General features: G+C 72.0%; 61 protein-coding genes, 1 tRNA gene and 2 pseudogenes (1 of these 64 cut by a window edge). 40 read left to right on the top strand and 24 right to left on the bottom strand.

The annotated features are described in order from the left end of the window. Nucleotides 1-1247: the 5' portion of a Vps62-related protein gene (locus tag ABTZ99_RS09270; protein ID WP_499609818.1), read on the bottom strand. 85 nt of this gene lie to the left of the window's left edge; only the first 1247 of its 1332 coding nucleotides appear in the window; the start codon lies at nt 1245-1247; its stop codon lies beyond the left edge, outside the window. 163 nt (nt 1248-1410) lie between these two features. On the opposite strand from ABTZ99_RS09270, the gene ABTZ99_RS09265 reads away from it, so the two are divergent. The 3 genes from ABTZ99_RS09265 to ABTZ99_RS09255 are packed head-to-tail and all read left to right on the top strand — an operon-like array spanning nt 1411 to nt 3339. Then, nucleotides 1411-2142, top strand: coding sequence for a hypothetical protein (locus tag ABTZ99_RS09265; RefSeq protein ID WP_499609815.1), 732 nt, complete (start codon nt 1411-1413; stop codon nt 2140-2142). 16 nt (nt 2143-2158) lie between these two features. Continuing rightward, on the top strand, nt 2159-3154 hold the full coding sequence (locus ABTZ99_RS09260; protein ID WP_499609813.1) for an SU10 major capsid protein: 996 nt from the start codon (nt 2159-2161) through the stop codon (nt 3152-3154). After that, nucleotides 3151-3339 carry a hypothetical protein gene (locus ABTZ99_RS09255; protein ID WP_499609810.1) on the top strand — a complete coding sequence of 63 codons (189 nt, stop codon included), beginning with the start codon at nt 3151-3153 and terminating at the stop codon, nt 3337-3339. Before ABTZ99_RS09260 ends, ABTZ99_RS09255 begins: the two co-directional genes overlap by 4 nt. Here the strand turns inward: ABTZ99_RS09255 and ABTZ99_RS09250 are convergent. After that, the gene (locus ABTZ99_RS09250; protein ID WP_499609807.1) at nt 3336-3569 is read right to left on the bottom strand and encodes a hypothetical protein; all 234 of its coding nucleotides are present in this window, start codon (nt 3567-3569) and stop codon (nt 3336-3338) included. The two genes, ABTZ99_RS09255 and ABTZ99_RS09250, sit on opposite strands and share 4 nt — an antisense overlap. A gap of 281 nt (nt 3570-3850) precedes the next feature. On the opposite strand from ABTZ99_RS09250, the gene ABTZ99_RS09245 reads away from it, so the two are divergent. The 17 genes and pseudogenes from ABTZ99_RS09245 to ABTZ99_RS09165 all read left to right on the top strand — a co-directional run. After that, a complete protein-coding gene (locus ABTZ99_RS09245) occupies nt 3851-4210 on the top strand; it encodes a hypothetical protein (RefSeq protein ID WP_499609805.1) in 360 nt (119 codons plus the stop codon). 157 nt (nt 4211-4367) lie between these two features. Beyond that, nucleotides 4368-4661 carry a hypothetical protein gene (locus ABTZ99_RS09240; protein WP_499609803.1) on the top strand — a complete coding sequence of 98 codons (294 nt, stop codon included), beginning with the start codon at nt 4368-4370 and terminating at the stop codon, nt 4659-4661. Nucleotides 4662-4663: 2 nt separating this feature from the next. Further along, nucleotides 4664-4981, top strand: a complete 318-nt coding sequence (locus ABTZ99_RS09235; protein WP_499609800.1) for a hypothetical protein — start codon at nt 4664-4666, stop codon at nt 4979-4981. Beyond that, nucleotides 4978-5400: a hypothetical protein gene (locus ABTZ99_RS09230; RefSeq protein ID WP_499609797.1), complete on the top strand. Its 423-nt coding sequence runs from the start codon at nt 4978-4980 to the stop codon at nt 5398-5400. The genes ABTZ99_RS09235 and ABTZ99_RS09230 overlap by 4 nt, the downstream gene beginning before the upstream one ends. 84 nt (nt 5401-5484) lie before the next feature. Continuing rightward, a complete protein-coding gene (locus ABTZ99_RS09225; protein WP_499609794.1) occupies nt 5485-6114 on the top strand; it encodes a phage tail tube protein in 630 nt (209 codons plus the stop codon). After that, a complete protein-coding gene (locus ABTZ99_RS09220) occupies nt 6111-6386 on the top strand; it encodes a hypothetical protein (RefSeq protein WP_499609792.1) in 276 nt (91 codons plus the stop codon). Before ABTZ99_RS09225 ends, ABTZ99_RS09220 begins: the two co-directional genes overlap by 4 nt. Continuing rightward, nucleotides 6302-6787, top strand: a complete 486-nt coding sequence (locus ABTZ99_RS09215) for a hypothetical protein (RefSeq protein ID WP_499609789.1) — start codon at nt 6302-6304, stop codon at nt 6785-6787. The genes ABTZ99_RS09220 and ABTZ99_RS09215 overlap by 85 nt, the downstream gene beginning before the upstream one ends. A gap of 144 nt (nt 6788-6931) precedes the next feature. Then, nucleotides 6932-9718: a phage tail protein gene (locus ABTZ99_RS09210; RefSeq protein WP_499609786.1), complete on the top strand. Its 2787-nt coding sequence runs from the start codon at nt 6932-6934 to the stop codon at nt 9716-9718. Between the two features lie 6 nt (nt 9719-9724). Continuing rightward, nucleotides 9725-10525 (top strand): hypothetical protein, encoded by an 801-nt coding sequence (locus ABTZ99_RS09205; RefSeq protein ID WP_499609784.1) that lies wholly within the window; start codon nt 9725-9727, stop codon nt 10523-10525. Beyond that, on the top strand, nt 10512-12725 hold the full coding sequence (locus ABTZ99_RS09200) for a hypothetical protein (RefSeq protein WP_499609781.1): 2214 nt from the start codon (nt 10512-10514) through the stop codon (nt 12723-12725). The genes ABTZ99_RS09205 and ABTZ99_RS09200 overlap by 14 nt, the downstream gene beginning before the upstream one ends. Nucleotides 12726-13203: 478 nt before the next feature. Then, entirely contained in the window at nt 13204-13665 is a 462-nt protein-coding gene (locus tag ABTZ99_RS09195; RefSeq protein ID WP_499609778.1) for a hypothetical protein, read from the top strand. Continuing rightward, nucleotides 13662-14630, top strand: coding sequence for a GH25 family lysozyme (locus ABTZ99_RS09190; RefSeq protein ID WP_499609775.1), 969 nt, complete (start codon nt 13662-13664; stop codon nt 14628-14630). The genes ABTZ99_RS09195 and ABTZ99_RS09190 overlap by 4 nt, the downstream gene beginning before the upstream one ends. Next, the gene (locus ABTZ99_RS09185; protein WP_499609772.1) at nt 14627-15049 is read left to right on the top strand and encodes a hypothetical protein; all 423 of its coding nucleotides are present in this window, start codon (nt 14627-14629) and stop codon (nt 15047-15049) included. The genes ABTZ99_RS09190 and ABTZ99_RS09185 overlap by 4 nt, the downstream gene beginning before the upstream one ends. Before the next feature lie 56 nt (nt 15050-15105). Then, a complete protein-coding gene (locus ABTZ99_RS09180; protein WP_499609770.1) occupies nt 15106-15816 on the top strand; it encodes a GP88 family protein in 711 nt (236 codons plus the stop codon). Between the two features lie 79 nt (nt 15817-15895). Then, entirely contained in the window at nt 15896-16039 is a 144-nt protein-coding gene (locus tag ABTZ99_RS09175) for a hypothetical protein (protein WP_499609767.1), read from the top strand. Nucleotides 16040-16251: 212 nt separating this feature from the next. Beyond that, the gene (locus tag ABTZ99_RS09170) at nt 16252-16623 is read left to right on the top strand and encodes a recombinase family protein (protein ID WP_499609764.1); all 372 of its coding nucleotides are present in this window, start codon (nt 16252-16254) and stop codon (nt 16621-16623) included. Next, nucleotides 16616-17677: pseudogene (locus ABTZ99_RS09165) on the top strand (recombinase family protein); the annotation flags it as partial. The gene ABTZ99_RS09170 and the pseudogene ABTZ99_RS09165, both read left to right, overlap by 8 nt. A 541-nt stretch (nt 17678-18218) precedes the next feature. Here ABTZ99_RS09165 and ABTZ99_RS09160 read toward each other — a convergent pair. The 5 genes from ABTZ99_RS09160 to ABTZ99_RS09140 form a co-directional block, all read right to left on the bottom strand. Next, a tRNA-Ala gene (locus tag ABTZ99_RS09160) sits at nt 18219-18294 on the bottom strand. A 63-nt stretch (nt 18295-18357) separates the two neighbouring features. Next, nucleotides 18358-19050 carry a divisome protein SepX/GlpR gene (gene sepX, locus ABTZ99_RS09155; RefSeq protein WP_498781318.1) on the bottom strand — a complete coding sequence of 231 codons (693 nt, stop codon included), beginning with the start codon at nt 19048-19050 and terminating at the stop codon, nt 18358-18360. Between the two features lie 161 nt (nt 19051-19211). Continuing rightward, nucleotides 19212-19868: a GNAT family N-acetyltransferase gene (locus tag ABTZ99_RS09150; protein ID WP_498781317.1), complete on the bottom strand. Its 657-nt coding sequence runs from the start codon at nt 19866-19868 to the stop codon at nt 19212-19214. 34 nt (nt 19869-19902) lie between these two features. Then, nucleotides 19903-21126 (bottom strand): molybdotransferase-like divisome protein Glp, encoded by a 1224-nt coding sequence (glp, locus tag ABTZ99_RS09145; RefSeq protein ID WP_498781315.1) that lies wholly within the window; start codon nt 21124-21126, stop codon nt 19903-19905. 14 nt (nt 21127-21140) lie between these two features. Continuing rightward, on the bottom strand, nt 21141-22022 hold the full coding sequence (locus tag ABTZ99_RS09140; protein WP_499609759.1) for a UTP--glucose-1-phosphate uridylyltransferase: 882 nt from the start codon (nt 22020-22022) through the stop codon (nt 21141-21143). Between the two features lie 38 nt (nt 22023-22060). Here ABTZ99_RS09140 and ABTZ99_RS09135 point away from each other — a divergent pair, with 38 nt between their 5' ends. From ABTZ99_RS09135 to mscL, 6 genes are all read left to right on the top strand, one after another. Further along, nucleotides 22061-22627: a 5-formyltetrahydrofolate cyclo-ligase gene (locus ABTZ99_RS09135; RefSeq protein WP_498781313.1), complete on the top strand. Its 567-nt coding sequence runs from the start codon at nt 22061-22063 to the stop codon at nt 22625-22627. Nucleotides 22628-22772: 145 nt separating this feature from the next. Further along, nucleotides 22773-23063 (top strand): FmdB family zinc ribbon protein, encoded by a 291-nt coding sequence (locus ABTZ99_RS09130; RefSeq protein ID WP_498781312.1) that lies wholly within the window; start codon nt 22773-22775, stop codon nt 23061-23063. Nucleotides 23064-23150: 87 nt separating this feature from the next. Continuing rightward, nucleotides 23151-23660 carry an SAF domain-containing protein gene (locus ABTZ99_RS09125; protein ID WP_499609755.1) on the top strand — a complete coding sequence of 170 codons (510 nt, stop codon included), beginning with the start codon at nt 23151-23153 and terminating at the stop codon, nt 23658-23660. A gap of 612 nt (nt 23661-24272) precedes the next feature. After that, the gene (locus ABTZ99_RS09120) at nt 24273-24692 is read left to right on the top strand and encodes a glyoxalase superfamily protein (protein ID WP_498781309.1); all 420 of its coding nucleotides are present in this window, start codon (nt 24273-24275) and stop codon (nt 24690-24692) included. After that, nucleotides 24692-25633 (top strand): RNA polymerase subunit sigma-70, encoded by a 942-nt coding sequence (locus ABTZ99_RS09115; RefSeq protein WP_499609751.1) that lies wholly within the window; start codon nt 24692-24694, stop codon nt 25631-25633. Before ABTZ99_RS09120 ends, ABTZ99_RS09115 begins: the two co-directional genes overlap by 1 nt. 50 nt (nt 25634-25683) lie before the next feature. Then, a complete protein-coding gene (gene mscL / locus ABTZ99_RS09110; RefSeq protein ID WP_498781306.1) occupies nt 25684-26082 on the top strand; it encodes a large-conductance mechanosensitive channel protein MscL in 399 nt (132 codons plus the stop codon). A gap of 391 nt (nt 26083-26473) precedes the next feature. Here mscL and ABTZ99_RS09105 read toward each other — a convergent pair whose 3' ends face one another. After that, complete coding sequence (locus ABTZ99_RS09105; protein ID WP_230572767.1) at nt 26474-26665, bottom strand: hypothetical protein; 192 nt, start codon at nt 26663-26665, stop codon at nt 26474-26476. Continuing rightward, nucleotides 26662-27162, bottom strand: a complete 501-nt coding sequence (locus ABTZ99_RS09100; protein ID WP_123748144.1) for a MogA/MoaB family molybdenum cofactor biosynthesis protein — start codon at nt 27160-27162, stop codon at nt 26662-26664. The genes ABTZ99_RS09105 and ABTZ99_RS09100 overlap by 4 nt, the downstream gene beginning before the upstream one ends. Nucleotides 27163-27257: 95 nt before the next feature. Here ABTZ99_RS09100 and ABTZ99_RS09095 point away from each other — a divergent pair, with 95 nt between their 5' ends. Next, nucleotides 27258-28277: an NAD-dependent epimerase/dehydratase family protein gene (locus ABTZ99_RS09095; RefSeq protein WP_498781305.1), complete on the top strand. Its 1020-nt coding sequence runs from the start codon at nt 27258-27260 to the stop codon at nt 28275-28277. Here the strand turns inward: ABTZ99_RS09095 and ABTZ99_RS09090 are convergent. The 3 genes from ABTZ99_RS09090 to ABTZ99_RS09080 are packed head-to-tail and all read right to left on the bottom strand — an operon-like array spanning nt 28246 to nt 31268. Next, nucleotides 28246-29265 carry a sensor histidine kinase gene (locus ABTZ99_RS09090; protein ID WP_498781303.1) on the bottom strand — a complete coding sequence of 340 codons (1020 nt, stop codon included), beginning with the start codon at nt 29263-29265 and terminating at the stop codon, nt 28246-28248. The two genes, ABTZ99_RS09095 and ABTZ99_RS09090, sit on opposite strands and share 32 nt — an antisense overlap. Beyond that, entirely contained in the window at nt 29265-29960 is a 696-nt protein-coding gene (locus tag ABTZ99_RS09085; protein ID WP_498781301.1) for a response regulator transcription factor, read from the bottom strand. The genes ABTZ99_RS09090 and ABTZ99_RS09085 overlap by 1 nt, the downstream gene beginning before the upstream one ends. Nucleotides 29961-29969: 9 nt before the next feature. Continuing rightward, nucleotides 29970-31268: a hypothetical protein gene (locus ABTZ99_RS09080; RefSeq protein ID WP_499610056.1), complete on the bottom strand. Its 1299-nt coding sequence runs from the start codon at nt 31266-31268 to the stop codon at nt 29970-29972. 95 nt (nt 31269-31363) lie between these two features. Between ABTZ99_RS09080 and ABTZ99_RS09075 the strand changes: the two genes are divergently transcribed. From ABTZ99_RS09075 to ABTZ99_RS09055, 5 genes are all read left to right on the top strand, one after another. Beyond that, on the top strand, nt 31364-32026 hold the full coding sequence (locus tag ABTZ99_RS09075; RefSeq protein ID WP_499610053.1) for a glycosyltransferase family 2 protein: 663 nt from the start codon (nt 31364-31366) through the stop codon (nt 32024-32026). Then, nucleotides 32026-32694, top strand: coding sequence for a TIGR04282 family arsenosugar biosynthesis glycosyltransferase (locus ABTZ99_RS09070; protein WP_498781300.1), 669 nt, complete (start codon nt 32026-32028; stop codon nt 32692-32694). Before ABTZ99_RS09075 ends, ABTZ99_RS09070 begins: the two co-directional genes overlap by 1 nt. A gap of 279 nt (nt 32695-32973) precedes the next feature. After that, a complete protein-coding gene (locus tag ABTZ99_RS09065; RefSeq protein ID WP_499609746.1) occupies nt 32974-33576 on the top strand; it encodes an SAM-dependent methyltransferase in 603 nt (200 codons plus the stop codon). Continuing rightward, nucleotides 33573-34619, top strand: a complete 1047-nt coding sequence (locus ABTZ99_RS09060; RefSeq protein ID WP_498781297.1) for a molybdopterin-dependent oxidoreductase — start codon at nt 33573-33575, stop codon at nt 34617-34619. Before ABTZ99_RS09065 ends, ABTZ99_RS09060 begins: the two co-directional genes overlap by 4 nt. Further along, a complete protein-coding gene (locus ABTZ99_RS09055) occupies nt 34616-35014 on the top strand; it encodes a hypothetical protein (protein WP_499609743.1) in 399 nt (132 codons plus the stop codon). Before ABTZ99_RS09060 ends, ABTZ99_RS09055 begins: the two co-directional genes overlap by 4 nt. Before the next feature lie 72 nt (nt 35015-35086). Here ABTZ99_RS09055 and ABTZ99_RS09050 read toward each other — a convergent pair whose 3' ends face one another. From ABTZ99_RS09050 to ABTZ99_RS09035, 4 genes are all read right to left on the bottom strand, one after another. Next, a complete protein-coding gene (locus tag ABTZ99_RS09050) occupies nt 35087-36976 on the bottom strand; it encodes a S1C family serine protease (RefSeq protein ID WP_499609741.1) in 1890 nt (629 codons plus the stop codon). Between the two features lie 88 nt (nt 36977-37064). After that, complete coding sequence (galT, locus tag ABTZ99_RS09045; protein ID WP_499609739.1) at nt 37065-38144, bottom strand: galactose-1-phosphate uridylyltransferase; 1080 nt, start codon at nt 38142-38144, stop codon at nt 37065-37067. Next, nucleotides 38141-38938, bottom strand: coding sequence for a DeoR/GlpR family DNA-binding transcription regulator (locus ABTZ99_RS09040; protein WP_498781291.1), 798 nt, complete (start codon nt 38936-38938; stop codon nt 38141-38143). Before ABTZ99_RS09040 ends, galT begins: the two co-directional genes overlap by 4 nt. Before the next feature lies 1 nt (nt 38939). After that, entirely contained in the window at nt 38940-40937 is a 1998-nt protein-coding gene (locus tag ABTZ99_RS09035) for a beta-galactosidase (protein ID WP_499609736.1), read from the bottom strand. A gap of 157 nt (nt 40938-41094) precedes the next feature. On the opposite strand from ABTZ99_RS09035, the gene ABTZ99_RS09030 reads away from it, so the two are divergent. The 4 genes from ABTZ99_RS09030 (at nt 41095) to ABTZ99_RS09015 (ending at nt 45131) form a co-directional block, all read left to right on the top strand. Continuing rightward, nucleotides 41095-42393, top strand: a complete 1299-nt coding sequence (locus ABTZ99_RS09030) for an ABC transporter substrate-binding protein (RefSeq protein WP_499609733.1) — start codon at nt 41095-41097, stop codon at nt 42391-42393. Nucleotides 42394-42397: 4 nt separating this feature from the next. Then, nucleotides 42398-43366, top strand: coding sequence for a carbohydrate ABC transporter permease (locus ABTZ99_RS09025; RefSeq protein WP_498781287.1), 969 nt, complete (start codon nt 42398-42400; stop codon nt 43364-43366). After that, a complete protein-coding gene (locus tag ABTZ99_RS09020; protein WP_498781285.1) occupies nt 43363-44226 on the top strand; it encodes a carbohydrate ABC transporter permease in 864 nt (287 codons plus the stop codon). Before ABTZ99_RS09025 ends, ABTZ99_RS09020 begins: the two co-directional genes overlap by 4 nt. 95 nt (nt 44227-44321) lie before the next feature. Next, nucleotides 44322-45131 carry a hypothetical protein gene (locus ABTZ99_RS09015; RefSeq protein ID WP_499609730.1) on the top strand — a complete coding sequence of 270 codons (810 nt, stop codon included), beginning with the start codon at nt 44322-44324 and terminating at the stop codon, nt 45129-45131. Nucleotides 45132-45168: 37 nt separating this feature from the next. Here the strand turns inward: ABTZ99_RS09015 and ABTZ99_RS09010 are convergent, their stop codons facing one another. The 6 genes and pseudogenes from ABTZ99_RS09010 to ABTZ99_RS08985 form a co-directional block, all read right to left on the bottom strand. After that, nucleotides 45169-46578, bottom strand: a complete 1410-nt coding sequence (locus tag ABTZ99_RS09010) for a sensor histidine kinase (RefSeq protein ID WP_499609727.1) — start codon at nt 46576-46578, stop codon at nt 45169-45171. Continuing rightward, a complete protein-coding gene (locus ABTZ99_RS09005) occupies nt 46575-47264 on the bottom strand; it encodes a response regulator transcription factor (protein ID WP_230572782.1) in 690 nt (229 codons plus the stop codon). Before ABTZ99_RS09005 ends, ABTZ99_RS09010 begins: the two co-directional genes overlap by 4 nt. A gap of 76 nt (nt 47265-47340) precedes the next feature. Then, nucleotides 47341-47955, bottom strand: a complete 615-nt coding sequence (locus tag ABTZ99_RS09000; protein ID WP_499609724.1) for a trimeric intracellular cation channel family protein — start codon at nt 47953-47955, stop codon at nt 47341-47343. Between the two features lie 11 nt (nt 47956-47966). After that, on the bottom strand, nt 47967-49097 hold the full coding sequence (locus ABTZ99_RS08995; RefSeq protein ID WP_499609721.1) for a GNAT family N-acetyltransferase: 1131 nt from the start codon (nt 49095-49097) through the stop codon (nt 47967-47969). Between the two features lie 10 nt (nt 49098-49107). Beyond that, nucleotides 49108-49941: a 3-hydroxyacyl-CoA dehydrogenase family protein gene (locus ABTZ99_RS08990; protein WP_498781277.1), complete on the bottom strand. Its 834-nt coding sequence runs from the start codon at nt 49939-49941 to the stop codon at nt 49108-49110. Between the two features lie 124 nt (nt 49942-50065). Beyond that, nucleotides 50066-50257, bottom strand: a pseudogene (locus ABTZ99_RS08985) (EthD family reductase); the annotation flags it as partial. A gap of 54 nt (nt 50258-50311) precedes the next feature. On the opposite strand from ABTZ99_RS08985, the gene ABTZ99_RS08980 reads away from it, so the two are divergent. Then, nucleotides 50312-50965, top strand: coding sequence for a histidine phosphatase family protein (locus ABTZ99_RS08980; RefSeq protein WP_499609718.1), 654 nt, complete (start codon nt 50312-50314; stop codon nt 50963-50965). On the opposite strand, the gene ABTZ99_RS08975 is transcribed toward ABTZ99_RS08980, so the two are convergent. Both ABTZ99_RS08975 and ABTZ99_RS08970 read right to left on the bottom strand, forming a co-directional pair. Beyond that, nucleotides 50962-52014: a MerR family transcriptional regulator gene (locus ABTZ99_RS08975; RefSeq protein ID WP_499609715.1), complete on the bottom strand. Its 1053-nt coding sequence runs from the start codon at nt 52012-52014 to the stop codon at nt 50962-50964. The genes ABTZ99_RS08980 and ABTZ99_RS08975 overlap by 4 nt on opposite strands. A gap of 68 nt (nt 52015-52082) precedes the next feature. Then, nucleotides 52083-52400 carry a hypothetical protein gene (locus tag ABTZ99_RS08970; RefSeq protein ID WP_498781271.1) on the bottom strand — a complete coding sequence of 106 codons (318 nt, stop codon included), beginning with the start codon at nt 52398-52400 and terminating at the stop codon, nt 52083-52085. An 84-nt stretch (nt 52401-52484) separates the two neighbouring features. Between ABTZ99_RS08970 and bluB the strand changes: the two genes are divergently transcribed. From bluB to eno, 3 genes are all read left to right on the top strand, one after another. After that, nucleotides 52485-53117 (top strand): 5,6-dimethylbenzimidazole synthase, encoded by a 633-nt coding sequence (gene bluB, locus ABTZ99_RS08965; protein ID WP_498781269.1) that lies wholly within the window; start codon nt 52485-52487, stop codon nt 53115-53117. Nucleotides 53118-53191: 74 nt separating this feature from the next. Beyond that, a complete protein-coding gene (locus ABTZ99_RS08960) occupies nt 53192-54706 on the top strand; it encodes a GGDEF domain-containing protein (protein ID WP_498781268.1) in 1515 nt (504 codons plus the stop codon). Between the two features lie 78 nt (nt 54707-54784). Continuing rightward, complete coding sequence (eno, locus tag ABTZ99_RS08955; RefSeq protein ID WP_498781266.1) at nt 54785-56074, top strand: phosphopyruvate hydratase; 1290 nt, start codon at nt 54785-54787, stop codon at nt 56072-56074. The last annotated feature ends 177 nt before the right edge of the window (nt 56075-56251 follow it).

Below are 56251 nucleotides of genomic sequence, written 5' to 3'. Positions count from 1 at the left end.
TCGGCGTGGTTGGTGTGCAGCACGTTGCTGCCGGGTGGGTACTCGCCCTTGGTGAAGGACTTGGTGGGCACGGTCAGCACGCCGCCGCCGATCTGGCTGCCGTCCTTGCGGATCGGAACCAGCACGTGGGTGTTGGACCACAGGCAGCCCGCCGCCCCGGCCGGGACGGTCAGGTCCTGGTCGTTGCTCTCCGAGGCGAACTCCGAGATGCCAAACCGCTGGCTGTAGCCCAGTTCGAGGGACATGCTCACGGTGACCTTGGCGCTGAACAGGTCCAGGGCGCTGACGCCGGCCTCGACGGAGACGCTCATCCCCGTCTTCCGCGAAAATTCCGTGCTCTGGTCCTTGGTCACCCCGGTGGTGACCCGACGGGTGCCGGTGTCGGGTTCGCTGCCGGACCGGTTGTCGAAGTAGTGGACCACCTGGAAGAACCGCCGCCGCTCCAGCTTGTAGAACGGCGAGTTCTGCACCCTCCACGGTTCGGTCTTCTCGGTGTCGTTGACCATCGTGTAGGGCACGACCACCCGGCGGTCCACGGCCATCGTGCCGTCGGGCGGCTCCTCGTGGGAGTCCATGACCGGCCGGGTCGGGCCGCTCAGCTCCTCCACCACGGCGGGGAGGTCCAGCGCCCACGTGACCGGTGAGGGCGGCGGTGGCGAGCCCCGGTAGTAGGCCGGGTAGGCGGTGAACAGGCCCGGCGCGAGAATCAGCCGCTTGTGGTCGTCCACGCCCGGATAGGCCGGTGCGTCCACCCGCCACACCGACACGTCCCGGTCGGCCTCGGAGTCGTCGTCGTTCCAGATCTGCTCGCCCACCCGCGCGTCACGGATGTACTGACGCCCCTGGTACTCGCGCCGGACGCAGGCCATCGCGTTCAGCGGGGGCTTGCTCCACCCCGACCAGCACAGATCACCCAGCGCCACGTACCCCGCCGGGGGCTTGGGCCGCCAGATCGCCCCGTCCCGATCGGCTCCGCTGCCGCGATCGGTCCAGATCAACTCGTAGTCGACCGGTGCTCTGAGCAGGCCGCTCGCCTCGTCGGCCACCCTGGCCACCAGGCCGCCGCGCTGCCCGTTGATGTTGTCGTGCCGGTCGGTCGCGAAACCGCCGAGCGCCCACCACCCGCTCGGCGGTTTGGGTCGCCAGAAGCTGCCGTTGCGCGGAGCCCCGGACCCCCGGTCGTCCCACAGGAAGTCGAACTGCGTCGTGAACCCCAACTCCAACGGGCCGTATCGCTGCGTGATCACTACCGCGCACCTCGTTCCCCGACCGCCGATCATGACGTTCGGTGTTTGTATAACTACCTTCCGTTCATTACAAGGGCTTGCTCGACCTCCCAGCTAGGCATGTCCCCCGACCAGGTGGCGCTGCCCCTCGACCGCGTCCACGCCCGGCACATCGCCTGTCACCGTGCACGCGGACACACGCCCCTGCCTGTACGCGGCACTTTCACACCGCATCGCCGCACCTCGCCCGAAAGGGGGTTTCGTCCTGTCCGACACTCCGCCCACCCCGGAACCACCCGAACAGCCCACCAGCCCGCCACCAGCCCCCGAACCACCCGCCTCACCTTCACTGCCGGAGGACACCGGCAAGACCGCCGAGCCGGACTACCGGGCGCTGTACGAGGAGGCCCGCACCAAGCTGACCAGCGCGGAGGCCAAGGCGCGGGAGCACCGCGAGAAGGCCCGCCGCCTGGACGAGATCGAGTCCGCGAACAAGACCGACGCGGAGAAGGCCGCAGAGCGCGCCACCGCCGCCGAAGCCCAGCTCGCCGCGCTGCGCCGCCTGGCGGTGGACGCGGAGATCCGCGCCGCCGCCTCCGGCTGGGCCGATCCCACCGACGCGCCGCGCTATGTGGACGACCGGGACCGCTACCTGTCCGAGGACGGCACGGTCGACACCGCCGCCATCGCCGCCGACCTCGCCGCGGTGCTCGCCCAGCGCCCGCACCTGGCGCGCGTCGACGGGCCGCGCCGCCCCGCCCCCGACCCGTCGCAGGGCCAGCGCCAAGGCGGGCCGTCCGGTGTCGCCGAGCAGATCCGCGAAGCCGAGTCGCGCGGCGACTGGGCCACCGCCATCTCGCTGAAGAACCGGCTGCTAGCCGAGCAGGCCCGCGCGGCGGCACCCCGCATCCCCTGACCCGTAAGGAGACTTCTTGCCCGGTATCGCCGCGATAGCAAACACCTACAACAGCCCCAACTACGTCGGCGAGCTGTTCGGCCTCACACCCACGGACACGCCGTTCCTGTCCTCGATCGGCGGTCTGACCGGCGGTCGGCGGGCGAACGCGATCGTGCACACCTGGACCGTGTACGACCTACGCGCACCGGACCCCAACCGCCAGCGCCTGGAGGGCGCGGACGCCCCACCCGCCGAGACGCGCATCCGGGGCCAGGACCGCAACGTCCTGGAAATCCACCAGGAGACGGTGGGCGTCACCTACACCCGGCAGTCCACGCAGAACATGTTCGCCGGGACCGGCGCGGCCAACCCGAACGCCGCCGCGATCGGCGGCACCAACGCCGTCCCGAACGAGATGGACTGGCAGACCCGCCAGGCGCTCGTGCAGATCGCCCGCGATGTCGAGCTTACGTTCCTGGTCGGCCGCTACCAGGAGCCCACCGACAACTCCACGGTGCGCAAGACCAGGGGCATCCTGGAGGCCACCCGCACCAACGTCATCACCAACGCCACCCCTCAGCCGCTCACAGAGGGCATGGTCCTGGACCTGCTCCAGAAGGTCTGGGAGAACGGCGGCATCCAGGTCAGCGAAACGGCCACGCTGATGTGCAACGCCTGGCAGAAGCGCCGCCTCACCGACGAGTTCGTGACCAAGAAGAACTACCAGGAGAGCACACGCAACGTCGGCGGCGTCGCCGTGACGACGATCGAGACCGACTTCGGCCGGTTGTCGATCATGCTCAACCGGTACATGCCCACCGACACGGTCCAGGTGGTCAGCCTCGACCAGTGCGCCCCGGTATTCCTGGAGAAGCCCGGACAGGGTTTCCTGTTCTCCGAGCCCCTGGCCAAGACCGGCAGCTCCGACCGGGCGCAGATCTACGGCGAGATCAGCTTGGAGTACGGGCCGGAGATCGCGCACGGCAAGATCACCGGCCTGACCACCGGCTCCGCCGGGGGTGGCGCGTGAAGTTCACCAGCACCCGCTACCAGCAGCTCGTCATCCACGATCTGGGGGTGAGGTTCACCGACGGCGAGGGCGAGGTGACCGACAAGGACACCATCGAGGCCCTGCGCGGCCTGCCCGCCGAGTTGGGCGTGCGGCCGGTGGGCGGGCGCCCTCCGAAGACGGCGCCCGCCACGCCGTCGTCTTAGGGCTTGCGCTGACGCAGCGCACGCACCAGTTCGGCGAGGTGGAGCAGGCCCTTGGTGTCGCCGGTCTTCCGCACGATATAGATGGCGACGCCCAGCACGGCGAGCGTGGCCACCAGCAGCACGACAGCAGCGACGATCACGGGATCGGACAGAAACGCGAACATGAACGCTCCGAAGGACAGCTCATCGGTCCCGGTCCCGATCAGCGCTTCGGCGGTCATGCCGCTCACAGTGGACAGGATGCCAGCGGACAGCCTTCTGAGCTGTCTCCTCCGGAGCTCCTCGGAGAAACGAGGACCGGCACTGCACCGGGGGCAGTGTCAGCCCTTTTGGACTGCCGAAGAGACCGGTCGAGTCGGTACGACCACTGGCCGCCCGGTTCTCGTCTGGTCACGACCTTAGTGGCCGGGAAAGCGTCCCCTCGGAGGGTGACCTCAGGGGTTCCCTCGGGCTTCGTCGATCCGTCTTCGACGATATCAGCACGGCGCAAATCACCGGGACGGTGATGCTTGTGTCGATCTTGTTGGCGACCGTCGCCGACGTCCAAGCGCGCACCGAGGTGCAGTTGACCCCGGAGCAGAAGGCATTCGCTGCGGTGCTCATCGCCGACGCCTCGGCCATCGTGCGTGCCCGCGTGCTGGACCTGCCCGACCCGCCGCCGCCCACCGCGCCGGGTGTGATCGCTACGGCGGTGTTGCGGGCGTTGGCGTCTCCGCCGGACGGCAACAAGTCCGAGACGGTGGGCGGGCACTCGCGCACGGCCGCGCACGAGGGCGGCGGGCTCTACCTGACCGAGGACGAGTTGGACCTGCTCCGGCCACCCGCGCCCGCGCCGCGCGGCGCGTTCTCCATCTGGACTGATGTCGGGTAATAGGCACCGAGGGTCGGGGGGCGTGCTCCCGGTGCCTGCCCCTCTATCGCCGCGCGCCCCATCCCGCGAAACAGGATCACCCCCGTTCACCCGTTCGCCCTACCCCGAAGGGAGCAGCGCCGTCCAACTACCTCACCGCTTCCTCGTCGTCACCCCGGTGCCGGTCGCCGACGCCTACGACAACCCGACCCCGGACCTGGACTACGGGCCGGACGCCCCGCGTCGCGTGATGTGGGGCCTGCTCCAGCCGGTCACCTCGTCCGAACCCGCCGAACCCGGCCGTCGACCCGTGGTCACGGCGTGGCGGCTGTTCGGCATCGAGCGCCTGGCCGCCCGCGAGCGCATCGAGTGGCAGGGCCGAGTGCTGGAGGTCGACGGCGAACCCGATCTCTGGGAACCCCGGTTCGGCCACGTCCACTACGAGACCCGACTCAAGCACGTGGAGGGCTGAACGTGGACGCATTCCACGGCTTTCGCGTCGACCAGGACGGCGTGCGCGAGCTGCTGAACTCCAAGGAGTTCGCGGCGATGGTGCGCGCGGCGGCCGAACAGGTCGGCGCGACCGCACGCGGCGCCGGTCGGCGCGTCACCTCAGGCGAGCCGCTGCCGGTGGAGGTCTACGACGACCCCAACCACGACCGCGCCGCAACCACCGTCGCGGTGCGCCACCCGGCGGGGGTCGGCATGGAAGCCCGCTACGGCCTGCTCAAACGCGCGGCCGAGGCCGCCGGGCTGGAGGTCGACGGCCTGGACACGGGCGAGGAGACGTGACCGGGCCGCTCGTGGTGCCGGTCGACGTGACCGAGCTGGTGGTCCGGGCACTCCGGCCGCAGCTCGCGATCCGCCCCGAAGCCGTGCTCGCAGGCATCGAGGTGTCCACGCGGGTGGGCGACGGCCCGGACGGAGGGCCGCCGTCGTTGCCGTGGCTGCTGGTCGCCGAGGACGGCCACACCTGGGCGTGGCCGGCTGTTCAGCGCGTGGTGATCCGGCTGACCTGCTGGCACCGTTCCGAGCACGCCGCCAAGGCCGCGGTCGCCGTGGCGCTGGCGCTGCTGTGCGTCCCACGCCCCGCGCCGGGACTGATCGGCGGCGAACCCGTCACCGGCCCCCTCGGCGGCCTCGACCCGCACACCGACCGTCCGCTTGCCACCGCCGCCGTCGCGGTGCGCGCCCGCTCCACCGTCCGCTAGACCCACGTTCCGCCTCGGGAGGCTGACCGCCTCCCGGCACCACCTCCAGGAGAGCGGCCCTTCCGCGCCCTTCCGGAGGTCCGCTTGGCCCTGAGTCCCACCCTCGTCCGCGTCCCCGGCACCGGGGAACTCTCGCTTGCCCCGCCGGGCACACCCGAACCGCCCGACCCGACCACGCCGCTCCCGGCCGTGTGGAGCGGCCTGGGCCTGTCGACCGAGGACGGCGTCACGATCCGCCGCGCGGTGGAGCGCACCGGCACCACCCACTGGCAGCAGACCACCCCGGCGCGGTTCATCTACACCAGCCAGGAGTTCGGCGTCTCCAGCGTCTTCCAGGAGACCAAGGCCGTGGTCCTGGGCGCGTACTTCGGCGGAATGGTGTTCGCCGAGACCGCGCCGGGGTCGAAGAAGTACCGCGCCGAGATCAGCAGCATCCCGCGCGGCGACGAACGCGCCCTGTGTGTCGACTGGGTCGACCAGATCTCGGCGACCGAGATCTACCACCATCGGCTCTACGTCCCGCGCGCCGAGGTCTCCGAGACCCAGGACGCCCAGTGGACCCGCACCCAGGAGGCGCGCTGGGGGATCAGCTTCGCCGCGCTCGCCCCGGCCGCCGGCACCACGCTGGCCGTGTGGCTCACCGACGACCCCGCCGTCATGCTCGCCCCGCCCAGCGGCGGCGGCACGCTCGCCATCGAGGAGACCAGCAAGTGAGCCGAAACCAGCGCCGTGAGGCCACCAACCGCCCGCCTGCGAGCAGTGAGCACGCGGTGATGTGGCGCGGCAAGCGCTTCACCCTGCCGTCCGCCTCGGAGTTCCCGCTGGCGGCGATCGAGGCCGAGGAGGAGGGCAAGGTGCTGCTGTCGTTGCGGCTGATCCTCGGCGAGGAGCAGTACAAGACGTGGCGCGGCCTGGCGACCACGGCCGCCGACGCGGAGCACTTCTCGCAGACGATCATGCGGGAGCTGGGGCGGGGAAACCCGTAGTCGTCGCCCGCCTGCTGGCGGACGACACCACCGCGCAAGCCCTCGAAGTCGACCTCCTGCGCTACGGCCTGGACCTGCTCGACCTCTACCGGGGCACGCTGTCGTTCCGGCGGGTGTGCGCCGTGGTCGCACACCTCCCGGACGACGCCGCCGTGTGGCGCGCGACCGGACCGGATGCCGGGTGGACCCGGCCCGAAGTCCTGCTCGCCGCGCTGGAACGCCGCGTCACGCTGCTGTGGGCCACGGTCGCCACCGCACTGGGCACCAAGGTCAGTGACGCCGACGTGGACGCGCCGCTGGACCTCGGCACCACCACCGCCCCGCCCGCACCGGCAGGGGGTGAACCGGAGCCCGAGACGAAGTCCCTGCGCGAGATCGCGTTGTGGATGCGGGGAGCGTGAGCGCTCCTGGCAACCGTCGGCCACGCCTACCTCAAGGTTCTCCCGTCCCTCCAGGGCCTCGGACGTCACGTCCGCGACCAGATCAACCAGGCCGAACGCGGCGCACCCGACATCAGCCTGGGCGCGCAGATCCAGACCGCGCTGGTGCGCGCCCAGCTCGCCGAGCTGGCCCGCGCGGGCGACCAGACCGCGATGCGGCTGCTGGCCCAGCTCGACGGCCGCCCCGCCGAAGAGGGGTTCGCCGCGCTGCGCCGCCGTCTGTCCGGGCACAGCGTCACCATCCACACCGTCCTGGACCGCTCCGTGGGCGCGTCCGTGCGCGGCCTGGCGCAGCTTGACCGGGGTGTCACCGGGCTGACCGGCAGCATCACCGCCCACACCGCCACCGTGGGCGCGGCCACCCTGAAGTACGCCGCGCTGGCCGGTGGCATCGCCCAGGCCCTCGGGCTGATGGGCGGGCTCGGCGCGGCGGCCGGGACCGCGGCCGGGTCGCTGCTCATCGTCCCGGCGGTCGGCATCGCCGCAGCCGCCGCAGTGCAGGCGCTGAAGCTCGGGGTCGACGGGCTCAACGACGCGCTGACCGCAGACAGCGCGGCCGACTACGCCAAGGCGGTCAAGGACTTCCCGCCCGCGATGCGGGAGACCACCGACGCCGTCCGCGCCCTGCGCCCTGCGCTCGACGGCCTGAAGCTCGACGTGCAGGCCCGCCTGTTCGAAGGGCTCGGCGGTGAAGTCTCCCGGCTGGGGGACCGGTACCTGCCGGTGCTGCGTGACGGCCTGGTCGGCATCGCCGAGGGCTACAACCAGGCCGCCCGCCAAGCGGCGGGGTTCGCGGGCGAAGCGCGCACGGTCGATGACGTCCGGCTGATCCTGGACAACACCGGCCAATCCGTCCGGGCGCTGGCCGGTGGTGTGGCGCCGCTGCTGCGCGCCATCCGCGACATCGCCGCCGTGGGCAGCGAGTTCCTGCCCGGCTTCGCCTCGTCGCTGGGCGAGGGCGCGGAGCGGTTCGCGCAGTTCATCGCCACCGCCCGCGAGACCGGACAGCTACGCGAGTGGCTGTCCGCCGGCCTGTCCGCGCTGGGCGAGTTGGCCACGCTGGTGGGCAACCTCGCGCGGATCGTCTTCACGGTCCTGTCGGCCGCCAACACCCAGGGCGCGGGCCTGCTCACCACGCTCAACGCGGTCACCGGCTCCATGCTCACCTTCCTCCGCTCTGCGGAGGGAACCCTTGCCCTGCAACAGATCTTCGGCGGTCTGGGCGCGGTCGCGGCGGCGCTGCTGCCGCTGCTGTCCGAGGTCGCGCGGGTGGCCGCGTCGGTGCTTGCGCCCGCCGTGGCCCAGCTCGGGCCGATGGTCGCCCAGGGCCTGGCCGTGCTCGTGGCCGGGGTCGAGCCCGCAGGGCGCGTCCTGGCCGCGCTCGCGCCGCTGGCCGGGGTCGCGGCCCAGGCGCTGGCCTCGCTGCTGGTCCCGGCGGTCGAGCTGCTGGCCGGGGTCACCGCCGAGCTGGCCCCGGCCGTCTCGCTGCTGGTCGGCGAACTCGTCGGCGGCGCGCTGGCCGACGGCGTCCGCACGCTGGCCCCCGCGCTGATCGGCCTGGCACGTGCCGCCGCGCCGCTGATCGTCCAACTCGGCCAGTTGCTCGTGCAGGCCGTGAACATCGCGGCCCCCGCGCTTGCGAATCTGCTTCGCGTTTTGACGCCGATCGCGGTCCAGGTCGGCGGAGCGCTGCTCACGGCCCTGGCGGCGGTCCTGCCGCTGGTCGGGCAACTGGCCGACGTCTGGGCTCAAGTCCTGCTCGCAGGGCTGACGGCGGCGCTGCCGGTACTCCCGGTGATCGTCTCCACGGTCCAGCGCCTGGCCGAAGTCCTGTCCGTCGGGCTCGCCGCCGCCACGCCCACGTTGGTCCAGATTGGACAGTTGCTCGGCGAGACGTTGACGGTCGGACTGACCGGGCTGCTGCCGCTGTTGCCGCCGCTCGTTGAGGGCCTGCTGCGGATCACGACCGAAGGTCTGCTCCCGCTGACGCCGCTGCTGCTCCAGCTCGCCTCGGAGCTGCTGCCCTCGGTGCTCCAGCTCGTCGCGCTCCTGGTGCCGGTGATCGTGCAGGCCACAGGGGTGCTCGCGACCTGGACGGCCATGTTCGCCGCCGTCGCGACCGAGGTCACGTCCAAGCTGATCCCGACCTTGCGGTTCTTGATCGACGACGTCGTCGCGCCGATCTTCGCGCGCATCGTGGACACCGTCTCGGGAGCGCTGCGCGCCATCCAGGGCGTCCTCGACCTGGCCATGGGCGTGATCACCGGCGACTGGTCGCGGGCCTGGTCGGGCGTGCGGGACATCGTCTCGGGAGCCTGGCAGGCCATCCGGTCCGGCGTCGACCTCGCCACGGGCGGGCTGATCAGCTTCGTCGCGGGCATCCCCGGTCGCCTGCTCGGCGCGCTCGGCGACCTCGGATCGCTGCTGGTCGAGGCCGGAAAGAACCTGATCCGGGGCCTGTTGCGCGGCATCGAGTCCATGATCAACTCGCTGCGCGACAAGCTCGCGCAGGTGACCAACCTGCTGCCCTCGTGGAAGGGGCCACCCGAGCGGGACCGCGTCCTGCTGCGCGGCAACGGACGGCTGATCATGCGCGGTCTGCTTTCCGGTTTGGAGGCCGAGGAACCCGCCGTGCGCGCGTACCTGTCCGACCTCACGGCCCGCATCCCACGCATGGCCGCGACCGAGGGCACGTCCGGCCGAACCGCACCGGAACGGGTGATTACGCGCAGCACCACCGCTTCCGAGGCCACGGGGACGACACCGCCGGAGTGGGGCGACCTCGTGGACGCGGTGCGGGAGCTGGCCGCGCGGCCGGTCGTGGTGCAGGTCGGCGCAACCGAGATCGCCCGCGCCACCGCCGACGGCGAACGCATCCTGTCCAGGAGGTGAGCGCCCGTGCGGTCACTGTGGATCGGCCCACCCGGTGGGTTGCGGGAGATCCCCGACACCGCCACCGACTACGACCGGTCGATCTCACTCGGCGTGCAGGAGTTCGCCTCGCTGGCGGGTGGGGTGACCACCACCAGGTTGGCCACCCCGCCCCGCCGTCTCACCCTGTCCTGGAACGCGCTGCTGCCCGAGCACGCGCGCTGGCTCGACGCCCTGGCCCGCCGCGCCCACGGCCCCGGACCGCTGGCCGTGCTCGACCCGGCGGCCGACAACCTGTTGGAGGCCAGCCAGTCCCTCGGGCGCACACCGCGTCGCATCTCGCTGGCCAGCTGGGGCACCCTGACCGAACGCGCCGACGGCGTGCTCACCGTGACCGACACGCGCGACAACAGCAGCCAGCTCTACTACAACTCGCCCTACTGGACCGGGTGGCCTGTACTGCCCGGTGTGCCGGTCAGCTTCACCAGCGACTTGACCCGCAACGGCGGAGCGCGAGCCGTCCTCGACTTCTGGGACGCCACCGGGGCCTACATCCAGACCATCGGCCCGACCGCGCCCGTCGTGACCGCCGTCCCGCCCGCCGGGGCGGCGTTCGTCCTGCCCAAGGTGTGGCTGCCCACCCTGACCACGCCCACCCCCGTCGGCGGCGCCCTGCTGCGCCTGGGCGAACCCGTCATCGCCACCGAGCCCATCCCGGTGGGCGACGGCTGCCCGGCCATGACCGTCACCGGCTACGCCGACCGCCCGCGGCTCCCGTACCGCGACCTGTCGCTCACCCTCGTGGAGGTGCGCCGTGCTCCAAGCTGACCCCGCGTTGGTCGCCGCTCTCGGCGAAGCCGAACGGGTCCACACCAGCCTCACCCGGCTGGGCGGGAAGGACCTCACCGAGCAGGTCACCGCCTGGTCGCTGGACCGGGCCTACGACTCCGACCTGCCCGCCCCGATGCGCGCCACCAACGGCTCCGCCTCGGCAGAGCTGCGCATGACGCTGACCGGCACCGGGGAGCAGACCGCCGCGCAGCTCTACAGCCCCTACGCCCCGCACACCACCGCCGACATCGCCCGACCCCGCCAATCCGTCCTGCACGGCTGGGGCCTGGCCGACGACGCCCTACCCGCGTTCCGGGGCCTGGTGCGCGACCGGGTAGCCGACTCCGCCACCGGACGGGTCGAGGTGTCGGCGCTGGACGGCGCGGAACGGCTACGCGGAGCGGCCCGCCTCCCGGCCGCCGTGTCGGTGAACACGGTGCCCATCGCCTCGGGCACTTGGGTGGTGGACAACCTGCTGCGCGACGCCGGTATCCACACCGCGCCACCGCCCCGCGCGGAGTGCATCCTCTACGCCTCGATGCACGGCGGTATCGCGCCGGACATCGGGTTCTACCGCACCCACTCCGGTTCCATCGGCTACACCCGGACCCGCGCGCCGTGGGAGATGGCCGCGCTGCCCGGCTCGACCACCACCAGCTTCAGCGTCCGCTGGGACCCGCGCACCCGCACCACCGTCCCCGGCCGGTCGCTGTTCGTGGAGTGCTGGGTGGACACCGGCAACATCGGACCCGACACCGGCCAGATCGCCCTGTCGTGCTTCTACCAGGCCGACGGCGCGACCAACAGCGTCGAGTTCGGCGTGGACTTCAAGTCCAGCCCGCAGCGCGCTTCGGCCAGTTCGGACGGCGCGTTCGCCACCACGCTGTTTCTCGCGCCGCTGCCGGTCGGACACTGGCACCTGGGCTGCTACTGGACGTTCAACGGCACGCAGCCCACCGCGCGGATCTTCATGTCCGGCCCGGACGGCTACTACCACGAGGGCGACCCCGGCACGCTGGGCGGGATGCCCGCCGGAGGAACCCAGCTCAACTACGTGGCGCTGACCAGCGGTCTGCCGGTCGAAGCCGTCCAGGTCTGGATGCCGGTGACCCGGCCGACGCGCGACGACTTCGAGGGGCAGACCTGGCAGCGCGGCGCGGTGCTCGACAACATCACCAGCACCCTTACCGCCATCCCACCCACCCAGGGCTCGGCATGGGAGGTGATCAGCGCCGTAGCCAAGGCGGAGCAGGCCACCGCCTCATTCGATGAACACGGCATCTTCCGCTACCGCAACAACACCCGCTTCACCTCGCCCGGAACCCCGGTGCTCACCGCGACCAGCGCACGGGAGATCTCGGGCCTGCGGGTGTCGGAGGCGATCGACTCCGTCCGCAACGTCATCGACGTGCCCTACTCCGTCTACACGATCGGCAGCACGCGGGAACGGTTCACCGAGACCACCCGCCGCAGCATCCCCGCATTCAGCACCCTGACCCTGACCTACGACTACGACGTCACCGAGTACGACTCCCCGCCACCGATCGCCTACGTCACCACCACACCCAGCTCCACGTCGCGGGTGCGCTGGTCGACGGCCAGCGACGGCAGTGCCGGAGTCCACGGGCGGGTGGAGTCGACCACCGAGCGGGACGGCGCGACCCTGCGGGTGACCTTCCGCAACACCTCGGCGAGCACGGTCTACATGCTCACCAGCGGCAACACACCGTCGCTGTCGATCTACTCCGTCGAGCTGGCCACAGGCGGCCCCTCCCGCAGGCTGCTGCGACGCACCGACACCACCAGCGTCAGCCGCTACGGCGCGCAGGTCTACCAGGTACCGGCCACCCCCTGGTTGCAGACCTCGACGGCGGCCACTGCGGTGGCCTCCTACCTGCTCGCCGTCGCCTCCTCGCCGCTGCCCGTGCTCGGGGACGTGGAAGTCCTTCCCGACCCGCGCATCCAACTCGGCGACCTCGTCCGCATCACCGACACCGTGGGCGCGGCCCTGACCACCCCGGCGTGGGTAGTCGGCATACGCACCAGCGGTGACGACCAGGGCCGCGTCCGCCAGGTTCTGGTCCTGCGCGCAACGCTGAGCCCTGGGCCGCCCACCGACCAAAATCTCTATCCGGACCCGCCTATCGACCCTGATGCCTACGCCGTGCTCGCCCGCGAGGGCGTCGACGTGCCGTAGACCGCTTCGGCTCACGAGCAGGGGTCGCCTGTTCAGGCTGAGACGACGGCACAGTTTCGGAAGTGGCCGTCGGCTTCAACTCCAGCAAGAAAGCCAAGGTACGGCCTGCCCGGAATTCCGCGCGCACTTGCGTCGGACGAGGCCGTTCGATGGTTCTCAGCACCAGCCAGATGATCAAGACCACTGCGGCGACAAGCAGCAGCACGAAAACACACCAGGCCCACACAACGCACTCCGCCTCCGGCGATCAGGTCGAGCGCCTGGCCGCCTGCGGGTGGTCATGCAGACGTGCCTTGCGTACAACAACTAGCCCCGTCCCGGCTCGATTGACCCGTGCTCCCTCAGGTCAACAGGACGGAGAGCTTTCGATGCTCTCTCCGAAGCTATCTGTGGTGCCTGTCGAGGGCTCTAACTCGTCCAAGTCCAAGCCCACCATGAGTGTACGCGCGAACTAGATGATCATGCCGCGGGAGGCGCAATGCCTCTTCTCACCGCTGTGTTTTCCCTGGCCGCTGGGGCGGTGGCACCTGAAGTCATTACTGGTGTCGCGCTGGTAATCACCAACCTAGGCACCGCGACCGGTGCGGTACTTGCCTCACTGCACACCCGGCGCAGGACGCGTGACGAGATCGAACGTGCGCACGCCGACGCCGCCGACAAGGCCCAGGCCGCAGTGCTCGGCGCAGCCCGGCAGCTCGCCGAGCTGCACGAAGAGATCGCCGAGACCCTGCGCGGCCAGCTCGCCGAAGCCGAGGCCGAACGGGACCAAGCCCTGACTGATCTACGCCAAGCCCGCGCCGACCTCGACATCGCCACAGCCGCGCTGCGCCAAGCCACCCACGAACTCGCCCAGGAGCGCGCTCTGCGCACCGCTCTGGCCGAACAGCTCACCCAACTGAGGGCGGGCTCCTCCCCATCCCCAACCGAAGGAACCGCTTGACCGACTACGGCATCGACATTAGCTCCTGGCAGGGCTCCGCGATCGACTGGAACGCCGTGCGGGGCAACAACATCAGCTTCGCCTCGGTGAAAGTCACCGAAGCCATCGGCTACATCAACCCCGCCGCCACGGCCCAGGTCGACGGCGCACGCGGCGTCAGCATCCACGTGGGCGGCTACCACTACGCCCACCCCGGCGACGTCGCCGGACAGGTCCGGCACTTCGTCGCCCAGCTCAACGCCCGCGGACTGCTCGGCTCCGGGTCGCTGTGGCCGATGCTCGACATGGAGCACCACACCTTCACCGGCGACTCCAACGGGTTCGTCGCGGACTTCGTCCGCGAGTTCCGCGCCCGGAGCGGGCGGCGCGAGCTGTTGGTGTACGCCAACCAGTACTGGTTCACCCGCCGCCTGCGCCCGGACGAGTGGGCCGACGACGGCGTGATCCTGTGGTGCGCCCAGTACAACGGCGACCCCGGCAACGTCGACTACGCCCACCCCCGGCTGGCCATCCACCAGCACTCGCAGGAAGGCATCGTCCCCGGCTTCACCGGGTTCGTGGACCGCAACGCCACCATCGGTGACTGGCGCGTCGGCTCGTTCGTCCTCGACGGCGCACCCGCCCCGGCACCGCAGCCCGCGCCCGCCCCGGCGCCCTCGGGCTGGGTCGACTACGTGATCCGGCCCGGTGACACCCTGTCCGGCATCGCCGCCCGCACCGGCACCACCGTGGCCGAACTCGCCGCCCGCAACGGCATCGGCAACCCGGACCTCATTTATGCGGGCAGAACTATCTCCGTCCCCAGCGGTAGCGGGGGCGGCGGTGAGCGCTACCAGATCCAGCCCGGCGACACGCTCTCCGCGCTGGCCGTGCGCTGGGGCACCACCGTGGCCGCCATCGCCGCGCGCAACGGCATCGCCAACCCGGACCGGATCTGCGCCGGGGACTGGCTGATCCGCCCGTGACCCCCGAGCAACCCGCCGCCGGACTCACCCCCGGCGGCGGTTCCCTCGTGGTCTCCCTCGCCCTCGTGCTCTGGCTGCTCGGCAAAGCCTCCTACCGCTTCGTCCGGTGGTTCGAGCGGCATGAGGGCAACCACCCCAACCCCACCCAGGAGGAACGCTTCATGTCCCGTCCCCGTCCGCTGCGCGTCGCAGGCTCGATCGTCGGCGGTCTCACCGCGCTGATCACCGGCCTGGTCGGCTCCGGCCTGCTCACCACCGGACAGGGCGACGCCCTCACCGGCCTGATCTCCGCCGTCCTGGTGCTGCTGGGCACCTTCGGCGTCGTGGTCAGCACCGAGCACCGCGTCACCCCGCTGATCGACCCCCGCGACACCGACGGCCGCGCCCTGACCCCGGCCGACGACACCGACACCTACTGACCCCGAGGGAGCACCTCACCACGACCACGACCACACGCGGGCGCAGGCCCGAGCGGATGATCACCCAGAACTCATACCTGCGCCCGCACGGCATCCACACCTTCTCCCTGCCCGCCTGGGCCGGACGCCTCCCCGACGGCCGCACCTACAACACCTGTCCAGCGGCCGGGGTGTGCGCGGCGGTCTGCTACGCCCGCCACGGCACCTACCGCTTCCCCGCCGTGCTCGCCAAGCACCAACGCAACCTCGCGCGCGTCCTGGACGACCTGCCGCAGTGGGAAGCCGACATGCGCGCCGAGCTGGCCCACCCGAAGTACCGGGACGGCGCGGCGCTGCGCGTGCACGACTCGGGCGACTACTTCAGCGACGCCTACGTATTCGCCTGGCTTCGCGTCGCCCGCGCCGTCCCGGACGTCCTGTTCTACAGCTACACCAAGGAGGTCGACCGATTTAAGCAGCTGGTCGAACCCGACCCGCCGGACAATTTCAAATGGGTCTACAGCTACGGCGGCAAACAAGACCACCTCATCGACCCCGACACCGACCGCGTGGCCGACGTGTTCCCGTCGGAAACCGCGATCGCCGAAGCCGGGTGGAACTCCAACGCCGCCACCGACCTGGCAGCCGTTCTCGGGCCTGCGCCGGTCGGCATGACCCAGAACAACCAGTCGCACCTACGCCGCAAGATCGGACAGCGCACGTTCCGCGAATGGCAGGCGGCCGACACCGCCCGCCGCCGGATCACCCGCGCCACCGACCACCGCTGACACCACCGCCAACCTCGCCGGGAGCCCTCACCCGGCGAGGCCGGAGGGGACTCCCGGCCCTACCACTCGGGGGACCATCGTGAGCGCCGACGAGCCGCACACCGTCGCCTGGACCGTCGACCACGTCGAGACCGAACCGCTGGCCGACGCCGACCACGACACCAGCGTGAACACTCTCGCCGCGCTAATCAATAGCTGGAATGAAACACGACGCAGCACGTAAATCCACACCCTTTCAATAGGTGCCGGAAATGGTAAATTGAGTGCATGTCAAAACCCATTCCGGAGCAGGGCAGAGCCTTGCCGAAATCCGCGTGCAAAGAAACTCATTCCAGCGACAATGGGGGAACGTTCTCAATGGATAACACCACGTCCGAAAACGATGTCGTGCGCGTCGGCGTGTACCGACGCCGATTCTTCTCCGACCCTGCCCGAGTGGACGCCTTCGTCGCGGCCCAGCCGGGTTGGACGATCGTCCGGCGGTTCGGCGACCACGAGTCCGGCAGCATCACCAACCCGCCCGGACTGCGGAAGGTCGTCCGCGCGGCCGAGTCCGGACAGATCGACCTGCTGATCGTGGACCGGATGGCGGAGCTGTCCGGGAAGACCCCCGCCCTGGTGAAGCTGCTCCACCGCCTAGAGGCGGCGGGCGTGACGGTCCGATCGGCCACCGAACCCTTCGACACCTCGGCCCCGATGGGCCGCCTGATGGTCCACGTGCTGGCGATGTCCGTCGAGTGGGAGCAGGACGCGAAGCGCCGGCAGGAGGAGGCCCAGCGGGCGTTCCAGGGAGGCGAGCGTGGGTAGACGATCCACTGCCGCCAAGGTCCGCAAGGCCGCGGCGCTCGATGACCTCGACCTGGACACCGTGCGCGTGGGTGTGTACCTGCGGCGCAGCACCGACGACGAGAACCAGCCGTTCACCATAGAGGCCCAGGACGTCCGGCAGGAGGCTTACGTGGCCTCGCAGCCGGGCTGGAAGATCGTCAAGAGGTTCTACGACGACGCGTCCGGCAAGGACACCAACCGGCCCGGTCTGAAGAAGGCGATGCACTGGGCCAGGTCCGGGCTGATCGACGTGCTGTTGGTGTACCGGGTCGACCGGTTCTCCCGGAACCTGCGCGACACCGTCACCCTGCTCAGTGAACTGGAGCAGGTCGGGGTCGCGTTCCGGTCGGCCACCGAACCGTTCGACACCTCCACCCCGATGGGCCGCATGATGGTCCAGATGCTGGCGATGTTCGCCCAGTTCGAGCGGGACATGATCGTGGACCGCGTCACCGCCGGGATGGAACGCAAGGCCGCCAACGGGCAGTGGAAGGGCGGCTACACCCCACCCGGCTACGACAAGGACAAGGAGACCGAACGGCTCTACGTCAACGAGGCCGAGGCCGTGGTCATCCGACTGATCTTCGACCTCTACACCAAGGACCGGCTCGGCTCCCAGTCCATCGCCCACGAGCTGAACGAACGCGGCTACCGCACCCGCAAGGGCGGGCTCTGGGCCTTCAAGCGCATCCTGACCATCCTGTCCAACCGCGTCTACCTCGGCGAGATCCACTACCGGGACGTCGTCGCCACGAACACGCATCCGGCCATCATCAGCGTGGAGCAGTTCGAGGAAGCCCAGCGCATCATGGACGAGCGCGGCGACAACCACGCCAACCGCGCCGCCAGCGGCTCGGACTACCTCGCCACCGGCCGCCTGCCCTGCCCCAAGTGCGGCACCGCCATGCTGGGCACCAGGGCCACCGGCAAGACCAAGACCTACCGCTACTACACGTGCAACAAGCGCCTGAAGTACGGCAAGGACGCCTGCGACATGGACCGCATCAACGCCGACGCCCTCGACCAAGCCGTCCTGGACGCCGTCACCTCGTTCTACGGCAACCAGCACAGCCTGATCCGGGACGCGGTCGAGGCCGCCAAGAAGGTCTACGACTCCAGCCACGAAACCGTGGCAGCCGAACTCAAGGCCGTGCGCAGCCAACTCACCCAGGTCACCGCGAAGATCGACCGCTACCTCGACGCGTTCGAGGCCGACACCTTCGACGCCGACGACGACAACGTCAAAGCCCGACTCCTCAAGTACCGGACGCAACAACGCCAACTCCGCGAGCGGGAAGCCGATCTCCTCGAAGACCTGGAGAACGAACCCACCATGCCCGACGCGGCCACACTGGACGAAGTCCAGCAGCACATCACCGAAATCCTCCGCGCGGGCAACCACAACCAGCGCAAGGCGATCGTGGAGAACTTCGTAGTCAAGATCAAGATCACCGGGCCGGGCCGGATCGTGCCCGTCTTCCGCGTGCCCCAGTCTGCCGGGGCCACGAACGCCGAAGGGGCGGAGACCGGCTTACCGGTTCCCGCCCCTGAAGGTGTTCGTACACCTTGGCCTTTGGTGGAGCTGAGGGGAATCGAACCCCTGACCTACTCGATGCGAACGAGTCGCGCTACCAACTGCGCTACAGCCCCGTGTTCTGTTGTCGTGCGGGAGGAAGCATATCAGTAGTCGGGGGGTGGTTTTGCCACCCCCCTCTACTCGCCCGAAGCCCGTCGGTACGGGAGGGCCTCGGGGCCGTCCAGCTCGACGAACAGCGGGTCCTCGTCGTCCAGGTCCACCACGACCGTGCCGGGGCGGGGCTGGTGCTGGAACCTCGGTTGCGGGGGCAGACCCGGCTGGTCACGGGACGGCTCGGCCTCGGCCGACGGCGTGGCGGCGGCGTGCGGCTGGGCGTCCGGGGCCTGCCGCGCGGTGGTGCGGCGGCGCGACTGGGAGTGCCTGGCCAGGCGGCGGGCGCGGATCTCCTCCTCGATCCGCACCTGGCGGCGCAGGTAGCCGAGGTAGGAGACCAGCGTCACGTCGACGGCGGCGTGGCCCCACCAGACGAGCGGGTAGAGCACGCCCGCCACGACGCCCGTGACCAGGGCTAGCAGCAGCAGCGTGCCGACGACGCGGCGGCGGAAGGCGTACTTGGCCTGCGCCACGATCGCCGCCGTCTCCGGGTCGTAGCCCCCGCGACCCGGGCGGAACGGTCGGTGCTCGACGAAGTCGGCGTCGACCTCGTCGTAGTCGTCGTACTCGTCGAAGTCCGTGTCTGCCTCGGGCATGGCGTCGTACTCCTCCTCCATGCTGCCGCGCGACGCGTCGGCGCGCTTGCGCGCGACCATCGGGACGAGGACGACCAACCAGGCCACGACCAGTCCCACGACGATCAGCGAGCTCGGCATCCCCGTCACCTCCCCCTACCCCGCGGCGCGCTCGGTGGTGCACATGCCACGCTAGTCACAACAGTCACACCTGTGTCGGAGGCACGCCGACCGGCGTACGTACCAAAGTGTGGTGTATCACCCACTTTCGGGTGATCCGAATAAGCCGCATGGCCTGCAGATCAGGCAGTTCGGGCGTATCCCTGTGCGACCAACCGGCGTACGAGACCCTCGGGCGACGCCTCCTCGGCGGTCATCGCGAAGCACAGGTGGTCACGCCAGTCGCCCGCCACGTCGAGGTACCGCAGGAACAGGCCCTCCTCCCGGAAGCCCGCCTTGGCGAGCACCCGGAGGCTCGCCCGGTTCTCCGGCCGGACGGTCGCCTCCAGCCGGTGCAGCCCGCCCTCGCCGAAGCAGTGGTCGACCACGAGCGCCAGCGCCGCCGTGGCCACGCCGCCGCGCGCCCGGTCGGCCGCCACCCAGTAGCCGACCCACGCCGAGCGCAACGAGCCGCGCACGATGTTGCCCACGGTGATCTGCCCGGCCAGCACGCCGTCCACGGTGATCACGAACGGCAGCGCCTGGCCGCGCCGGGCCAGCGACTTCAGCGACGACCACTGCGGCGGCCACGCCAGCGGCGCGTTGCGCTCGTGCCACCCCTCGGCCGCGGTGGGTTCCCAGTCCTCCAGGTACGCCCGGTCGCGGAGCCTGGCCCGCGACCACGCCGAGGCGTCGAAGAGCTTCGGCGGGCGCAGCTCCACCAGGCCCGCGGGGACCCTCAGCGGCCCGAGCCGCGCGGGCCAGCCGGGGTGCCGACCGCCGTCACCCGCGAAACTCATCCATCCCCACCGTGTCTCGGGCCCGTCGGGGGTCTCATCCCCGCTGGGCGAGGAAGCTGACCACGACCTCTTCGCCGACCGCCACGTCCGTGACGTCCTCGTCGACCATGATCAGGCAGTTCGCCTCGGCCAACGACGCCAGCAGGTGCGACCCGGAGGTACCCAGCGGCTGCACCAGGTACTCGCCGTTGTCCGCGTCGCGCAGCAACTGGCCGCGCAGGTAGCCGCGCCGGCCCTTCGTGGACGTCAGCGGCGACAGCAGCCGCGCGCTGACCGCCCGCCGGTACGGGTTGCGCTTGCCCAGCGCGGCCCGGATCAGCGGACGCACCAGCACTTCGAAAACGACCAGGGCGCTCATCGGGTTCGCGGGCAGCAGGAACGTCGGCACCGCGTCCGGTCCGAGCCGGCCGAAGCCCTGCACCGAACCGGGGTGCATGGCCACCCGGGTCACGTCCACGTCGCCGAGGTCGGCCAGCGCGGCGCGCACCTCGTCGCCGATGACGCCCCCGACGCCACCCGCGACGACCACGATCTCCGACAGCAGCAACCTGCCCTCGACGACCTCGCGCATCCGACGCGGGTCGGACGACTGGATGCCGACCCGGCTGACCTCGGCGCCCGCGTCCCGCGCGGCGGCGGCCAGCGCGTAGGAGTTGACGTCGTAGACCTGGCCCTGGCCGGGGGTGCGGTCGACGTCGACCAGCTCCTCGCCGATCGAGATCACCGACACCCGCGGCCGGGGGTGGACGAGCACCTTGTTGCGGCCGACCGCGGCGAGCAGGCCGACCTGGGCGGCGCCGATGGACGCGCCTCGGCGCACCGCGACGTCACCGGTCTGCACGTCCTCGCCGGTGCGCCGCACGAACGCCGCGGACGGCACCGAGCGGCGCACGGTGACCTTCGCCGCGTGCCCGTCGGTGTAGCCGACGGGCACGACGGCGTCGGCCAGGGTCGGCAGCGGCGCGCCGGTCGCGACCCGGACCGCCTGGCCGGGTTGCAGCCGTCTGGGCTGGCGGGACCCGGCGGGGATCTCGCCGACCACCGGGAGCGTGACCGGTTCCTCGTTGGCGGCCTGCACGTCGACGCTGCGCACGGCGTAGCCGTCGACCGCCGCCTGGTCGAAACCGGGCAACGCGCGCTCGGCGACGACCTCCTCGGCGCAGAGCAGTCCCTGCGACTCGGAGATCGCCACTCGCACGGGGGCGGGCCGCACGGCGGCGGCGACCACCCTGGCGAGCTGCTCGTCCACTGACCTCATAAGTTGACCTCGTTTTAGGAGTTGGCGAGGCGTGCCCGCAACCACTCCCCCAGCTCGGGCCCGTAGTCGGGGTGCTCCAGTGCGAAGTCAACCGCAGCTTTGAGGAATCCTCCCGGATTGCCCAGGTCGTGTCGCCCGCCGCGGTGGACGACGACGTGCACCGGGTGGCCTTCGTTGATCAGCAGCGCGATGGCGTCGGTGAGCTGGAGCTCGCCGCCCGCGCCGGGCGTGATGCGCTTGAGGGCGTCGAAGATCGCCCGGTCGAGCAGGTAGCGGCCGGCCGCCGCGAACGTGGACGGCGCGTCCTCGGCCTTGGGCTTCTCGACCATGCCGACGACCCGCTTGACGTCGTCGTCACCGGTGTCCTTGACGTCGAAGACGCCGTAGGCGGAGATCTGCTCCTTGGGGATGTCGAACGCGCACAGCACGCTGCCGCCGAGCTTCTCGCGGACCGCGGCCATCTTCGCCAGCGCGCCCGTGGGCAGCACGAGGTCGTCCGGCAGCAGGACGGCGACGGCTTCGTCCGCGCCGGTCAGGTTGCCCTCCGCGCAGGCGACCGCGTGGCCGAGGCCGAGCGCCTTGTCCTGGATCGCGGTCTCGACGGCGAGCAGGTTCGACGCGCGGCGGACCTTGGCGAGCAGGTCGGTCTTGCCGCGTTCCTCGAGCGTCGCCTCCAGCTCGGGCTGCGGGCGGAAGTACTCCGCGACGGCGTCCTTGCCGGGGGAGGTCACGATGACGAGCTTCGTCGCGCCGGCTTCGGCGGCCTCGGTGGCGACGAGTTCGATGCCAGGGGTGTCGACGACCGGCAGCAACTCCTTGGGCACCGCTTTGGTGGTGGGGAGGAAGCGCGTGCCCAGGCCTGCCGCCGGCACGATTGCTGTCTGGAAGGCGCTCATGGCCTGCGAGCGTAACGGCGCGCTTAGGGTGACCTGCCATGACGTCCCGTGAACGTGATCGGAAGGCGACTCTGCGCACACGGCTGCGGGCCGGGCGGCGTGGCGCGGTGATGCCCGAGATGGTGGACGAGGTGCTGTCCGCCGTCGCCGCTTTCGGTGTTTCCGCTGGTGGGACCGTGTGCGCTTATGTCGCTTCGGCGGCGGAGCCGGGGTCGTTGGCGATGGTGGAGGCGTTGCGGTCGCACGGGGTGCGGGTGTTGCTGCCGGTGGTGGTCGGGGACGGGTTGGACTGGGCGGTGTACGACGGGCGGTTGCGGGTGGGCGCGTTCGGGTTGCGGGAGCCGGAGGGGCCGTTGCTGGGCGCGGAGGCGGTGGGGTCGGCGGCGTTGGTGCTGGTGCCGGCGTTGGCGGTGGATCACTCCGGGGTGCGGTTGGGCAAGGGTGGCGGGTACTACGACCGGGCGTTGGGGTCGGCCGCGGGGCCGGTGGTGGCGGTGGTGCGGGACGAGGAGTTCGTGCCGTCGTTGCCGGTGGAGCCGCACGACGTGCGGGTGGACGCGGTGCTCACGCCGGGGCGGGGCCTGGTCCGGCTGCCGTCGGCGTGACCCGGCCTTGGCCTGTGGCGTCGCGATCCGGCTTTGGCCTGTGACGTTGACCTGTGATGTTTGCGCCACATATGCCGGGTGGCGCATCATCGGTGTTGGCACTCGTGACGGAGGAGTGCCAACCCGGACTCGTGGAGGGCTCACCGTGCCGACCTACCAGTACGCCTGCACCGAGTGCGACCACCGGTTCGACGCGGTGCAGTCCTTCTCGGACTCCGCGTTGACCGAGTGCCCCCAGTGCTCCGGCAGGCTGCGGAAGCTCTACGGCGCGGTCGGCGTCGTGTTCAAGGGCAGCGGCTTCTACCGGACCGACAGCCGTTCGTCTTCTTCCGCCGCTCCCGCGGCCACGCCGGCTCCGGCAGCCGCCAAGTCGGAGTCTTCTTCTGCTTCGTCTTCCTCTTCGACGACTTCCGCCTCGGCCGCCGCCGCGTCCTGAGCCTGAGTTGTCCACAGGCCCCCGAGTTGTCCACAGCTCGGTGGTCGACGCTGTCCTGAGCCCTGTTCCGCCCCTACCGTCGCAACCATGCTCCTCCACCTCAGAAGGATTCTGGCGGGCCTGTTGGCCCTGGTAGCCGTGGGTGTGGCCGTGCTGCCGGACGGCTCGACGGTCGACGTCCTGGTGGCGGCGCGCGATCTTGCCCCCGGCGTGCCGCTCGGTGCGGAGGACGTGCGCGTAGTCGCCGTCCCACCGTCCTTGTCGCCAGCCGGCGCGCTCTCGCCGGGCGACGTGTTAGGCCGCAGCCTGGTGAGCGCGGCCCGTTCCGGCGAACCGCTGACCGACGCCCGCCTGACGACGGCCGACCCGGGTGTGTCGTCGGTGGCCGTGCGCCTGGCCGACGCCGGCGTGGTCGGGCTGCTGCGGCCGGGGAGCCGGGTGGACGTCGTCGGCCCGGAGTCGGACGTGCTGGCCACAGACGCCTCGGTCGTCGCCGTGCGGGAGGGCGAGGTAGTCGTCCTCTCCGCCGACCGCCCCGCCGCCCACCGCCTGGCCGCCGAAACCCTGGCCGGCCCAGTCGCCGTGATCCTGCGCTAACCGACCACACCCATCCGCAACTCACCCACCAGCACTCACACCACGGTCACCACCCGCACCACCCACGGCCGGCACCGCGCTCCCCGCGCACCCACCGAACGCCGCGCACGCCCGACCACCCTGCCCACGCCAACCACCCTGCCACCGGCTACTGGCCCGCCAATCGGCCACTGGGCCGCTAACCGCCGCGCACTCATCAACCCACTGCCCACGCCGCCTCAGCCCTCCGACCACCGCGCGCCTACGGCCCGCCGCCAACCGCTGGCTGCCGGCTGCCGCTGCTGGCTGCCCACGCGACTCTCCGAGGCACCGGCCCACCCGTCGCTGGCCCCTTTCCGACCCGCCAGGCCCCCTCGCCTACCGCTTCGACAACCGCCGGCTCTCAGGACCTGCGTTGCGGCTCCCTGACCTGTTCCGTCCTGACCAGCGGTCGTGGCGCGGCCAGCAGGAAGGTGGGGCCGTCGGCGGGCGGGGTGGGCGGGGTTGGAGGGTGGGTGAGCTGCGAGGACGAAGTTTTCATCGCGGGACCGATGAGTTTTCGGCGCGCCTGTCGTTCCACCCGGTACATGGCATTGCAGGGTGGGGTTCGGCCCCGTTACCGAGGAGAGCACTGTGGACTGGAAGCTGGAAGTCGTCATCGTCCCCGTGTCCGATGTCGAGCGCGCGAAGACCTTCTACACCGACACGTTGGGCTTCACGCTCGACACCGACCACCGCTCCGGCGACGCCTTCCGCGTCATCCAGGTGACCCCGCCCGGCTCGGCGTGCTCGATCGTCTTCGGCAAGGGCCTCGGCGACAGCGGGGCACCCGGCTCGCTCAAGGGCTGCCAGCTGATCGTCTCCGACATCCAGGAGGCACACGCGCACCTCGAAGCGAACGGCGTGGTGAACTCCGGGCCGCAGCACTTCGAGAACGGCACGATGGTGCCCGGACCCGACCCGGCCGGCGGCGACTACAACTCCTTCATCTTCTTCGACGACCCCGACGGCAACACCTGGGCCGTCCAGCAGGTCGGGAAGTCCGTCCGCTGATGTTCGAGCAGGCCACCCGGCAGCACCGCCGCGAGTTGCACGTCCACTGCTACCGGATGCTCGCCTCCTACGAAGAAGCCGAGGACGCCGTGCAGGAGGTGTTCCTGCGCGCCTGGCGGGCGTGGGACACCTTCGACGGCGGCAACGTCCGCGCCTGGCTGTACAAGATCGCCACCAACACGTGCGTCGACCTGATCCGGGCCAAGGCTCGCACGCCCCGGACCCAGCCGGAGATCAGCTGGCTCACGCCCTACCCGGACCGCCTGCTGGACCAGGTGGCGCCGTCCGACGACGAGCCGGACGTGGTCGCGGTCGCCAGGGAGACCGTCGAACTCGCCTTCCTGGCCGCCCTCCAACTCCTCCCCGCACGGCAGCGGGCGGCGTTGCTCGCGCGGGAGGTGTTGGGCATGACGGCGCAGGAGACGGCCGGGCTGCTCGACATCAGCGTGGCCGCCGCCAACAGCGCCCTCCAGCGCGCCCGTGCCACGATGCGGGAGCACCTGCCGTCGCACCGCAACGACTGGACGGCCCGCGAGCCGAACCCCCGGGAACGCGAGTTGCTGAGCCGGTTCATCGACGCCCACCAGCGGTGTGACGCGGAGGCGGCGGTGGCGATCGCCGCCGAGGACCTGCGGGTCACCATGCCGCCCGCGCCGCTGTGCTTCGACGGCCTCGACCAGGTCGCGACGCTGATGCGCCGCGCGCTGGGCCCCGACCGGGAAGGCGACTGGCTGCTCGTGCCGACCTGGGCCAACCGGATGCCGACCGCTGCCAGCTACCTGCGCCGACACGGCGACACGGTGTTCCGGGCGTTCAAGTTGGACGTCCTGCGCGTCGAGGACGACCGGATCGCGGAGATCACCACGTTCGGGCCCTCGACGTTCGAACGGCTCGGACTCCCCGCGACACACGTACCCGGAGCGTCACCGACCAGGCCCTGACCCGTTACCCTCCGCTGACCCCACCCATACCCCGAACGGAGGAGCCAACCGTGATCAAGGGCTTCAAGGACTTCCTCATGCGCGGCAACGTGATCGACCTCGCCGTGGCGGTGGTCATCGGCGCCGCGTTCACCGCGATCGTCACCGCGTTCACCACGAACCTGATCAACCCGCTCATCGCGTTGTTCGGCGGCAACAACGTCAACGGCCTGGCCGTGCAGCTGGGCAAGAGCGACAAGACGATCATCGACTTCGGCGCGATCATCACCGCAGTGATCAACTTCCTGATCGTGGCCGCGATCGTCTACTTCATCTTCGTGCTGCCGATGACCAAGCTGAAGGAGCGGCGCAAGCGCGGTCAGGAGCCCGGCCCGGCGGAGCCGACCGACGTCGAGCTGCTCAAGGAGATCCGCGACCTCCTCGCCTCGCAGCGCCAGCGCCAGGACTGACCGACACGACGGACAGGACAGCCGCGACGGTCACGATGGACACGTGAACGTCGCGAACGGACGACCCGATCGGACAGCGCGAGTGGACGGCCCGAATGGACGGCCCGACGGTCCTCGCGCCGGCACCGACCGCGCCAGGGCTCACTGGTGACGGGACTCGGCGCGACCCGTGCCGCGGCGCCGGACCGGGATCGGCCGGAGGTGAAAGGGCCGGCGGTCGAGAACGGCCGGTCGAGAACGGCCGGTCGAGAGCGATCGGCGGGTCGGAAGCGGCTCGCGGTGCAGCGGCCGGCAGTGAAGCCGCCGGCGGTGGAAGCGGTCGGTCGGGTGATGCGGAGGTGACCGGGCGTGCCTTGGCGGCGCCCGGTCAGCCGCGGTCCGGTGAAGAGCACTACCCGCCGTGGTGAGGTGGCCGGTTCTCCTCGTACCACCGGTCGTCACGCCCGGTCGGTCGTGGTTCGTCCGACGAGCCCTCCGGCAGCACGTCGCCGAACACCTCGGCCAGCCGACGACGCCGCGCCGCCTCCGCCGCGGCCGAAGCGGCGGCGGCAGCGGCGTCGGCGTCGTCAGCCGGCTCGGTCATGCCTCGTCCAACCCCGAGAGCTGCTCGATCACGTACGGCACGAGCGCCGACAACGTCGCCATGCCGTCGCGCACCGCCGACCGCGACCCGGCCAGGTTCACCACGAGGGTGCTGCCGGACACGCCGACCAGCCCTCGCGAGATGCCCGCGTCGACGGCTCCCGCCGCCAGCCCCGAAGCCCGGAGCGCCTCGGCGATGCCGCTGATCGGCCGGTCGAGCACGCCCTGCGTGGCGTCCGGCGTCACGTCGCGCGGCGACACACCTGTGCCGCCGACGGTGACGACCAGGTCGACACCGCCGATCACCGCGGTGTTCAGTGCGGCGCGGATGCCCACGACCTCACCCTCCACCGCGACCGTCCCGTCGACGATGAACCCTGCTTCCTCCAGCAACTCGGTGACCAGCGGTCCTGTGCTGTCGTCGTGCTCACCGTGCGCCACCCGGTCGTCCACGATCACGACAAGGGCGCGTCCCAGTCGCTGCGCGCTGCGTTCCATGAGCGCCACCGTAGCCAATCGGAGGATCTGACGGTTCCGTGACGTCACGCTGTCGCACCGCCCGCTCCCGCCGGAGGACCCCTAACTTCGGTGACGTGCGCGTTCTCCTCACCGGCGGGGCCGGGTTCATCGGCTCACACATCGCCGACCACCTGACCGCCCAGGACCACGACGTCGTCGTGCTCGACGCCTACCTGCCCCAGGCCCACCGCGACCGCCCACCGACGGCCCAGGACGTCACCGATCTCGACACGGTGAAAAAACTGCTCGACGGGGTGAACGCGGTCTGCCACCAGGCCGCCGTCGTCGGCCACGGCCTCGACCCGTCCGACGCGCCGCTGTACGCCCGCAACAACGACCTCGGCACCGCCGTGCTGCTCGCCGCGATGCACGAGCGGGGCGTGGAGCACCTGGTCCTGGCGTCGTCGATGGTCGTGTACGGCGAGGGCCGCTACGAGTGCGCCGAGCACGGCGTCGTCCGGGCCGCGCCACGCCGCCAGGCCGACCTCGACCAGGGCCGCTACGAGCCGCCGTGCCCGCACTGCGGCAGCCCCCTGGAGCCACGCCTGGTCCCCGAGGACGCCCCGCTCGACCCCCGCAGCACGTACGCCGCCAGCAAGCTCGCCCAGGAGCACTACGCGGCGGCGTGGGCACGGCAGACGGGAGGCTCGGTGTGGGCGCTGCGCTACCACAACGTGTACGGCCCGATGATGCCCAAGGACACCCCGTACGCGGGCGTGGCGAGCCTGTTCCGCAGCGCGCTCGAACGCGGCGAAGCGCCCACCGTCCTCGAAGACGGCCGCCAACGCCGCGATTTCGTGCACGTCACGGACGTGGCGCGGGCCAACGCCCTGGCCCTGAGCCGACCGGGCGAGCCCGGCACGCTCACCCCGCTCAACATCTGCTCCGGCGAGCCGCACACCGTCGGCGACCTCGCCACCCACCTGGCCGAGGCGTGCGGCGGTCCGCGGCCGCGCATCGTCGGCGGCGCGCGCCCGGCGGACGTCCGGCACGTCGTCGCCGACCCCGCCCGGGCCCGCGAGCTCCTCGGCTTCGACGCCGCAACGACCTTCGCCGCGGGGGTCAAGCAGTTCGCAACGGACCGCCTGCGCTGAGCGGCAACCGCACCTCGAACCGGCAGCCGCGACCGTGGTTGCGGGCGTCGATCGTGCCCTGGTGCGCCTCCACCAGGCCGCGCGCGATCGCGAGCCCCAGCCCGCCGCCGACGGGCTGCCGGTGCGGAGCGCCGCGGAACGCCACGTCGAACACCCTGGGCAGGTCCGCCTCCGGGATGCCGCCGCAGCCGTCGTCCACGCGCAGCAGCGCCGACGGCCCGTCCACGTCCACCCGCACGGCCACCGTGCCGTCCGGCGGGGTGTGGCGGATCGCGTTGGACAGCAGGTTGCGCACCACCCGGGCCAGCTCGGGGTCGCTGCCCAGCACCACCGGCCACGTCGCCGCGTCCGCGCGCAGCCGCACGCCCTTGCGCGAGGCCACCGGGCTCTCCGCCGCCACCACCTCGCTGACCACGTCGGCCAGCGGCACCTCGGACAACGTCAGCCGCAGCGCGCCCGCCGTGATGCGGGACAGCTCGAACAGGTCGTCCACCATCCCGGACAACGCCTCCGCCTCGGCCGAGATCCGCCCCGCGTACCCGGCGACCTCGTCCCGCCGCGACACCACGCCGTCGGCCAGCGCCTCGGCCATCGCCCGGATCCCGGCCAACGGCGTGCGCAGGTCGTGGCTGATCCACGCCACCAGCTCGCGCCGGGACGCCTCGGCCGCGCGCTCCCGCTCCCGCGCCTCGCTCTCCCACACGCTGCGCCGCGCCAGCGCCCGACCCAGCAGCACGGCCGTCGGCACCGTCACCAACGCCACCAGCAGGCACACCAGCACGGTCGTGGTGAGGATCGGGGTGAACATGAACCCGCTCACCGCCAGCACGCCGCCGATGGTCGCCACCACCGGCACGATCGCCAGCACGGTCAGCGCCGTGGCCAGCGACCCGTTCTGCAACCGCCGCAGCAGCACCGCGCCGAGCAGCGCCAGCGGCAGCGAGAACAGCACCGCGTACGGGAGGATGTGGTAGATCTCGATCAGCATCACGCACCGCCGTCGTACCGGTAGCCCACGCCCCACACGGTGGCGATCCGCACCGGCCGGGCCGAGTCGACCTCCACCTTCTCCCGCAACCGTCGCACGTGGACGGTCACGGTGGACTGGTCGCCGAACTCCCAGCCCCACACCCGCGAGAGCAGCTCGCCGCGGTTGAACGCGGTGCCCCGGTGGGTCAGGAAGAACACCAGCAGGTCGAACTCGCGCGTGGTCAGCGACAGCTCACGCCCGTCCAGCCACGCCGACCGCGCGCCGACGTCCACCCGCAGCCCGCCGTCGCTCAGCACCGACGCCGTCCGCGCCGCCGCGACCCGCGACCGGCGCAGCACCGACGTGACCCGCAACGCCAGCTCACGCGGGCTGAACGGCTTGGTCACGTAGTCGTCCGCGCCGAGCTGGAGCCCGGCGATCCGGTCCTCCTCCTCGCCCAACGCGGTCAGCATCACCACCGGCACGGCGCTGCGCAGCCGCAGCCGGCGGCACACCTCCAGCCCGTCGACGCCCGGCAGCATCAGGTCCAGCACCACCAGGTCCGGCTCGCGTTCGGCGAACCGGCGCAGCGCGCTCTCACCGTCACCGACCAGCTCGACCTCGTGGCCTGCCAGCTCCAGGTACCGGCGCACCACGTCGCGCACGGTCACGTCGTCGTCCACGACGAGCACCCGCCCGGTCGTCTCACCCATGTCCGCGCCTCACCAGTTGGTCAACAGGAGGTGGTTGACCGCGAGCGCGGTCACCGCTTGCGCCGCCAGCCACAGCCGCCGCCGGTCCGGCACGAGCACGACCAGCCACACGGTGAACGGCAGCCAGATCCGTTCCACCTCGGCCTTGCTCAAGCCGGACAGGTCGGCGGCCAGGATCGCCACCGCCGCCGCTGCCGCCAGTGTGACGGCGCCCCTGGCCATTGTGGTGCTGCCGCGCCACCGGGCCGCGAACGGCGCCAAACCGCAGGCGAACGCGGCGGCGGCCAGGTCGGCCCACACCCAGTAACCGTAGGCGCGGGGTGTCGCGATGCCCTGGTAGTACCGCTCGACGACCAGGTGGTAGCCGTCCAGCCACCAGAACCCCAGCGCCGCGAACACCACCACCACGGCCGACGCGCCCAGCACGGCCACGCCGATCCGCCGCCAGTCGCGCCCCGAAGGATGGAGCAACAGCACGACCAGGGCCAGCACACCGAGCAGCACCAGCCCGTACGACAGGAACACGCCGAAGCCCAGCACCACCCCGCCGGCCAACGCCCGCCGGGTCGCCAGCAACGCGATGCCGCACGCCGTGACGCCCGCGAACAGCCCGTCCGCCGACACGCCCATCCACACCGCGCCGGGGAACAGCGCCACGAACGGCAGCACGGCCCGCGCGTGCTCCTCGGAGACGAACGCGCGCACCGTCACCGGCACCGCGACCGCCGTCAGCGCGCCGACCAGCACCACGAACGCCGAGGCCCACGCGCCGCCGGACAGCCCGACCCGGTCCAGCCCGATGAACACCAGGAACGCGCCCGGCGGGTGCGCGGAGACGTGCGTGGCCCACGAGTCGGGCTGGTAGTCCAGGATGCGGGAGGAGAACTCGCGCAGCATCGCGCCCACGTCCGTCACGCCCGGGACTTCGTCCAGGTACTCGTGCTCCGTGGTCAGCCGGCCGGTGAAACCGCGTGCCCAGCCGTCCACCAGGGCCAGCGAGAACGTCCACGCCACGGCGGTCGCGTAACCCGCGCCGAGCGCGAGGCGCCACGACAGCCGCCCGGCCAGCGTCGGGCCCCACACCACGACCGCCAACGCCACCAGCACGGCGAGCGGCGTGCCGATGCCGACGTGCGGCAGCCACTCGGCGAACAGCGGCGGGGCGGGGGCGTGGACGCGGTCATCGGGCAGGATCGCGCCGGCCACGACGGCCGAGGCGACCAGGGCCGCGGCGGCCAGGACACGGAGCACACGCCCACGGTAAGGCCGGCGGAGGCCCGGTGGAGGCCTCGTGGCGGGATCCGTCAGCGGTCCGTAAGAACTGGCGCACACGTCATGATTCGGTAAGCGCCACAACGGTTTTCGGTCGCCCGCGACGGCCCATGCTGTGGTGCGTGGACGAAATCGACGTGGTGCTCCCCTGCCTGGACGAGGCGGCGGCGTTGCCGGGCGTGCTGCGGGCCATGCCCGCCGGCTACCGGCCATTGGTGGTGGACAACGGATCGCGTGACGGCTCACCCGAGATCGCCCGCTCGTTGGGCGCGGAGGTGGTGCACGAGCCGCGGCCCGGGTACGGCGCGGCCGTGCACACGGGGATCGAGCGCGCGCGCTCCGAAGTGGTGTGCGTGCTCGACGCGGACGGCTCGCTCGACCCGGGCCAGCTGCCGGAGCTGGTGGCGTTGCTCGGGCGGGCGGAGCTGGCCGTGGGGCGGCGGGTGCCGGGGGCGGGTAGTTGGCCGTGGCACGCGCGGGCGGGCAACGCGGTGCTGGCCGGGCTGCTGCGGCGCAAGGGGTTGGCGGTGCGGGACATCGCGCCGATGCGCGCGTTCCGCCGGCGGGACCTGCTGGAGCTGGGCGTCGAGGACCGGGCGTTCGGCTACCCGTTGGAGCTGCTGCTGCGTGCGGCGGCGGCCGGGTGGCGGGTGGTCGAGCGGGACGTGCGGTACGGGCCGCGGACGGCGGGCACGAAGTCGAAGGTGTCCGGCTCGGTGCTCGGGACCGTGCGGGCGGTGCGCGACATGGCGGCGGTGGTCCAGCGGGGCGTCGAGCAGGAGGGCGTGCGCTGATGACGTACTCCGCGAGCCTGCTGGTGGTGGCCAAGGCGCCGGTGCCGGGCCTGGCGAAGACCCGTCTCTGCCCTCCCGCGACGCCGGAGGAGGCGGCCGACATCGCCGCCGCCGCGCTGCTGGACACGCTCGACGCCGTGCTCGGCACGCCGGGCGTCCGGCCGGTGGTGGCGGTGACCGGGTCGCTCGGCGACGCCCGGCGGTCGGCCGAGATCCGGGCGGTGCTGCGGCGGTGCACCGTGCTGCCGCAGCGGGGCGGGTCGTTCGCCGACCGGTTGGCCAACGCGCACGCCGACGCGTACCGGGCGCACGGCCTGCCGGTGTTCCAGATCGGCATGGACACGCCTCAGCTCACGCCGGTGCTGCTGGCCGAGTCGGTCGACCGGCTGGCCGCGCGGGGCGCGGTGCTGGGTCCGGCGGCCGACGGAGGTTGGTGGGCGCTCGGGCTGGACGACCCGACGGTCGCCGCGAACCTCCGTTCCGTGCCGATGTCCCGGTCGGACACGGGCGCGTTGACGCTGCGGGCCTTGGGCGGCGCCGGCCGGGACATCGACCTGCTGCCCGTGCTGTCCGATGTGGACGACATGGCCACCGCTCGTGACGTCGCCGCCGCCGTGCCGACGACCCGCTTCGCCGCCGCTCTCGCACACCTGGGAGCCCTGCGATGACCACCGCCACCGCCCGCCCTGATCCGCAACACCGCCCGGACCCGCTCACCACGACACTCGCACCCGCCTGCGCCCCAAGACTTACGCAGCATTGCAATAACCACCGCCAGTACCCATCTCGACACGCAACCCACCACGCACGTCCGACTTCGTGCCGGACTTCGGGAGCACTGCAATGACCACCGCAGAAACGCACCCCGATACGCAATGCCGCACAACCCCGCTCGCCGCGGAACCACACGACCGCCGGAGGTCGCGTCGGGTGTGCGGAGCGCCGCGATGACCGCGTTCGACGTCGGCCTCAGCGGTGCGGAGTGCCGGCTCGAGCTGGCCGGCGGCGATCAGGTGCCCCTGCCGGTCGACCGGTGGCACGAGGACGCCGACGGGGCCGACCACGTCCTCCTCGACGCCTGCCACGGGCCGACCGTCGACCTCGGCTGCGGCCCCGGGCGGATGGTGGCCGCGCTCGTCCGGCGCGGGGTGGTGGCGTTGGGCGTGGACCACTCGCCGCTCGCCGTCGCCCTCACCCGGGCGAGAGGCGGACCCGCGCTGCACCGCGACCTGTTCGGCCGGCTGCCCGGCGCGGGCCGGTGGGCGCACGTGCTGCTCGCCGACGGCAACATCGGCATCGGCGGCGACCCCGTCGCGCTCCTCCGCCGCGCCCGCCAACTCCTGCGCCGGCACGGCACCGCGCTGGTCGAGGTCGAGCCGCCCGGCTGCGGGCTGCGCCGTGAACGCGCGCGGGTCGCCGGTGGCACGTGGTTCGACTGGGCGCGGGTCGACGCGCGGGCCGTCGTGCCGACCGCCGCATGGGCGGGCCTGGAGCCGCGGTGGGTGGTCGAGCGCGACGGGCGCTGGTTCGCCGAGTTGGTGCGGCCGTGAAGCGCACCTCCAGCCCTCACACCGCCACCCGGATCGGCCTGTGGCTGGGCATCGCGTTCGGCCTGTGCTTCGTCACCGGCCTGCTCAGCCACTACCTCCAGCACCCGCCCGGGTGGTTCGCCTGGCCCACCCGCCCGGTCTGGCTCTACCGGTTCACGCAGGGCGTGCACGTCACCTCGGGCGTGGCCGCGATCCCGCTGCTCCTGGCGAAGCTGTGGACGGTCTACCCGAAGCTGTTCGAACGGCCGGTGGTGAAGTCGCTGCCCCACGCCCTGGAACGCGGTTCGATCTTCGTGCTGCTCGGCGCGTCGTTCTTCGAGCTGGTCACCGGCCTGTTCAACGCCGCGCAGAACTACCCGTGGCAGTTCTTCTTCCCGACCGCGCACCACGCCGTGGCCTGGATCGCGGTCGGCGCGCTGCTGGTGCACGTCGCGGTCAAGCTGCCGCTCCTGCGCACGCCCGCCGAGGAGGTCCGCCGAGGCGCGCTCAGCCGACGCGGGTTCCTGCTCACCACGGGCGGCGCGGCGGCGGTCGCGGTGCTGGCCACGGCGGGCAGCACGGTGCCGTGGCTGCGGACCGCCTCCGTCCTCGGCACGCGGTCGGCCGCACTGCCCGTCAACCGCACCGCCACCGCCGCCGGCGTGCCCGCGGTGGACGACGACTGGCGGCTGACCGTCGGCGAACGCCGGTTCTCCCGCCGGGAGCTCGAAGCCCTGCCGCAGACCACGGCCGAGCTGCCGATCGCGTGCGTCGAGGGCTGGAGCGCGTCGGCGCGGTGGACCGGCGTGCCCGTGCGCGACCTGCTGGCGCTGGCGGGCCTCGAAGCCGGTGACGTCCGGGTGGAGTCGCTGGAACGCGACGGCCTCTACCGCGCGAGCACCCTGCCCGCCGCCCACGCCCGCGACCCGGTGACGCTGCTCGCGCTGCGGCTGAACGGCGAGACCCTGCCCCTGGACCACGGCTACCCGTGCCGGCTGATCGCACCGAGCCGACCGGGCGTGACGCAGACCAAGTGGGTCACCCGGCTGGAGGTCCTGCGATGAGGTGGGTGATCGGCGCGGTGGGTGTCGTCCTGGGCCTGTGGGGCGCGGTCCTCGTGCTGCCGCTGGTCTCGGTGGACCTGGCGCTGTGGTTCGTCGCGGGCCCGATCGTGCACGACGCGCTGCTCGCGCCGCTCTTCGCCGGCTTCGGCCTGCTGGTCGCCCGGTGGGCGCCGCAGCCGTGGCGGGCGGCCGTGGTGGTCGGCGGCACGTTCACCGGCGTGCTCGTGCTGCTCGCCGTGCCGCTGCTCTGGCGGCCGTTCGCGGGCGGGCCCAACCCCGGGCTGGTCGACCGGAACTATTCGGTCGGGCTGCTGGTGGCGGTCGGGGTGAGCTGGCTGGGCGTCCTCGCGGTCACCCTGGTGCGACGGCACAAGAGGCCGCACGCCGACAGGTGAGGGGCGGTCACCCGGGTCGGCATGCGGCCTCCACAACCGGCTCGGGGCACGGGAGCCGGTGGCTCGCGGGTGCTAGCGGACCTCGACGGGCTGGCTGCCGAGCGTGACCTCGACGGTGCGGTCCTCGCCGATGGTGAGCTGCACCTTCTCGCCCGGCGCGCGGGACCGGACGGCCGCGACCAGGGAGTCGGAGGCCTCGATGGGCCGGTCGCCGAACTTGGTGATCACGTCGCCGGACTTGATGCCCGCCGCCTCGGCCGCGCCGCCGGCGGTCACGTCGCGGACCACCGCGCCGCCCCGCGGCGAGTCGCCCACCTGGACGCCGAGCACGGTCTGGGTGGCCTTGCCGGTCTCCGACAGCTCCTTGGCCGTGCGGCGGGCCTGGTCGATCGGGATGGCGAAGCCGATGCCGACCGAGCCGCCCTGCGCGGACTGGCTGGAGTTCGGGCTGTAGATGGCCGAGTTGATGCCGACGACCTGGCCGCGCATGTTCACCAGCGGGCCGCCCGAGTTGCCGGGGTTGATCGCGGCGTCGGTCTGGATGGCGTTGAGCACGGTGTCCACACCGCCCTGCTGGCCGCCGGCGCGCACCGGGCGGTTCAGCGAGCTGACGATGCCGGAGGTGACCGTGCCGTTGAGGTCGAACGGCGAGCCGACGGCCACGACGTCCTGGCCGATCCGCAGGTCGCCGGAGTTGCCGAGCTCGGCCGTGGGCAGGCCGGAGACGTCCTCCATCTTCAGCACGGCCAGGTCGGACGTCGGGTCGCGGCCGACGATCTTCGCGTCGAACGAGCGGCCGTCCTGGAGCTGGACCGCGATGGGCCCGCCGTTCGCGGCGCTCTCGACCACGTGGTTGTTGGTCAGCACCAAGCCGTCGGAGCTGAGCGTGAAGCCGGACCCGGCGCCGCCGTTGACCTGCACCTGCACCACGGTCGGCAGCACCTTCTGCGCCACCTGCTCGATCGAGCCGTCCGGGGCGTCGGTGCTCTGCTGGGCGGGCGGGGCCTGGTTGAGCGCATTGGTCACGGGCCTGGACTGCTCGGCGGCCTGGAAGCCGACGTACCCGCCGACGCCGCCCGCGACGCCGCCGACGGCGAGCACGAGCGCGGCGACGCCCGCCACGACCTTGCCGCGGCCCCGCGGCGGGCGCGGTGCGGCGCCGACCGACCCGGGCGGCGCGTAGTAGGGGCCCGACACGCCGGGCTGCGCCGACCCCGAAGGGGAGTGGGCCGGCGAGCCCGGGTGTTCCGGGGCGCCGGTCTGCGGAGCGCCGTGCGGACCCGCGTGCTCCGGGCGGTGGAAGCCCGCGTGCCAGGCATCCGGCCCGGATCCCGGCAGCCCGGCGCCGCCCTGCACGGCGCCGGGACCACCGGTTCCGGGATGGCCGGCGCCGCCCTGCACAGCACCGACCACACCTGCTCCGGTCGGGCCGGCGCCGCCCTGCACAGCGCCGGCCTGACCGGTTCCCGACTGGCCGGCGGCACCCTGCGAGGCGGCCGGCGAGCCGAAGTCATCCGGGCGACCGGGACGCGACCACGCGTCCGGCGACCCGGGCACGGGCTCGGCGGCGCTCGCGTGCGGAGCGGCCGGCGAGCCGGGGTTCGAGGCGGCAGCGGTCGTCGTCACGCTGTCCGGGTACAGGTCGGCCGGGTGGCCGGTGTTCCCCCGCGGAACACCGGCCGACCCCGCCGCCGACGGGTCGGCCCCTACCGCCGGCCCGTCGGTCACGTCCTCCGGCCGCGCCGAGGCTCCCTGCCAGGCACCTCCCGCGCCGGTGGACTCCGACGACGCACCGGTGCCGCCCTGCACGGCACCGGTGTCGTCGCTGTCCGGCCGACCAGCACCCTGCTGCTGGGAGCCGGCGTCCTCATGACCGAGCCCGGCGCCCCCGCGCGCCCACGGGCTCCGCGGCTGAGCCGGCTGAGACTGCGGTGGCTGCTTCGGCTGCTCGTCTTCGGTCATGTCCACCACTCTGCGGTGCCCGCCTGAGAGCAGCCTTAAACGAAACTGGGCATCCCTTGTGAGTCGGTGCGGGTTTCCGGGCCGTGGTTCAGCCGCGCAGCCTCTCGGCGATCTGCTCCGGCGTGGCGTCGTTCACCCACACGCCCATGCCCGACTCGGAGCCGGCCAGGTACTTCAGCTTGTCCGCCGCACGCAGCACCGAGAACACCTCCAGGTGCAGCCAGGCCAGGTCACGGCCGGTGCGCACGGGCGCCTGGTGCCACGCCGCGATGTAGGGCAGCGGGCGGTCGTAGAGGGCGTCCAGGCGGTGCAGCACGGTCAGGTAGAGCCCCGCGAAGTCGTCCCGCTCGGCGTCCGTCAGCGCGGGCAGGTCCGGCGCTTGGCGGTGCGGGACCAGGTGCACCTCGACCGGCCACCGGGCCGCGGCGGGCACGAACGCCGTCCAGTGCTCACTTTCGGCGATAACCCGGGTCCCGGCCGCACGTTCAGCCGCCAGGATGTCACCCATCAGTGGACGACCGTGTGACGCCTGGTAGTCCGCCGCGACGGCGAGCATCCGTTCCGTCTTCGGGGTCACGAAGGGGTAGCCGTAGATCTGGCCGTGCGGGTGCGACAGCGTCACGCCGATCTCTTCGCCCCGGTTCTCGAACGGGAAGACCTGCTCGACGCCCGGGGTCGCGTTCAACGCCGCCGTGCGGTCCGCCCACGCGTCCACCACCGTGCGCACCCGCGAGGCGGGCAGCGAGCCGAACGACGTGTCGTGGTCGGACGTGAAGCACATGACCTCGCACCGGCCGCGCCCGGCCGCCCGCGCCACCATCGGCATCCCGTCCACAGTGGACGGCAGCTCCGGCACGCCCTGCGCGAACGACGGGAACCGGTTCTCGAACACCACCACGTCGTAGGACGACTCGGGCACCTCGGTCGGCTTGCCGGGCGTCGACGGGCACAGCGGGCACAGGTCGGCCGGCGGCTTGTACGTGCGGGTCTGCCGGTGCGCGGCCATCGCCACCCACTCGCCGGTCAACGGGTCGCGCCGCACCTCCGACAGCGGCTGCGCGCGCGGCAGGTCGCGGGTGTCGACCGCGTCGCGCGGCGGCGCGTCCGGGGTGTCGTCGAAGTAGATGATCTCGCGACCATCGGCAAGCTTCCCCGCCGTGCGCCTCACGCCAGTTCCTCTCCGCGGCCCGGCACGTGCGCCAGGACCAGTTCGCCGACCTGATCGCCGAGCACCGTCCGCGCCGGCTCGGCCAATCCCTCGTCGGTCACCAGCACGTCCGCCTCGTCCAGCGCGGCGATGGTGGAGATGCCGACGGTGCCCCACTTGGTGTGGTCGGCGACCACGACGACCCGCCCGGCCGCGTCGACCAGCGCGCGGTCGGTCTCGCTCTCGTTCAGGTTGGGCGTGGTGAAGCCGGAGCGCTCGGCCATGCCGTGCACGCCGAGGAACACCACGTCCAGGTGCAGCGACCGCAGCGCCTGCACGGCCACCGGCCCGACCAGCGCGTCCGACGGCGTGCGCACCCCGCCGGTGAGCACCACCGTGCGGTCGGTGCGCCCGCTCTGCTGCAGCACGTCGGCGATCCGGATCGAGTTCGTCACCACGGTCAGGTCCGGGATGTCGTCCAGGAACCGCGCCAGCGTCCACGTCGTGGTGCCCGCCGACAGGCCGATCGCCGTGCCGGGGCGCACGAGGCCCGCAGCGAACGCGGCGATGGCCTCCTTCTCCGGCAGCTGGCGCACCGACTTGGCCTCGAAACCGGGCTCGTCGGTGCTGCGGCCGACCACGGACGTGGCGCCGCCGTACACCTTCTCCACCAGGCCGCGGGCGGCCAGCACGTCCAGGTCGCGGCGCACGGTCATGTCCGAGACGCCCAGCCGGACGACCAGGTCGCTCACCCGCACCGCGCCGGTGCGGCGGACCTCTTCCAGGATCACCGCTTGTCGCTGGCGTGCCAGCACCTCACACCTCTTCTTCCCGGACCACGACCACGCCGCCGGCGGGCACGACCACGCTGCCGGACGCACGCGCGCCGGACAGCAGCTCGACACCCACCGCGGGCAGCTCGGCGTCGCCGTCGGAGTGGTTGACCGCGACCAGCCACGATACGGCGGAGCCGGCCACCTCACCGCGCCGACGCACCACCTCGACGTCACCGCCCGGCCCGGACGGGACGCCCGCCTGATCGAGCGCGGTCCGCACCAGCCGCTCCAGCCCGTCGCCGACCAGGCCGCACGCCACGTACCAGGCGACGCCCCCGCCGCGCTCGTTGCGGGTCACGGCGGGCACGCCGGGCAGCGGGCCGTCGGCGTAGGAGGCGATCACCTCCGCGCCGCGGGCGTGCAGGTGCTCGGTCCAGACGGCGGCCGACGAGCCGTCGTCCAGCGAAGCGGTCTGCCCCGCGCGCAGCGGGTGGAACTCCTCGGTCCGCACGCCGAGCAGCTCGCGGAACGCGCCGGGGTAGCCGCCCAGGTGCACGTGGCCGCGCGTGTCCGTGACGCCGGACAGGTACGTGACCAGCACGTGCCCGCCCGCCGCGACGTACTCCTCGTACGGCGTCGCGTCGTCCACCGCGTACAGCGCCGGCAGCACGACCAGCCGGTAGGAGGACAGGTCCGCGCCCGGCGGCACGAAGTCGACCGTCACCCCCGCCCGCCACAGCGCCCGGTAGTACGCGAGGACGTGCTCGGGGTAGGCGAAGTCCTCCGTCGGGTGGGCGGACTGGCCGAGCGCCCACCACGACTCCCAGTCGAAGACGACGGCGACCGGCGCGTCCACCGTGGAGCCGACGACCTCGGCGATCCGCTGGTACTCGGCCCCGACCTGCTCGACCTCGCGGAACACCTTCGTGTCCGGCCCCGCGTGCGGCACCATCGCCGAGTGGTAGCGCTCCGCGCCCGCCCGCGACTGCCGCCACTGGAAGAACAGCGTGCCGTCCGCGCCGCGGGCCAGGTGCGCGTAGGAGTTGCGGCGCAGCTCGCCGGGCAGCTTGGCGATGTTGCGCGGCTGCCAGTTCACCGCCGACGTGGAGTGCTCCATCAGCAGCCAGGGCCGCCCGCCCGCGAGGCCGCGCACCAGGTCGGCGGAGTACGCCAGGTGGACGTGCCGGTCGGGGTCCTCGCCGAACGTGTAGTGGTCGTTGGAGACGAAGTCGACCTCGGCGGCCCACTTCCAGTAGTCGAGCCCGGAGAACGCGGCGGCCATGAAGTTCGTGGTCACCGGCACGTCCGGGGTGACCTCGCGCAGCACGTCCCGCTCGGCCTTGTACAGCTCGAGCAGCGCGTCGGAGGAGAACCGGTCGAAGTCGAGCAGCTGGCCGGGGTTGTGCAGCGCCGGCGTGGCCCGCGGCGGCAGGACCTGGTCCCACGACGTGTAGCGCTGGCTCCAGAACGCCGTGCCCCACGCCTCGTTCAGCACGTCGAGCGTCCCGTGGCGGGCGCGCAGCCAGGCGCGGAACGCCACCGCGCACCGGTCGCAGTAGCAGCGCGGGACGTGGCAGCCGTACTCGTTGTTGACGTGCCACGCGGACAGCGCCGGGTGGTCGCGGTAGCGCTCGGCCAGCGCGCGGGCCAGCGCCACGGCCTTGGTCCGGTAGACCGGCGAGCTCGGGCAGTAGGACTGGCGCGAGCCGTGCACGAGCCGGACGCCCTCGGCGGTCTCCGGCAGCATCTCGGGGTGCGCGGTGGTCAGCCACGGCGGCGGCGCGGCGGTCGCGGTGGCCAGGTCGACCCGGATGCCGCCCGCGTGCAAACGGTCGAGCACGCGGTCCAACCAGCCGAACTCGTAGCGGCCCTCTTCCACTTCCAGCAGCGCCCAGGAGAAGATCGCCACGCTCACCAGGTTGACCCCGGCCCGGCGCATCAGCTCGACGTCGTCGTCCCAGACGTCCTCCGGCCACTGCTCGGGGTTGTAGTCGGCGCCCCAGGCCAGGCCTCGCACGCGGGTGGGCCAAGTCGTCATGGCACAAGAGTGGTCGATTTGCGGCGAAAACGTCAACACAGTCCAACAAGAACCGTCGGATAGCTTGACATTCCGTGTGGCGCAGCCCACATTGTGAGGCCTCTTGTTGACTCTTTGTTCACTTGGCTTCCGCTGAGTGTCACCCGGAGGAGCGACGATGACGAGGTTCTCCGCCAGCACCCACCCCCTGCTGGGCCGCCGCGCGCTGTTGAGGGCGATCGTCGCGGGCGCGGGCGTCGCGGCCGTGCCCGGCCTGGCCGCGTGCGGCTCCGACGGCGGGGCCGCCGCCACCGACACCGTGTCGTTCGGCAACAACCAGTCCGACCAGGTGCCGAAGGACGCGATCACCGCCGTGCTCAAGGCGTTCGAGGGCGAGTCGGGCCTCAAGGTCGCGATCAACACCAAGCAGCACGAGCAGTACCAGGAGCAGATCAACAACTACCTGCAGGGCAAGCCGGACGACGTGCTGGCGTGGTTCGCGGGCTACCGGATGCGGTTCTTCGCCGAGAAGGGCCTGACCGGCGACCTGAGCGAGGTGTGGTCGAAGGTCTCCGCCGGGTACGAGCCCGCGTTGAAGGAGGCGTCCACGGCCTCGGACGGCAAGCAGTACCTGATCCCGTTCGTGCAGTACCCGTGGGGCGTGTTCTACCGCAAGAGCGTCTGGCAGCAGCGCGGGTACGAGCAGCCGAAGACGCTGGACGAGCTCGTCGCGCTGTCCACGAGGATGCAGGCGGACGGGCTGGTGCCGATCGCGTTCGCGCAGAAGCAGGGCTGGCCCGGCATGGGCACGTTCGACCAGCTGAACTTCCGGCTCAACGGCTACCAGTTCCACGTCGACCTCATGGCGGGCAAGGAGGACTGGCAGGGGCCGAAGGTGCGGGAGGTGTTCGACACCTGGAAGCGGCTGCTGCCGTTCCACCAGGAGAACGCCCTGGGCCGGGAGTGGCAGGAGGCCGCGCAGGCGTTGCAGCAGGGCAAGGCGGGCATGTACCTGCTCGGCTCGTTCGTGGCGCAGCAGTTCAAGGGCGCCGAGGTGGACGACCTGGACTTCTTCCCCTACCCGGAGATCAACCCCGAGCACGGCCAGGACACCGTGGAGGCGCCGATCGACGGCTTCATGATGTCCCGCAAGCCCGCCAACCCCGAGGGCGCGCGCAAGCTGCTGGAGTACCTGTCCACGCCCGCCGCGCAGCTCGCCTACGTCAAGGCCGACCCGAGCCAGGTCGCCGCGTCGAACAAGGCCGAGACGACCGGCTACAACGCGTTGCAGAAGAAGTCGGCGCAGGTGATCAAGGAAGCCGCGCACATCACGCAGTTCCTCGACCGGGACACCGACCCGCGCTTCGCCAGCGACGCGGCGACCAACGGGCTCAACGCGTTCATCCAGAACCCCGACGACCTCGACTCGATCCTCAAGGGCATGGCCGACCAGGCCAAGACGATCTTCACCGGGTGACGCCGTGACCGCCCTGCAGTCCCCACCGGAGCCCGCCGGGACGTCGGCCCCCTCCCCGACGTCCCGGCGCGGCAGGCGTCGCCGCGCCACCGCGTTGGCCCCGCGCGACAAGCTCGTGCTCGGGCTGATGCTCGGCATCCCGTCGCTGGCGCACGTCGCGCTGGTGTGGGTGCCCACGCTCGGCTCGGTCGGGTTGTCGTTCAGCTCGTGGGACGGGATCGGCGGGTTCGCCGACATCGAGTGGGTCGGCTTCCAGAACTACGTCGACATCTTCACCCGGTACCCCCGGTTCTGGCCCGCGCTCCAGCACAACCTGATCTGGCTGCTGTTCCTGCTGGTCGTGCCGACCGTGGCCGGGCTGCTGCTGGCCGTGCTGCTGGACCGCCAACTGCGGTTCGGGCGGATCTACCAGAGCGCGCTGTACCTGCCGATGGTGCTCTCGCTGGCGTTGGTCGGGTTCATCTGGCAGCTGATCTACCAGCCCGAGCAGGGGTTGCTGAACAACGTGCTCGGCACCGCCGCGTCGGACCCGGTGAACTGGCTCGGCGATCCGGACATCAACCTGTACGCGGTGCTGGTGGCGGCCGGGTGGCGGCACACCGGCTACATCATGCTGCTGTACCTGGCCGGGCTGAAGTCGGTCGACCCGGCGTTGAAGGAGGCCGCGGCGCTGGACGGCGCGAACGCGTGGCAGACGTTCTTCCGGGTGACGTTCCCGGTGCTCAAGCCGGTGAACGTGGTCGTGCTCGTGGTCACCGTGATCGAGGGCCTGCGGGCGTTCGACATCGTGTACGTGATCAACAAGGGGCGCAACGGGCTGGAGCTGCTGTCCGTGCTGGTGACGGACAACATCATCGGCGAGTCGAGCCGGATCGGGTGGGGTTCGGCGCTGGCCGTGGTCCTGCTGCTGATCTCGCTCGGGTTCATCATCACCTACCTGTTCCAGGTGTTCCGCGAGGAGGACCGGACGTGACGTTCGCTTTCCGACCGGCGCGCATCGCCCTGCACGTGTTCCTGGTCCTGACGTGCCTGGCCACGCTCGCCCCGCTGCTGTGGGCGTTGTACGCGTCGCTGCGGACGTACGACGACACGGCGCGCAACGGGTACTTCTCGATCGCGGAGAGCCTGACGCTCGACAACTTCGCGTCGGCGTGGACGCAGGCGGACCTGCCGCACTACTACCTGAACACGTTGATCGTGACGTTGCCGGCGGTGGTGCTCGTGCTGCTGCTCAGCTCGATGGTGGCCTACGGGGTGTCGCGGTACAGCTTCAGGTTCAACCTGGTGCTGCTGGTGCTGTTCACGGCGGGGAACCTGTTGCCGCAGCAGGTGATCGTGACGCCGTTGTACCGGCTGTACCTGCTGACGCCGTTGCCGTCGTGGTTGAGCGACAGCGGGTTGCTGCTGGACTCGCAGCTTGGGCTGGTGCTGATCCACGTGGCGTTCCAGTCGGGGTTCTGCGTGTTCGTGCTGAGCAACTACATGAAGACCATCCCGCACGAGCTCGGTGAGGCCGCGCGCGTCGACGGCGCGGGTGTGTTCCGGCAGTACTGGCAGGTGATCCTGCCGTTGTGCCGTCCCGCCCTGGCGGCTCTGGCGACGCTGGAGTTCACGTGGATCTACAACGACTTCCTGTGGGCGCTCGTCCTGATCCAGACCGGGGACAAGATGCCGATCACGTCGGCGTTGCAGAACCTGAAGGGCACGTTCTTCGTGGACAACAACCTGGTCGCCGCCGGCTCCCTCCTCGTCGCCCTGCCGACCCTGGTCGTCTTCTTCACCCTGCAACGCCAGTTCATCGGCGGCCTGACCCTGGGCTCCACCAAGGGCTAGGCCGTTGGGGTGGTCCGCGACCGCGGCGGTATCCAGGTCCCCCGGCGGTGATCCCTGTCCGAGGAACCCACCACCCCCGTCGAGAGGACGTCCCGATGCTCGCCCGTCGGATCCTGGTCGCCTGCGCCGCCGCGACAGCCGTCGGCTTCGCGGCGGCACCGCCCGCGCAGGCCACCTCGGCCACGCTCTACGCCGAGGTGGACGAGCTGGCCGCCGAGCTGAACTCCCAGCCCTGGCCCGACCAGGACACCTACAACCACTACCCCGGCGAGCTGGGGCACCCGGACGGCGCGTCGACCGCCGTGTGGGGCACGCCGGGCGGCCCCACGACGTACGAGAGCAAGACCAAGTGCGCGCCCCTGCTCACCCTGGCCCTGCGGCACGCGTTCGCGTGGGCCACCGACAGCTACCTGACCACCGAGTTCGGCAGCACCAGCCCCACCTCCGCGCAGTACCACGACGGGTTGCGGGCCGGCGCCGACCACTTCACGGTCAAGACGACGGTGCCGAGCCTGGCGCAGGGCGACGTCATCGCGGTCGAGTACCTCGACGCCGCGGGCGGCACCGGTGACGCGACCGGTCACGTGATGGTGGTCGCCGGCGCGCCGCAGCTCTACAACCGCGACGGCGACACCTCGACCCGCGAGTACGCCGTGCCGGTGATCGACAGCACCAAGGAGCCGCACGGCGTGCCCAGCACGTGGGCCGGGTCGCCGGTCCACCTGTTCCCGGACACGCGCCGGGTCGGCGCCACCGAGTACACCGGCGTCGGCCGCGGCTGGATCTTCATCAGCACCGGGTCCGACGACGTGCCCACCGGCCACTGGTGGGGCCCGAACGAGAACGTCACGACGCAGTACCGGCCCGCGTCGACCCGCCCGATGGTCTTCGCCGCCCTGTCCTGACCGCGCCGGGCAGGTCCGCCGAACCCGGACCTGCCCCTCAGAACCCCGCGACCGACTGCGGCACGACAGGCTCTGGGCGGCCGGGGAGGCGGATGGTGAACATCGCGCCGCCCTCCGGGGCGCGGCCGACGTACGCGAGGCCGCCGTGGCGTTCGGCCACCTGCTTCACGATGGCCAGGCCGAGGCCCGAGCCGGGCAGGGTGCGGGCCTCGGACGAGCGGTAGAAGCGTTCGAAGACGTGCGGCAGGTCGGCGTCGGCGATGCCCGGACCGGAGTCGGCCACCTCGACCACCGCGCTGCCGTCGCCCAGCTGCTTGAGGGACAAGCGGACCACACCGCGCGCCGGGCTGAACTTCACCGCGTTGTCCAGGAGGTTGAGGACGGCACGTTCCAGCGCGCTGGAGTCACCCAGCAGCGACCACGGCTGCACTTCCACCACGAAGTCCACGTCCGTCGCACGGCGCTTCGCGCGATCCAGCGCGCGCTCCACCACCTCGACCAGGTCCACCGGCTCGTGCACGACCTGCGGCGCGTCCTCACGCGCCAGCTCCACCAGGTCCCCGATCAACGTGGTCAGCTCGTCCAGCTGCGCCCGCACGTCGGCGTTGATCTCCGCCTTGTCCTCGTCGGACAACGTCGGCGCGTCCGGCCGCTCCGAGGCCAGCAGCAGCTCCAGGTTCGTGCGCATGGACGTCAACGGCGTCCGCAGCTCGTGCCCCGCGTCCGCGACCAGCCGCCGCTGCCGCTCCTGCGACTCCGCCACCGCGCCCAGCATCGCGTTGAACCGCTGCGACAGCAACGCCAGTTCGTCGTCACCCGACACCGGGATCGGCCGCAGGTCGCCGGTCAACGCCACCCGCTCGGTGGCCTCCGTCAACCGCTGCACGGGCCGCAGCCCGGTCCGCGCCACCGCCGTCCCCGCCGCCGCCGCGACCAGCACGCCCAGCCCGCTGATCACGAACAGCACCACGGACAGCTTGCCCAGCGTGACGTTCAACGGCTTGGTGGACTGCGCGATCAGCATCGCCTGGCCGTCGCCGTACGGCACCGCGATCACCCGGAAGTCGGTGCGCAGGTCGGTCCAGATGTTCTCCAGCCGCGACCCCCGCGCCACGTCCAGGTCCGCGGGCTGGGTCGGCGGCGCGACCGTGCCCTTCGGGTACAGGATCTGCCCGGTCACGTCCAGCACGCCGATCCGGATGTCGCCCGCGGCCAGGAAGGCGCCGGGGATCTCGGTGACGTCGTTGTTGACCTTCGGCGCGTTCACCGCGGCCTGGGCGCGCTGCCGCAGGTTGGAGTCCATCTGGTCGTGCAGGTTCTGGCTCACCGTCATGTACGCGCCGAGCGACACGACGGCGACGGCCCCGGCCACGCAGAACGCGGCCAGCAGGGTCACCCGGGCCCGCAGCGACACCCGCTGGAGCCGCCCGTTGGCGGCACCGATCACGGAGGGGTCTCCCGCAGCACGTAGCCGACACCGCGCACCGTGTGCAGCAGCCTGGTCTCGCCCTCCGCCTCGGTCTTGCGGCGCAGGTAGCCGACGTAGACCTCCAGCGCGTTGCCCGAGGTGGGGAAGTCGTAGCCCCAGACGTCCTCGAGGATCCGGCCGCGGGTCAGCACCTGCTTCGGGTGCGCCAGGAACAGCTCCAGCAGGGCGAACTCGGTCCGGGTGAGGCTGATCGGGCGCTCGCCGCGCCGCACGTCCCGGGTGCTCGGGTCGAGCTCCAGGTCCGCGAACCGCAGCACCGCGCCCGCGGGCTCCTCGGCGTCCGACGCCGCCCGCCGCAGCAGCGCGCGCAGCCGTGCCAGCAGCTCCTCCAGCGCGAACGGCTTGGGCAGGTAGTCGTCGGCGCCCGCGTCGAGCCCGGACACCCGGTCGGACACCGCGTCACGGGCGGTGAGCACGAGGATCGGCAGGTCGTCGCCGGTGCTGCGCAGCCGGCGGCACACCTCCAACCCGTCGAGTCGGGGCATCATCACGTCCAGCACCATGGCGTCGGGGCGCTGGGAGACGACGGACTCGAGGGCCTGCTGGCCGTCGCCGGCAAGGTCGACCTGGTAGCCGTTGAACTGCAGTGAGCGACGAAGCGACTCACGCACGGCCCGGTCGTCGTCGACAACGAGGATGCGCATGCGGTCAGTCTTGCCGCTGGTCCTGAGAGCCGCCTGAGAAGCCGGTGTGAGCTACCCGTCAAGTTTTCGCGCCCCGTCACGCGCCGGGCCCGTCGCGGGCCACCGGGGCGTTCCAGCGACGCCACAGCGCCAGCAGCCGCAGGCCCACGATCACGGCCGACCCGACCAGCGTCACCGGCACCGCGGGCAGGCCGAGGTAGTCGCCGAACGCCACCACCACCGCCCCGCACAGCGCCGCCACCGCGTAGATCTCCCGGCGCAGGACCAGCGGGATCTCCCGCAGCAGCACGTCGCGCAGCGCGCCGCCGCCGATGCCGGTGGTCATCCCGACCAGGCACGCCGCGTACGGCGGTGCGCCGAGCGCGAGCGCCGTCGTGGTGCCCGCCGTGACGAACAGGCCGAGCCCGATCGCGTCCAGCAGCAGGACCGCCCGCCACAGCTTCGCCACGGTCGGGTGAAACCAGAAGACCACCAGTCCGGTGACCCCGGCCACCGCCAGGTAGGGCCAGCTCACCAACGCCGCCGGCGGGTGCACGCCCAGCAGCACGTCCCGGATGATCCCGCCGCCCAACGCCGTGGTCAGCGCCAGCACGATGACCCCGAACACGTCCAGCCGGGCCCGCACCGCCGCGACCGCCCCGGAGGCGGCGAACGCGGCGATGCCGACCAGTTCCAGCGCGGCGAGCAGCACGGCTGGTCAGGTTAGAAGTAGTCGGCCAGGCGCGGCACGCCAGGTGCGCCGACCACCCGGTCGAGCAGCGCGCCGTCACCGTCGAGCAGCCCGGCGCGGCGCAGCGCGTGGCTGTTCTGCATCCCGCTGAACCACGGCCCCAGCGCACGCGCGTGCAGCCGCACGGCGCCGGTGCCACCCGCCTCGACGCGCACCGCGCCGTCCTCGACCACCAGGCGGCACCGCCCGGCGTGCCACGGCGCGTGCTCGTCGACCACGTCGAGGTCCACCGCGGCGGGCTTGAGCCACGCCGCCGACGGCCAGCCGCGCGCCGCCACCGCCGCCGGCAGGTCGACCACGCGCAGCAGCCACGTGGACGTGGTCACGGTGTGCTCGATCGCCTGGTTCGTCAGCAGGCCGGTCACGGCCGGGTCGGTGACCAGCAGCCTGGCCCGGTCCAGCACCCCGGCCCAGCCGCCCAGCTCCCGCAACAGCCCCAGCTGGGTCGCCACGTCCCGGGCGACGAGGTCGTGCACCCGCAGCCCGTCGGCGTCGCGCTCGGCGGCCAGGTACCCGCGCACCTCGCCGTCGTGGCCGGGCACCACCGACACCACGGTCTCCTTGAGCAGGTCGTCCACCGCGATGGTCGGCGGGCTGCGGTCCACGAGCCCGTCCACGGTGGACGCGACGTCGAGGTAGCACGCCTGCACCGCCGGGAGGTCGCCCTCGACCAGGGGCCGGGTGGCGGCCCGCGCGCCCGCGGGCATCCGGTCCAGCGGGAACTCCAGCCACTCGAACACGCCCGACCGCTCCCACCCGCGCGACCGGTACACCGCGGGCACGGTCGCGTACAGCGCGGACAGCACCTGCCCGCGTTCGCGCAGGTCCCGCAACGCCGCGTCGAGCAGCGCCCCGGCCACCCCGCGCCCCCGCGCCCAGGAGTCGACGGCCACGCCGCCGACCCCGCCCATCGGCACCGTCGTGCCGCCCCAGAACTGGTGGAAGTCCTTGATCGTGAGCAGGCCGGCGACGTGCCCGTCGACCTCGGCGAGCAGCCCTCGCCGACCGGGCCGCAACGACGGCTCGCCGATGCCGCCGAACGCCACCTGGCGCAGCCGGTCGGCCTCGCCGACGTCGTCCTGGGTCAGCTCGCGGATCCGCACGCCGTCCTCCTCACCAGGTGAAGAACCCCTGGCCGGTCTTGCGGCCGAGCTGACCGGCCGCCACCTTCTCCCGCAACAACGCCGGCGGCTCGAAGCGCGGACCCAGCTCGGCCGCCAGGTGCTCGGCGATGGCCAGCCGGACGTCCAGCCCGACCAGGTCGGTCAGCCGCAGCGGCCCCATCGGCCACCCGTACCCGAGCCGCATGCCGGTGTCGATGTCCTCGGCGGAGGCGACGCCGTCCTCGAGCATCCGGATCGCCTCCATGCCGACCGCGACCCCGAGCCGCGACGTGGCGAACCCCGGCGCGTCCCGCACCTCGATGACGGTCTTGCCCAGCTCCTCGGCCCACCCGCGGACCCGCGCCACCACGTCGGCGGCGACCCCGGGGTGGTGCACGAGCTCGACCAGCTGCTGCACGGGCACGGGGTTGAAGAAGTGCATCCCCAGCACCCGCTCGCCCGGCAGGCCCTCGGCCAACGCCGAGATCGACAACGACGACGTGTTCGACGCCAGCACCGCGTCCGGGCAGGCCCGCGCGGCGTCGCCGAGCACCTGCCGCTTCAGCCCGAGGTCCTCCGGCACGGCCTCGACCACGAGCGCGGCACCACGCCCGACCCGCGTGTCGAGCCGTTCGACCACGGTCAGGCGCTGGAGCAGCTCGTGCGGCACGGCGTCCAGCCTGCCCCGGTCGGCCGCCTTGGCCAGCGACGCCTCCACCGCGCGCCGCGCGGCCGACGCCCGGTCGGCGCCCGCCTCGACGAGCACCACCTCGTGCCCGCCGGCCAGGAACAGGTGGGCGACACCGGCGCCCATCGTGCCGCCGCCGATCACCACCGCGATCACCGGTCCACGACCTCCGCCGCGAACATCGCCACCAGCTCGACGCCGCCGATCTCGGCCAGGTTCGCGCCGCGGCCTGCCACTCGGGCGAGCGGAAGGCCTCCTTCATGGCCTCGGCGGACTCGAAGTACATCTCGGCCACGACGTGCGGCTCGTGCTCGCCGAGGAAACCGGGCGCGAAGACGCGCGAGACCTTCGCCACCTCGGCGCGCAGCAGGCCCGGCGTCCGGTCGACCAACGGCAGGTGGGACGCGAAGTAGGCCTCGTCGAACGCCTCGACGTCGGCCGGTTTCCGGTACAGGGCGACGTACTTGACCATGTGACACCTTCCGTCCGGTTTCGCCTGCGAATGTAACACCGGCACCATGGAGCGGTGCGGATCATCCTGCTGCGCCACGGACAGAGCCTGGGCAACGTCGACGAGCTGGCGTACTGCCGCATACCCGACCACGCCCTCCCGTTGACCGAGCTGGGCGAACAGCAGGCCAGGGCCGCCGGGCCGCGGATCAAGGAGCTCCTCGGCGGCGACCAGGCGGCCGGGTACGTCAGCCCGTACGTGCGGACCAGGGCCACCCTGCGCAACCTCGGCCTCGGCGACCAGCTGGAGCGCACGGTCGCCGAGCCGAGGTTGCGCGAGCAGGACTGGGGCAACCTCCAGGACCCGGTGCGGCAGGAGGTGCTCAAGCACCAGCGGCACGCGTTCGGGCACTTCTTCTTCCGGCTGCCCAACGGCGAGTCCGGCGCGGACGTGGACGACCGCCTGGCCGCGTTCCTGACCGACCTGGAGACCCGGATGCGGGACCCGGCGCACCCCGGCACGGTCCTGGTCGTCTCGCACGGCCTCACCATCCGGCTGCTGTGCCGCCGCCTGTTCGGGTGGAGCATCGAGCTGTTCGAGTCGCTGTCGAACCTGGAGACGTGCGAGGACCGGGTCCTGACCCACGACGGCCGGGCGTGGCGCCTGGACCGGCCGTTCGACCAGTGGCGGGAGTCCCCGGACGGCGAGACCCAGGGACCGATCGGCTAGCCCGGCACGACGTCCGCGACCACGCACACCACGTTGTCCGGCCCGCCACCGGCGTTGGTCAGCTCCACCAGCCGCCGCGTCGCCTCCTCCGGCTCGCGCTCCGACGCCAGCACGTCCCGCACGTCGGCTTCGGGCACGACGGTGTGCAGGCCGTCCGAGCACAGCAGGTACCGGTCGCCGGGCAGCGCGTCGTGCAGCGCCAGGTCCGGCTCCACCGCCTTGCCGTGCAGGGCGCGCAGCAGCATCGACCGCTGCGGGTGGCTGACCGCTTCCTCCTCCGTCAGCCGGCCCTCGGCGATCAGTGACTGCACCACCGTGTGGTCGTGCGTGATGCGGAACAGCCGGCCGCCGCGCAGCAGGTACACCCGCGCGTCGCCGACGTGCACGAGGCCGAGCCGTGAGCCGGACAGCACCAGCGCGGTCAACGTCGTCCCGCTGCACTCGTCGGCGGGGTTGGCCGACAGGTACTCGCCGACCGCCGCGCCGGCCCGGTGCACGGCGTCCGCCAGCGTGTTGAGCAACTCGCCCGCGGGGATGGCGGTGTCCAGCGGGGCGAGCGTGTCGATGGCCATGGAGCTGAGCGGCTCGCCGCGGGCGCCGAACCCGTCGGCGACGGCCAGCAGCCGCTCGCCCGCGTAGCCGACGTCCTGGTTCGAGTCCCGCACCAGTCCTCGGTCGGTCCGCACCGCGTACCTGAGCGCGACGGTCATGGTGGTGTCCTTCCCGGAGAGCTGTTCCACGAGGAAGGAGGCGAGGCTCCGCCGTGCCGCGGTGTCGGCCTCGACCCGCGCCCAGTAGGCGCGCACCTCGGCCGCGGCGTCCGCCGGCGCCAGCTCGCACACCCCTCGGATGCGGGCCAGCGGCATCCCGAGCCGGCGCAACCACGCCACCAGCCGGGCCCGCTCGAGCTGGTCCGGCGAGTACAGCCGGTAGCCCGACCTCGGGTCCACCCTGGCCGGCGTCACCAGCCCCAGCTCGTCGTAGAGGCGCAACGCCTTCGGCGACAGGCGGGCGGCGCGCGCGAACGCGCCGATCGTCAGCAGCTGCACGACCCCTCCCCCGGCCGGACCCCGACGGCCCGGCTGGGACCACCGTGCGGCTTCACCCGGGGTGAAGGTCAACCGACCGCGGAATCCACCATGGCGGAGCGGTCGCGCACCAGTCCACTCAGCGACACCGTGCCCGCCACCGCCAGCACCGCCAACGCCGGCCAGTCCGCCACCAGGAGCCCCTCCTCGCCGACGACGAAGCTCCCGTACAGGCCCCAGCACTGCACCGCGGTCAGCGCCGCGCCGAGCACGGTCGTCCACCACGAGACGACCACCACGACCACCACCAGCAGGAGCAGGGCGAACACCGGCCAGCTCCCCGCCAGCGCGGTCACCACCACTCCGCCCGCGAAACCCAGCGCGGACCCGTGCACCGTTCCGACCATGACCGGCCATTCAACGCCGAGCTGAGACGCACGCCACCCTCTCCCGGTCAGGTTCACCGGAACGCGTGAGGCACGATCGTCCGAATGAGCTTCTACGACGTCCTGCACCGCCGGAGGGACACCAGGGGCGAGTTCACCGGCGCCCCGATCCCGCCCGACGTGCTGCGCCGGGTGCTCACCGCGGCGCACGCCGCGCCCAGCGTCGGCCTGTCCCAGCCGTGGGACTTCATCGTCGTGCGCGACGAGCACACCCGCCGCGCGTTCCGCGACCACGTCCACGCCGAGCGCAGCGTCTTCGCCTCCGAACTGGACGCCGGGCAGGCCGAGCTGTTCTCCCGGATCAAGGTCGAGGGCATCCTGGAGTCCACGGTCGGGATCGTCGTCACCTACGACCCCGACCGCGGCTCGCCCGCCGTGCTCGGCAGGCACGCCATCGCCGACGCCGGGCTGTACTCGGTGTGCCTGGCCATCCAGAACCTGTGGCTGGCCGCCACCGCCGAGGGCCTCGGCGTCGGCTGGGTCAGCTTCTACCGCGAGGACGTGCTCCGCCGGATGCTCGACATCCCGCCGCCCCTGCGCCCGGTGGCCTGGCTGTGCGTGGGCCCCGTCGAGTGCCTGCCGGACACGCCCGACCTGGAGCGGCACGGCTGGCGCAACCGGCTGCCCCTGGAGGCAGTGCTCCACGAGGAGCGGTACACCCGGCGTTCGGGCCGGTAGCCTGTGGTAGCCGTGCCGGCGGCGAGCGGTCACCGCGTACCGCATCGCCGAGTCGGAATGGAGTGTCAGCACGAGTGGAGCAGCGAGATCGGCTGGTAGCCGGACAGGTTCCGCAACTCGACCTCGAGGTCAAGGCGTTGCTGAACGCTGGCCGCCTGCCGGAGGCCAACACCCTGTTCGACCAGGTGGTGAGCCGCGTGCCACCGGGCGCCGACCGCTGGCAGCGCTCCGCCGTGCTGGTCAACCGCGCCAAGCTCGCCTGGCGCCTGGGCCGCATCCCGCTCGCGCTGGAGCTGGCCGCCGAGGGCTGGACCGACCTCGAGGGCGAGCACAGCGACAACCCGGCCGCCGCCCAGGCGATGCACGCCCTGGCCTACCTGCTGGAAGGCATCGGCAACCGCCGTGCCGCGGTGGACATGCTCCGCCTGTCCGTCCAGGTGGCCCGCCGCGCCGCCGAGCGCTCGCCGTCCGCCGTCGAGGTCCTGGGCCACTGCCTGCAGGGCCTGGGCGGCACCTTGAACTTCCGCGCGATCTCCTCACCGCCCGAACGGGCCCGCGCGATCTTCGAAGAGGCCCGCGGCTACCTCAAAGAGGGCCTCGACCTGGCCGAGGAGAAGCAGATGCGGCGCGCCCTGCTCGCCGCGTACAGCCGTTCGCTGGCCGGCGTCGGCGAGCTGGGCCAGGCCGAGGAGAACGCCCAAGAGGCGCTGCGCCAGGCCCAGGAGGCCGGTGACAAGTGGGCGTCCGCCGTGGCCGGTTGGGTCCTCGCGGTGGTCCGCCGCGAACAGGGCGACCTGGTCAGCGCCCGCACCCTCGCCAGCCGCGCGGTCGCCGCCTCGGAGTCCATCAACGACCCGTCCCTGCTCCTGCGGTTCTCCCTCGACCTGGCCGACATCTGCGCCGAGATGGGCGACCACGTCGGCGAGGCCACCGCGCTGCGCTGCTCCGTGGCGGCGAGCCGGACCGCCACCGAGACCCTCCAGGAAGGACTCGGCCAAGCGCTGGAACAACGCCGCGTCGCCGTCCAGGCCCAACGCCTGGCCGTCGCCGCCCAGGAAGCCGCCGCCCGCGACCCGCTCACCGGCCTGGCCAACCGCCTCGGCCTGGAGCGCGCCGCCGCGGGCCTGCTGGAGAGCACCGCGGCCCGCGGCCGGGTGCCCTGGCTCGTCCTCGTCGACGTCGACCGCTTCAAAGGCGTCAACGACGACGCCGGCCACGCCGCGGGCGACGCCACCCTGCGCGAGATCGCCCAACTGCTGCGCCGCGAGTGCCGCGCCGCCGACCTCGTGGCCCGGTGGGCGGGCGACGAGTTCGTGGTCCTGCTCGGCGACGCCGACGGCAGCACCGTCGAAGTGGGCCCGACCGTCGCCGAGCGCATCCGCGCCGCCGTGGACGGCCACGACTGGACCGTCGTGCTGGGCGCCGCCTGCCACCCCACCGTGAGCATCGGCGTCGCCGCCGGCCCGGCCAAGCTGGACGAGCTCTTCGCCGCCGCCGACATGGCCCTGTACCGCGCGAAGCGCCACGGCCGCAACCGCGTCGAGGTCGAACCCCACCTGGTCGTCACCGAGACCGTCTCCGGCAACTAGCCACCCGCCGGGGTGGCTCGACGGGGCCGGGTCGGTGCAGGATGTGTCTTGACCGATACACCTGCCTTGAGGAGCGACATGACCGCGATTGTGCGCGTCGTGGGACGACAGGTCCTGGACAGCCGCGGCAACCCGACCGTCGAGGTCGACGTCGAACTGGCGGACGGCTCGCTCGGCCGCGCCGCGGTGCCCTCGGGCGCGTCGACCGGCACGAACGAGGCCGTCGAACTGCGCGACGGCGACCGGTCCCGCTACCACGGCAAGGGCGTGCGCAAGGCCGTCGCCGCGGTGAACGGCGAGATCGCCGACGCGGTCAAGGGTCTGGACGCCGAGGAGCAGGCCGTCATCGACCAGACGATGATCGAGCTGGACGGCACCGCGAACAAGGCGAGGCTCGGCGCCAACGCCACCCTGGGCGTCTCGCTCGCGGTGGCCAAGGCCGCCGCCGCGGCGCACCGCCAGCCGCTCTACCGCTACGTCGGCGGCGTGTTCGCCCACGTGCTGCCGATGCCGATGATGAACATCATCAACGGTGGCGCGCACGCCGACAACGCCATCGACTTCCAGGAGTTCATGATCGCGCCGATCGGCGCGGAGAACTTCGAGGAGGCCGTGCGGGTCGGCTCGGAGGTCTTCCACACCCTGCGCAAGAGCCTGCACGACGCCGGCCACAACACCAACGTCGGCGACGAGGGCGGCTTCGCCCCGAACCTGAACTCCGCGGACGAGGCGCTGTCCTTCGTGGTCGACGCGATCGAGAAGTCCGGCTACACCCCCGGCGAGGACGTGGCGCTGCTGCTGGACCCCGCCGCTTCCGAGTTCTACGCCGACGGCGTGTACGACTACCGGGGCGAGGGCCTCAAGCGGTCGGTCGAGGAGCACGTCGCCTACCTGGCCGAACTGGTCGACAAGTTCCCGATCGTCTCGATCGAGGACGCCATGGCGCAGGACGACTTCGACGGCTGGAAGCTGATCACCGACACCCTCGGCGACCGCTGCCAACTGGTCGGGGACGACGTCTTCTGCACCAACGTCGACCTGCTGCGCAAGGGCATCGACCTCGGCATCACCAACTCGATCCTGGTCAAGGTGAACCAGATCGGCACCCTCACCGAAACCCTGCTGACCGTCAACACGGCCTTCCGCGCCGGCTACTCGGTCGTCATGTCCCACCGCTCCGGCGAGACCGAGGACTCCACCATCGCCGACCTCGCCGTGGCGGTGAACTGCGGCCAGATCAAGACGGGCTCCCTGTCCCGCTCCGACCGCACCGCCAAGTACAACCAACTGATCCGCATCGAGCAGGAGCTGGGCTCACAAGCCGAATACGCCGGCAGCCGCTCCCTCCGCGGCCACCGCACCCACTGAGACCACTTGCCCCCCAACAGCCCCGTAACCGGCACCCTGGAACATCCCCACCCGCCCACAACGGACCCGCACATCCCCACCTAGGCCCGATTTGACATGGGTTCGGGTGCCATAGGCTGGTCGAAGCCGGGCAGGCTTGGCGGACGCTTTTCCCGCCAGGCCTGCCCGGCTTTGGCC

The organism is Actinosynnema sp. NPDC002837, from assembly GCF_040295345.1.
Classification (GTDB): Bacteria; Actinomycetota; Actinomycetes; order Mycobacteriales; family Pseudonocardiaceae; genus Actinosynnema.
Note: the sequence above shows the minus strand (reverse complement) of the source record. Positions and strands in the feature narration are given on the sequence as shown.

Bases quoted from the DNA above. Each gene is read 5' to 3' on its own strand.
- ABTZ99_RS09195 (WP_499609778.1), top strand. From the start codon at position 13,204: ATGCCTCTTCTCACCGCTGTGTTTTCCCTGGCCGCTGGGGCGGTGGCA.
- ABTZ99_RS09180 (WP_499609770.1), top strand. From the start codon at position 15,106: ATGATCACCCAGAACTCATACCTGCGCCCGCACGGCATCCACACCTTC.
- sepX (WP_498781318.1), bottom strand. From the start codon at position 19,050: ATGCCGAGCTCGCTGATCGTCGTGGGACTGGTCGTGGCCTGGTTGGTC.
- ABTZ99_RS09150 (WP_498781317.1), bottom strand. From the start codon at position 19,868: ATGAGTTTCGCGGGTGACGGCGGTCGGCACCCCGGCTGGCCCGCGCGG.
- glp (WP_498781315.1), bottom strand. From the start codon at position 21,126: ATGAGGTCAGTGGACGAGCAGCTCGCCAGGGTGGTCGCCGCCGCCGTG.
- ABTZ99_RS09140 (WP_499609759.1), bottom strand. From the start codon at position 22,022: ATGAGCGCCTTCCAGACAGCAATCGTGCCGGCGGCAGGCCTGGGCACG.
- ABTZ99_RS09135 (WP_498781313.1), top strand. From the start codon at position 22,061: ATGACGTCCCGTGAACGTGATCGGAAGGCGACTCTGCGCACACGGCTG.
- ABTZ99_RS09125 (WP_499609755.1), top strand. From the start codon at position 23,151: ATGCTCCTCCACCTCAGAAGGATTCTGGCGGGCCTGTTGGCCCTGGTA.
- ABTZ99_RS09115 (WP_499609751.1), top strand. From the start codon at position 24,692: ATGTTCGAGCAGGCCACCCGGCAGCACCGCCGCGAGTTGCACGTCCAC.
- ABTZ99_RS09105 (WP_230572767.1), bottom strand. From the start codon at position 26,665: ATGACCGAGCCGGCTGACGACGCCGACGCCGCTGCCGCCGCCGCTTCG.
- ABTZ99_RS09100 (WP_123748144.1), bottom strand. From the start codon at position 27,162: ATGGAACGCAGCGCGCAGCGACTGGGACGCGCCCTTGTCGTGATCGTG.
- ABTZ99_RS09090 (WP_498781303.1), bottom strand. From the start codon at position 29,265: ATGCTGATCGAGATCTACCACATCCTCCCGTACGCGGTGCTGTTCTCG.
- ABTZ99_RS09085 (WP_498781301.1), bottom strand. From the start codon at position 29,960: ATGGGTGAGACGACCGGGCGGGTGCTCGTCGTGGACGACGACGTGACC.
- ABTZ99_RS09070 (WP_498781300.1), top strand. From the start codon at position 32,026: ATGACGTACTCCGCGAGCCTGCTGGTGGTGGCCAAGGCGCCGGTGCCG.
- ABTZ99_RS09065 (WP_499609746.1), top strand. From the start codon at position 32,974: ATGACCGCGTTCGACGTCGGCCTCAGCGGTGCGGAGTGCCGGCTCGAG.
- ABTZ99_RS09055 (WP_499609743.1), top strand. From the start codon at position 34,616: ATGAGGTGGGTGATCGGCGCGGTGGGTGTCGTCCTGGGCCTGTGGGGC.
- ABTZ99_RS09050 (WP_499609741.1), bottom strand. From the start codon at position 36,976: ATGACCGAAGACGAGCAGCCGAAGCAGCCACCGCAGTCTCAGCCGGCT.
- ABTZ99_RS09035 (WP_499609736.1), bottom strand. From the start codon at position 40,937: ATGACGACTTGGCCCACCCGCGTGCGAGGCCTGGCCTGGGGCGCCGAC.
- ABTZ99_RS09030 (WP_499609733.1), top strand. From the start codon at position 41,095: ATGACGAGGTTCTCCGCCAGCACCCACCCCCTGCTGGGCCGCCGCGCG.
- ABTZ99_RS09015 (WP_499609730.1), top strand. From the start codon at position 44,322: ATGCTCGCCCGTCGGATCCTGGTCGCCTGCGCCGCCGCGACAGCCGTC.
- ABTZ99_RS09005 (WP_230572782.1), bottom strand. From the start codon at position 47,264: ATGCGCATCCTCGTTGTCGACGACGACCGGGCCGTGCGTGAGTCGCTT.
- ABTZ99_RS08970 (WP_498781271.1), bottom strand. From the start codon at position 52,400: ATGGTCGGAACGGTGCACGGGTCCGCGCTGGGTTTCGCGGGCGGAGTG.
- bluB (WP_498781269.1), top strand. From the start codon at position 52,485: ATGAGCTTCTACGACGTCCTGCACCGCCGGAGGGACACCAGGGGCGAG.
- eno (WP_498781266.1), top strand. From the start codon at position 54,785: ATGACCGCGATTGTGCGCGTCGTGGGACGACAGGTCCTGGACAGCCGC.